At 61.2% G+C, this 54,731-nt stretch carries 59 protein-coding genes and 1 tRNA gene (2 of these 60 only partly in view); 35 read left to right on the top strand and 25 right to left on the bottom strand.

Annotation, left to right across the window (positions count from 1 at the left end):
* The 3 genes from HDEN_RS11245 to HDEN_RS18380 form a co-directional block, all read right to left on the bottom strand.
* Positions 1-588, bottom strand: partial view of a lysophospholipid acyltransferase family protein gene (locus HDEN_RS11245; RefSeq protein ID WP_013216239.1) — the 5' portion only. 129 nt of this gene lie to the left of the window's left edge; the window shows 588 of its 717 coding nt (coding positions 1-588); the start codon lies at positions 586-588; its stop codon lies beyond the left edge, outside the window.
* Positions 589-755: 167 nt separating this feature from the next.
* Positions 756-1,292 carry an HD domain-containing protein gene (locus HDEN_RS11240; RefSeq protein WP_013216238.1) on the bottom strand — a complete coding sequence of 179 codons (537 nt, stop codon included), beginning with the start codon at positions 1,290-1,292 and terminating at the stop codon, positions 756-758.
* A gap of 76 nt (positions 1,293-1,368) precedes the next feature.
* Positions 1,369-1,512 (bottom strand): hypothetical protein, encoded by a 144-nt coding sequence (locus HDEN_RS18380; protein ID WP_013216237.1) that lies wholly within the window; start codon positions 1,510-1,512, stop codon positions 1,369-1,371.
* A gap of 387 nt (positions 1,513-1,899) precedes the next feature.
* Here HDEN_RS18380 and HDEN_RS11235 point away from each other — a divergent pair, with 387 nt between their 5' ends.
* From HDEN_RS11235 to HDEN_RS11225, 3 genes are all read left to right on the top strand, one after another.
* A complete protein-coding gene (locus tag HDEN_RS11235; RefSeq protein ID WP_013216236.1) occupies positions 1,900-3,366 on the top strand; it encodes a phenylacetate--CoA ligase family protein in 1,467 nt (488 codons plus the stop codon).
* Between the two features lie 288 nt (positions 3,367-3,654).
* On the top strand, positions 3,655-4,149 hold the full coding sequence (gene rnk, locus HDEN_RS11230) for a nucleoside diphosphate kinase regulator (RefSeq protein ID WP_013216235.1): 495 nt from the start codon (positions 3,655-3,657) through the stop codon (positions 4,147-4,149).
* 226 nt (positions 4,150-4,375) lie between these two features.
* On the top strand, positions 4,376-4,705 hold the full coding sequence (locus HDEN_RS11225; protein WP_013216234.1) for a hypothetical protein: 330 nt from the start codon (positions 4,376-4,378) through the stop codon (positions 4,703-4,705).
* A gap of 40 nt (positions 4,706-4,745) precedes the next feature.
* Here the strand turns inward: HDEN_RS11225 and ybaK are convergent, their stop codons facing one another.
* Positions 4,746-5,225: a Cys-tRNA(Pro) deacylase gene (ybaK, locus tag HDEN_RS11220; RefSeq protein ID WP_013216233.1), complete on the bottom strand. Its 480-nt coding sequence runs from the start codon at positions 5,223-5,225 to the stop codon at positions 4,746-4,748.
* Positions 5,226-5,359: 134 nt separating this feature from the next.
* Between ybaK and HDEN_RS11215 the strand changes: the two genes are divergently transcribed.
* Positions 5,360-5,542 carry a hypothetical protein gene (locus HDEN_RS11215; protein ID WP_041921645.1) on the top strand — a complete coding sequence of 61 codons (183 nt, stop codon included), beginning with the start codon at positions 5,360-5,362 and terminating at the stop codon, positions 5,540-5,542.
* A 10-nt stretch (positions 5,543-5,552) separates the two neighbouring features.
* Here HDEN_RS11215 and HDEN_RS11210 read toward each other — a convergent pair whose 3' ends face one another.
* Together HDEN_RS11210 and HDEN_RS11205 are read right to left on the bottom strand one after the other, a co-directional pair.
* Positions 5,553-6,737: an NnrS family protein gene (locus tag HDEN_RS11210; RefSeq protein WP_013216231.1), complete on the bottom strand. Its 1,185-nt coding sequence runs from the start codon at positions 6,735-6,737 to the stop codon at positions 5,553-5,555.
* 109 nt (positions 6,738-6,846) lie between these two features.
* Positions 6,847-7,554 carry a Crp/Fnr family transcriptional regulator gene (locus HDEN_RS11205; RefSeq protein ID WP_013216230.1) on the bottom strand — a complete coding sequence of 236 codons (708 nt, stop codon included), beginning with the start codon at positions 7,552-7,554 and terminating at the stop codon, positions 6,847-6,849.
* A gap of 127 nt (positions 7,555-7,681) precedes the next feature.
* Between HDEN_RS11205 and HDEN_RS11200 the strand changes: the two genes are divergently transcribed.
* From HDEN_RS11200 to HDEN_RS11190, 3 genes are all read left to right on the top strand, one after another.
* Positions 7,682-8,149 carry a membrane protein gene (locus HDEN_RS11200; RefSeq protein WP_013216229.1) on the top strand — a complete coding sequence of 156 codons (468 nt, stop codon included), beginning with the start codon at positions 7,682-7,684 and terminating at the stop codon, positions 8,147-8,149.
* Between the two features lie 150 nt (positions 8,150-8,299).
* Positions 8,300-8,719 carry a response regulator gene (locus HDEN_RS11195; protein ID WP_013216228.1) on the top strand — a complete coding sequence of 140 codons (420 nt, stop codon included), beginning with the start codon at positions 8,300-8,302 and terminating at the stop codon, positions 8,717-8,719.
* A gap of 7 nt (positions 8,720-8,726) precedes the next feature.
* Positions 8,727-9,161 carry a response regulator gene (locus HDEN_RS11190; protein WP_013216227.1) on the top strand — a complete coding sequence of 145 codons (435 nt, stop codon included), beginning with the start codon at positions 8,727-8,729 and terminating at the stop codon, positions 9,159-9,161.
* Here the strand turns inward: HDEN_RS11190 and HDEN_RS11185 are convergent.
* Together HDEN_RS11185 and HDEN_RS11180 are read right to left on the bottom strand one after the other, a co-directional pair.
* Positions 9,158-10,681: a DHA2 family efflux MFS transporter permease subunit gene (locus tag HDEN_RS11185; protein ID WP_013216226.1), complete on the bottom strand. Its 1,524-nt coding sequence runs from the start codon at positions 10,679-10,681 to the stop codon at positions 9,158-9,160. The two genes, HDEN_RS11190 and HDEN_RS11185, sit on opposite strands and share 4 nt — an antisense overlap.
* Entirely contained in the window at positions 10,668-11,594 is a 927-nt protein-coding gene (locus tag HDEN_RS11180) for an HlyD family secretion protein (RefSeq protein WP_013216225.1), read from the bottom strand. Before HDEN_RS11180 ends, HDEN_RS11185 begins: the two co-directional genes overlap by 14 nt.
* Positions 11,595-11,842: 248 nt before the next feature.
* On the opposite strand from HDEN_RS11180, the gene HDEN_RS18190 reads away from it, so the two are divergent.
* Positions 11,843-12,277: a hypothetical protein gene (locus tag HDEN_RS18190; RefSeq protein WP_150103246.1), complete on the top strand. Its 435-nt coding sequence runs from the start codon at positions 11,843-11,845 to the stop codon at positions 12,275-12,277.
* A 40-nt stretch (positions 12,278-12,317) separates the two neighbouring features.
* Here the strand turns inward: HDEN_RS18190 and HDEN_RS11170 are convergent, their stop codons facing one another.
* The 4 genes from HDEN_RS11170 to HDEN_RS11155 form a co-directional block, all read right to left on the bottom strand.
* Positions 12,318-12,596: a hypothetical protein gene (locus HDEN_RS11170; RefSeq protein WP_013216223.1), complete on the bottom strand. Its 279-nt coding sequence runs from the start codon at positions 12,594-12,596 to the stop codon at positions 12,318-12,320.
* A gap of 24 nt (positions 12,597-12,620) precedes the next feature.
* On the bottom strand, positions 12,621-12,821 hold the full coding sequence (locus HDEN_RS11165; protein ID WP_013216222.1) for a hypothetical protein: 201 nt from the start codon (positions 12,819-12,821) through the stop codon (positions 12,621-12,623).
* 490 nt (positions 12,822-13,311) lie between these two features.
* Positions 13,312-13,680: a hypothetical protein gene (locus HDEN_RS11160; RefSeq protein WP_013216221.1), complete on the bottom strand. Its 369-nt coding sequence runs from the start codon at positions 13,678-13,680 to the stop codon at positions 13,312-13,314.
* Between the two features lie 132 nt (positions 13,681-13,812).
* Positions 13,813-14,010: a CsbD family protein gene (locus tag HDEN_RS11155; RefSeq protein WP_013216220.1), complete on the bottom strand. Its 198-nt coding sequence runs from the start codon at positions 14,008-14,010 to the stop codon at positions 13,813-13,815.
* A gap of 316 nt (positions 14,011-14,326) precedes the next feature.
* Here HDEN_RS11155 and HDEN_RS11150 point away from each other — a divergent pair, with 316 nt between their 5' ends.
* Positions 14,327-14,554 (top strand): hypothetical protein, encoded by a 228-nt coding sequence (locus tag HDEN_RS11150; protein WP_150103245.1) that lies wholly within the window; start codon positions 14,327-14,329, stop codon positions 14,552-14,554.
* Between the two features lie 76 nt (positions 14,555-14,630).
* Here HDEN_RS11150 and HDEN_RS11145 read toward each other — a convergent pair whose 3' ends face one another.
* Positions 14,631-14,861 (bottom strand): hypothetical protein, encoded by a 231-nt coding sequence (locus HDEN_RS11145; protein ID WP_245256622.1) that lies wholly within the window; start codon positions 14,859-14,861, stop codon positions 14,631-14,633.
* 362 nt (positions 14,862-15,223) lie between these two features.
* Between HDEN_RS11145 and HDEN_RS11140 the strand changes: the two genes are divergently transcribed.
* From HDEN_RS11140 to HDEN_RS11120, 5 genes are all read left to right on the top strand, one after another.
* On the top strand, positions 15,224-16,195 hold the full coding sequence (locus tag HDEN_RS11140) for an SMP-30/gluconolactonase/LRE family protein (RefSeq protein WP_041922008.1): 972 nt from the start codon (positions 15,224-15,226) through the stop codon (positions 16,193-16,195).
* Between the two features lie 48 nt (positions 16,196-16,243).
* Positions 16,244-18,001, top strand: a complete 1,758-nt coding sequence (locus HDEN_RS11135; protein WP_013216216.1) for a PQQ-dependent sugar dehydrogenase — start codon at positions 16,244-16,246, stop codon at positions 17,999-18,001.
* A 143-nt stretch (positions 18,002-18,144) separates the two neighbouring features.
* On the top strand, positions 18,145-19,206 hold the full coding sequence (locus tag HDEN_RS11130) for a siroheme synthase (RefSeq protein WP_013216215.1): 1,062 nt from the start codon (positions 18,145-18,147) through the stop codon (positions 19,204-19,206).
* 309 nt (positions 19,207-19,515) lie between these two features.
* Complete coding sequence (locus tag HDEN_RS11125; RefSeq protein WP_013216214.1) at positions 19,516-21,666, top strand: OmpA family protein; 2,151 nt, start codon at positions 19,516-19,518, stop codon at positions 21,664-21,666.
* 178 nt (positions 21,667-21,844) lie between these two features.
* Complete coding sequence (locus HDEN_RS11120) at positions 21,845-23,845, top strand: hypothetical protein (protein ID WP_013216212.1); 2,001 nt, start codon at positions 21,845-21,847, stop codon at positions 23,843-23,845.
* On the opposite strand, the gene HDEN_RS11115 is transcribed toward HDEN_RS11120, so the two are convergent.
* The gene (locus HDEN_RS11115) at positions 23,785-24,774 is read right to left on the bottom strand and encodes an alpha/beta fold hydrolase (protein WP_013216211.1); all 990 of its coding nucleotides are present in this window, start codon (positions 24,772-24,774) and stop codon (positions 23,785-23,787) included. The genes HDEN_RS11120 and HDEN_RS11115 overlap by 61 nt on opposite strands.
* Positions 24,775-24,813: 39 nt before the next feature.
* Positions 24,814-27,033 (bottom strand): lytic transglycosylase domain-containing protein, encoded by a 2,220-nt coding sequence (locus HDEN_RS11110; protein ID WP_013216210.1) that lies wholly within the window; start codon positions 27,031-27,033, stop codon positions 24,814-24,816.
* 284 nt (positions 27,034-27,317) lie between these two features.
* On the opposite strand from HDEN_RS11110, the gene dapA reads away from it, so the two are divergent.
* Genes dapA through HDEN_RS11095 form a run of 3 tightly spaced genes read left to right on the top strand, consistent with a single transcriptional unit; the run spans position 27,318 to position 29,279 of the window.
* Positions 27,318-28,208 (top strand): 4-hydroxy-tetrahydrodipicolinate synthase, encoded by an 891-nt coding sequence (dapA, locus tag HDEN_RS11105; RefSeq protein ID WP_013216209.1) that lies wholly within the window; start codon positions 27,318-27,320, stop codon positions 28,206-28,208.
* Between the two features lie 24 nt (positions 28,209-28,232).
* A complete protein-coding gene (smpB, locus tag HDEN_RS11100; RefSeq protein WP_013216208.1) occupies positions 28,233-28,706 on the top strand; it encodes an SsrA-binding protein SmpB in 474 nt (157 codons plus the stop codon).
* Between the two features lie 3 nt (positions 28,707-28,709).
* Positions 28,710-29,279, top strand: a complete 570-nt coding sequence (locus tag HDEN_RS11095) for a peroxiredoxin (protein WP_013216207.1) — start codon at positions 28,710-28,712, stop codon at positions 29,277-29,279.
* Here the strand turns inward: HDEN_RS11095 and HDEN_RS11090 are convergent.
* Positions 29,260-29,919 (bottom strand): uracil-DNA glycosylase, encoded by a 660-nt coding sequence (locus HDEN_RS11090; protein WP_013216206.1) that lies wholly within the window; start codon positions 29,917-29,919, stop codon positions 29,260-29,262. The genes HDEN_RS11095 and HDEN_RS11090 overlap by 20 nt on opposite strands.
* A 31-nt stretch (positions 29,920-29,950) precedes the next feature.
* Positions 29,951-30,592, bottom strand: coding sequence for a LabA-like NYN domain-containing protein (locus HDEN_RS11085; RefSeq protein ID WP_013216205.1), 642 nt, complete (start codon positions 30,590-30,592; stop codon positions 29,951-29,953).
* 382 nt (positions 30,593-30,974) lie between these two features.
* On the opposite strand from HDEN_RS11085, the gene rpoZ reads away from it, so the two are divergent.
* The 11 genes from rpoZ (at position 30,975) to HDEN_RS11030 (ending at position 42,868) form a co-directional block, all read left to right on the top strand.
* Entirely contained in the window at positions 30,975-31,433 is a 459-nt protein-coding gene (rpoZ, locus tag HDEN_RS11080; protein WP_013216204.1) for a DNA-directed RNA polymerase subunit omega, read from the top strand.
* A gap of 103 nt (positions 31,434-31,536) precedes the next feature.
* A complete protein-coding gene (locus tag HDEN_RS11075) occupies positions 31,537-33,756 on the top strand; it encodes a RelA/SpoT family protein (protein ID WP_013216203.1) in 2,220 nt (739 codons plus the stop codon).
* Positions 33,757-33,881: 125 nt separating this feature from the next.
* Entirely contained in the window at positions 33,882-34,376 is a 495-nt protein-coding gene (locus tag HDEN_RS11070; protein ID WP_245256621.1) for a DUF2062 domain-containing protein, read from the top strand.
* A 47-nt stretch (positions 34,377-34,423) separates the two neighbouring features.
* Positions 34,424-35,242 (top strand): pyridoxine 5'-phosphate synthase, encoded by an 819-nt coding sequence (locus tag HDEN_RS11065; protein ID WP_013216201.1) that lies wholly within the window; start codon positions 34,424-34,426, stop codon positions 35,240-35,242.
* On the top strand, positions 35,239-35,652 hold the full coding sequence (gene acpS / locus HDEN_RS11060) for a holo-ACP synthase (protein ID WP_013216200.1): 414 nt from the start codon (positions 35,239-35,241) through the stop codon (positions 35,650-35,652). Before HDEN_RS11065 ends, acpS begins: the two co-directional genes overlap by 4 nt.
* Before the next feature lie 198 nt (positions 35,653-35,850).
* Complete coding sequence (gene lepB, locus HDEN_RS11055; RefSeq protein ID WP_013216199.1) at positions 35,851-36,618, top strand: signal peptidase I; 768 nt, start codon at positions 35,851-35,853, stop codon at positions 36,616-36,618.
* A 20-nt stretch (positions 36,619-36,638) separates the two neighbouring features.
* Positions 36,639-37,346: a ribonuclease III gene (rnc, locus tag HDEN_RS11050; protein WP_013216198.1), complete on the top strand. Its 708-nt coding sequence runs from the start codon at positions 36,639-36,641 to the stop codon at positions 37,344-37,346.
* Positions 37,333-38,271, top strand: a complete 939-nt coding sequence (gene era / locus HDEN_RS11045; RefSeq protein WP_013216197.1) for a GTPase Era — start codon at positions 37,333-37,335, stop codon at positions 38,269-38,271. Before rnc ends, era begins: the two co-directional genes overlap by 14 nt.
* 49 nt (positions 38,272-38,320) lie before the next feature.
* The gene (gene recO, locus HDEN_RS11040; RefSeq protein WP_013216196.1) at positions 38,321-39,040 is read left to right on the top strand and encodes a DNA repair protein RecO; all 720 of its coding nucleotides are present in this window, start codon (positions 38,321-38,323) and stop codon (positions 39,038-39,040) included.
* A 599-nt stretch (positions 39,041-39,639) separates the two neighbouring features.
* Complete coding sequence (locus HDEN_RS11035) at positions 39,640-40,650, top strand: hypothetical protein (RefSeq protein WP_013216195.1); 1,011 nt, start codon at positions 39,640-39,642, stop codon at positions 40,648-40,650.
* A 199-nt stretch (positions 40,651-40,849) separates the two neighbouring features.
* Positions 40,850-42,868, top strand: coding sequence for an acetyl-CoA carboxylase biotin carboxylase subunit (locus HDEN_RS11030; RefSeq protein ID WP_013216194.1), 2,019 nt, complete (start codon positions 40,850-40,852; stop codon positions 42,866-42,868).
* 134 nt (positions 42,869-43,002) lie between these two features.
* On the opposite strand, the gene HDEN_RS11025 is transcribed toward HDEN_RS11030, so the two are convergent.
* Entirely contained in the window at positions 43,003-43,851 is an 849-nt protein-coding gene (locus HDEN_RS11025) for a LysR family transcriptional regulator (RefSeq protein ID WP_013216193.1), read from the bottom strand.
* Between the two features lie 328 nt (positions 43,852-44,179).
* Here HDEN_RS11025 and HDEN_RS11020 point away from each other — a divergent pair, with 328 nt between their 5' ends.
* Positions 44,180-44,476, top strand: a complete 297-nt coding sequence (locus HDEN_RS11020) for a hypothetical protein (protein ID WP_245256620.1) — start codon at positions 44,180-44,182, stop codon at positions 44,474-44,476.
* Positions 44,477-44,561: 85 nt separating this feature from the next.
* On the opposite strand, the gene lipB is transcribed toward HDEN_RS11020, so the two are convergent.
* A complete protein-coding gene (lipB, locus tag HDEN_RS11015; RefSeq protein ID WP_013216191.1) occupies positions 44,562-45,290 on the bottom strand; it encodes a lipoyl(octanoyl) transferase LipB in 729 nt (242 codons plus the stop codon).
* Positions 45,291-45,540: 250 nt separating this feature from the next.
* Between lipB and HDEN_RS11010 the strand changes: the two genes are divergently transcribed.
* Positions 45,541-45,627 (top strand) — tRNA-Leu (locus HDEN_RS11010).
* A gap of 238 nt (positions 45,628-45,865) precedes the next feature.
* Here HDEN_RS11010 and HDEN_RS11005 read toward each other — a convergent pair.
* A complete protein-coding gene (locus HDEN_RS11005; protein WP_013216190.1) occupies positions 45,866-46,930 on the bottom strand; it encodes a polysaccharide deacetylase family protein in 1,065 nt (354 codons plus the stop codon).
* 246 nt (positions 46,931-47,176) lie between these two features.
* Here HDEN_RS11005 and HDEN_RS11000 point away from each other — a divergent pair, with 246 nt between their 5' ends.
* The gene (locus HDEN_RS11000) at positions 47,177-47,638 is read left to right on the top strand and encodes a GNAT family N-acetyltransferase (protein WP_013216189.1); all 462 of its coding nucleotides are present in this window, start codon (positions 47,177-47,179) and stop codon (positions 47,636-47,638) included.
* Here HDEN_RS11000 and HDEN_RS10995 read toward each other — a convergent pair.
* The 5 genes from HDEN_RS10995 to HDEN_RS10975 all read right to left on the bottom strand — a co-directional run bounded on the left by HDEN_RS10995 (position 47,635) and on the right by HDEN_RS10975 (position 51,944).
* Positions 47,635-48,594, bottom strand: coding sequence for a DUF6232 family protein (locus tag HDEN_RS10995; RefSeq protein ID WP_013216188.1), 960 nt, complete (start codon positions 48,592-48,594; stop codon positions 47,635-47,637). The two genes, HDEN_RS11000 and HDEN_RS10995, sit on opposite strands and share 4 nt — an antisense overlap.
* A gap of 107 nt (positions 48,595-48,701) precedes the next feature.
* Positions 48,702-50,033, bottom strand: a complete 1,332-nt coding sequence (locus tag HDEN_RS10990; RefSeq protein ID WP_013216187.1) for a hypothetical protein — start codon at positions 50,031-50,033, stop codon at positions 48,702-48,704.
* A 104-nt stretch (positions 50,034-50,137) separates the two neighbouring features.
* Positions 50,138-50,836, bottom strand: coding sequence for a hypothetical protein (locus HDEN_RS10985; RefSeq protein ID WP_013216186.1), 699 nt, complete (start codon positions 50,834-50,836; stop codon positions 50,138-50,140).
* 12 nt (positions 50,837-50,848) lie between these two features.
* Positions 50,849-51,340, bottom strand: a complete 492-nt coding sequence (locus HDEN_RS10980) for a methyltransferase family protein (protein WP_013216185.1) — start codon at positions 51,338-51,340, stop codon at positions 50,849-50,851.
* Positions 51,341-51,437: 97 nt separating this feature from the next.
* Complete coding sequence (locus HDEN_RS10975) at positions 51,438-51,944, bottom strand: hypothetical protein (protein WP_013216184.1); 507 nt, start codon at positions 51,942-51,944, stop codon at positions 51,438-51,440.
* 208 nt (positions 51,945-52,152) lie between these two features.
* Between HDEN_RS10975 and HDEN_RS10970 the strand changes: the two genes are divergently transcribed.
* From HDEN_RS10970 to HDEN_RS10955, 4 genes are all read left to right on the top strand, one after another.
* Positions 52,153-52,584: a hypothetical protein gene (locus HDEN_RS10970; RefSeq protein ID WP_013216183.1), complete on the top strand. Its 432-nt coding sequence runs from the start codon at positions 52,153-52,155 to the stop codon at positions 52,582-52,584.
* Between the two features lie 74 nt (positions 52,585-52,658).
* Entirely contained in the window at positions 52,659-53,096 is a 438-nt protein-coding gene (locus HDEN_RS10965; protein ID WP_013216182.1) for a DUF1489 family protein, read from the top strand.
* Positions 53,097-53,115: 19 nt separating this feature from the next.
* Positions 53,116-54,228 (top strand): pyridoxal phosphate-dependent aminotransferase, encoded by a 1,113-nt coding sequence (locus tag HDEN_RS10960; RefSeq protein ID WP_013216181.1) that lies wholly within the window; start codon positions 53,116-53,118, stop codon positions 54,226-54,228.
* 70 nt (positions 54,229-54,298) lie between these two features.
* On the top strand, positions 54,299-54,731 hold the 5' portion of the coding sequence (locus HDEN_RS10955; RefSeq protein WP_013216180.1) for an MFS transporter. 752 nt of this gene lie beyond the right edge of the window; only the first 433 of its 1,185 coding nucleotides appear in the window; it begins with the start codon at positions 54,299-54,301; its stop codon lies beyond the right edge, outside the window.

The following is a 54,731-nucleotide window of genomic DNA, read 5'->3' as shown; positions in this document are numbered from 1 at the left end:
ATCGGCCGCGACGAAAATCGGGTCGCCGCCAACCACAGCAAGCTTCGAAAACGGCATGTTCACCGTCATCTTGCTCCACGTATTGAGCACGGCGTAACGCGACGTCGCCGCCGCCACTGCGATGATAGGCCGGCCGGAAAGACGCGCGAGCGTGACAATGCCGTCTCCAGCAACGCGCGGCTTGGATGCAGGAACGTCGGCCGTCATGGCGACGATCGTTCCCTGTTCCAGAGCGTGATGAGCGGCTCTCAGAGCATAGACACCGCCGCGGTTCTTCTTCCTCCGTCCCGCTCCGGCGCCCCGAATGGCGGAGATGCCGAATTTTTCGAGAACGTGCGCCATGATCTCCGCATCGCCATGTCGCGCGACCATCGCGGACACATTGAATTCGCGCGTATTGAGATCCGCGAGCATCATGAACTGGCCGTGCCACATCGCCATGATGAACGGCACTTGCGCACGCAGGCGTTCGATGAGATCGGGCGGCTCGTGGACGGTTCGAGATGTTGCTTTGACAGTCCGGATGAGGCCAGCCGCCATGGGCGCCGAAATTTTTGCCAGCAGCGTGGTTCGAAGAAGTTTCTTCATCTGAGAAAGGGTGCAGTGTGGAGCCGAAAAACAGTGAATGTTAGTCGTCTAGGACTTCCGAATTCAACCGCCTTTAAACCTCTGTTGGATATGATCGACATTTGTGCAACTCGGCATTTTCATGATCGTAAGGCTTGGATCGCGGCGCAATAAAGCCGTCTTCCCACCTAGGATTCCATGCTCTGTTGTTGGCTTGACGGAACGTCTTGCATCGCTTCCCGAAACAGCGGAAGCCGCATGATCCGGTCGCCCTCTTCATCGGCCATCATCTGCAGCGTCTGCTTCTTTTCGAGAATGTACGCAGGTGCGGAATCGGCGTCGTACGCCACGATGTAGCGCGTGTTATCGATGAGATCGGCAAGCTTGATGAGCTTCGCCTCCCACGGCGCGCGCGCAAGCCGCCACGCCGACATGAGTTTGCGGACCTTCCGTGTGCCGTGATCGTCATCAGTCAGCCAATAGACGAGCCGCGCCACGTCGGTGCCGAAGCAGTCGATAATCTCGCCTATGCTGGTATCGGTTTTCTCGACCGTATCGTGCAGATACGCGGCTGCAATGATGACCGGCTGCGCAATCTCATGACTCCGCAAAATCTCAACGACGCCCTCGATATGCACCGTGTAGGGAAGGGAATCGTGTTTCCGGGTCTGATGCCCGTGCTTGCGAGCCGAAAAAGCCTGCGCGTTTTGAACCAACGATGTCATTGGCTCTCAAATCCATTTATCAGCTTGGGCACAAAGGCCGATCCGGCGAGTGTCAATACCGGCGCATTTCCTGTCGTCAAGCGATCAGCGCAAATCCCAATCCGATCATAATGGCGACTGTGGAAAGCAAAAACGCGGAGATCAGCACGATGAGCAGAAAATAGCCGTCCGAACCGTCGTTCTCGTCCGTGTTTAGCTGATGCTTCAGTAGCTTGTGCATTGTCGGAGCTCAGATCGCCTCAAACTGGCAAGCAGGCGTTTCAAACGTCGGCAGGCCGGTGGAGTTCCCCCTCGCACCCCGTGCCAAAATTAATGGCGCGAACGTATTGCGCACATGCATCGCGGGGCGGGGGCCTTCGTCCGCGAAATACGCTGCGCAATGTCAGCCTTCCGGTGCCGTGCGTTTGGAAAAAAACATCGTTGCTCAGGAACTTGCGGGTGGCGGAATGCGTGGGGTTAGGCGCGGGCCGCAACACGGCAATTCACTCAATTGGAGCAATCACGCACAAATTCAATGCAGGTATGTCTGTCCCCGGCGCGTTCGCCGCAAGACCGCCGTGCCAGGTCGTAGTATCGATAAGTTCAGTCCGATTGAGAGGTTTTCCTGATGGGCGTTTTGACTGCGGCCTCCGAATTGCTGGAACTCAGCACGACGCTGCACAAGCTCATCCCGCCTCGCACTGGCGATGTCGACCGGACGCTGGAATTGAGAGAGCAGAGGTTCCGCCGCGTTCTCCGTTACGCCAATGCAAATTCGCCTTTCCATCGGCGGCGGCTGCAAGGCCGAGACCTCGAAACCTGCCGGATCGAAGATCTGCCGACTCTCAGCAAACCCGAGATGATGGCCAATCTCGATGACGTCTTTACTGACAGGTCGCTTCGCCGTGCGGACCTCGAAGCCTTCATGGCCGATCACGCCAATCTCGGCGTATACTTCAAAGGCAAATATGCGCTCTGTCACACATCAGGCAGTCAGGGTCAGCCGGCGCTGGTCGTCCAGGACAAGCACGCGATCATCACGAGCTTTGCGGCGCAGTTCGCTCGTGGCAACAAGATCAAACGCAGATTCCTGCCGCACATCGGGCGACTCGTAAATCCGGCGCGCATGGTCATCATCACGCAACGGCCGGGATTCTATCCGAGCAGCACGTTCTTCAATTATTTCCCGCGCGTCGCCACGCCCTATATCAAGCTGCAGCGCATGTCCGTCTTCGATCCGATCGAGGAGATCGTGCAGCGGCTGAACGATTTCCAGCCGACCTTCATCACGGGTTATACGAGTTCGCTGGAATATCTCGCGCGCGAGCAGGAAGCGGGACGGCTGAAGCTTCGCGAAGGCGGCAAGCTCGAGCAGATGAACAGCATGAGCGAGCCGCTGCCTCCGGCCGTCGCCGAACGCATCGAAACCGCTTTCGGCGTGCATGTCACGAACAGCTACAGCATGGCGGAATGCATGGCGCTCAGTTGCGGCTGTCCTGTCTGCCGCGGCAGCCATCTCAACAGCGACCTCGCAATCCTCGAAGTCGTCGATGCGGACAATCGTCCGGTGCCCAAAGGCACGCCGGGCAGCAAGGTTCTGCTGACCAATCTCTACAACCTCGTGCAGCCGATCATTCGTTACGAGATCGACGACATCGTCACGATGAGCGAGAGCCCATGCCCATGCGGAAATCTTTTGCCGCTGATCGAGTCCGTTGGCGGCCGCGCGAAGGATCAGCTCTGGATCGAGGTCAACGGACAAAGCCGCGATTTGCCGATCTACGTTTTCCTCGCGGCGCTCGATAACGAAACCAATCTCGCCGAGCACCAGATCCTTCAGACCGGGGTCAATACCTTCGTTCTGCGCGCTGCCGCCCAGGCCGGCAAAGAGTTGTCGGCGGAGCGATTGCGCGCCTACGTGCATCAGTCGCTTGCGAGCGAAGGTATCGCCGATATCATCAAGCTCGACGTTGAGCTGGTCGACAGGATCCTGCCGGATAAGTCCGGTAAGGTCAGCCGCGCGAAGAATTTATATGGCCAGGCTTCCGACGCAGGCCAATCGGTCTCCGCGGCCTCATCATGTGCCATCGCCTGACGAACCTGATCGGCGGAGCTTGCTCCGTCCCCCCGGCTTGACAAATTTCAACAAGCGCCCAATTTATCGGCATGTCCAAGGTTCGCGCCACATTTCTTCGGATTCACCGGCTCGCGGAAGCGTAGCCCCTGGTGCTCGGCCGTGCGCGCCCCGAGCCTAGGGGTACGTGCTTAGCCCGAGCGGAGCGCAGCCTCTCCCGAGGCATCCCAAAAAAAACATCGATGTGACCTGTCCGGCGCAGCATCTGCGCTGGATTATCCGCATGTCATTTCAGGAAAGATAGGACGCATGGTCCAATCAAATGAAGGCGCCGCGAAGCCTCGTATTGTCGTCAGCGACACGGATTTCAAGCGGCTGACCGATCTCGCGCTCGGCGCTACCGACCGGTTTCCGGAGGTTGCCCAAGAGCTTGAAATCGAGATGGGCCGAGCTGAGGTCGTGCAGGCGGCATCGGTTCCCGCCAACGTCGTGCGCATGGACTCGATCGTAGAGTTCCGCACGGATTCCGCGCAGCAGCGGCGTGTGAAGCTTGTCTTCCCGGGGGAAGCCGACATTTCGCAGGATAAAATTTCTGTCCTGACGCCAATTGGCGTGGCGCTCATTGGCCTCGCTGCCGGTCAGTCGATCACCTGGACCGCCCGCGATGGCAAACAGCATACGCTGACGGTCATCGCGGTCGAACAGCCAGGCGCCGCTGCGAGCATCGTCGCGTTTGCCGATCGGAGAAAAGCTGCTCGATCGGCGCCGGCTGACGATGATCCCGAACCGCCGCGAGCCGCCTGAGCGCGCAAGGAAAATTTCTCGGCGTGATCAAGCCATAGGTTAGGGCGCGTGCATCGCATTCGCCCTTTTTCGGCTGCCGCGTTTTCTCGCTCCGGCCTACCGGCCCAACGGTGACCCGTACGCCGCAATTCACGAAATTCTTGCGCGCGCGAGCATTCTCAAATTGACACCGCAACCTGGGCATGGAGCTATCCGCCCAATATGTAAAACGGGGAGTATCCTATTCATGTATCGACATTTGTGTGTTGCACTGCTCATCGGCCTCGGTATGGCGGCTCAGACGACCAGTGCCGATGCGCGCTGGAACCAGCGCGGCGTGTGCAAGCCGGTTTTCGAAGGCGTTGCAACGGGCAAGGGATTGTTCGGCGAGGGCAGCGCGCGTGCGCGTCAGGCCGCCGTCGACAACTGGGAAGCCGCCGTGGAGCACCAGTACGGCCGCGCCTTCGCTAACTTTGACCGTGCGGCGAACGTGCGCTGGGATTGCGCGAAGAATGCTCTGATCACAGCGAAATGCGTCGTGCTTGCGCGCCCGTGCGCATCGCGCATCAGCGGCTAAGATAAGATCTGCCGAAGTCGGCGCGCTGATCGGATCGGCTTCACGCCGTTGCGATCAGCGATGCCGCCTTGGCACCAAGAACCCGGACGATCTGCTTCGGATCGAGCTTGATCTGAAGCCCGCGCTGGCCGCCGTTGACGAAAACGGACTCGAGAGCGAGCGCTTGCTCCTCGATCACGGTCGGAACGCTGCGCCTTTGCCCGAACGGGCTGATGCCTCCAACCTTGAAACCAGTGATGCGCTCCGCATCGGTGGGCTTCATCATCTCCGCCGACTTCGCTCCGAGCGCCGCAGCGAGTTTCTTCATCGAGAGTTCGCAGTCGGACGGCAGAATTGCACACGCCGGTTTATTGTCGGCCATGATCATGAGAGTCTTCAGGACCTGAGCAGCCGGCACGCCGAGGGCGAGCGCCGCCTGAACGCCGATACGATCCGCGCCGGGATCGTAGTCGTAGGACTGCAACGCATACGTGACGCCGCTGCGGTCCAGCATTTCCGTCGCGCGGGTCGCTTTTGACATTTGGCGTTCCTGAAGGGCTTGGTCGGCCGCTGGCCGGAGGAGACTTGATGGCGAGGCGAGAGCTGGGCAATCTGCCGCCAGCTACGCCATGTGAGTCGGACGCATTTCTGACGTCAACCGGAGAGAGATCGGAAATGACAGCTTGGATCTTTGCAGCCTTGGCGTTCGGAGCGGCGGCCGCGCTCCTCATGACGCGCAGACGGCGCACGGAAAAGCGTGAGTTCGACGAGCGAAGCGACGTCACCAAGATCGTATTAGCCGCCGACCGCCGCCGCAAGGATGCCAACGCCGCGGTGCGCTTCATGCGCGAGAAATGAGAGCGGCGACCTAGCGGAGCCTATCTGTACGTGGCGCTAACAGCATCGGGCCATAGTAGGCGACGAAGATTCCGAAGCTCGCGATCCACAGCACGCCGGAAAGCGAAATGAGCGGCGCGTAGAGAGATGGCAGGCACGCAGCTGCTATTCGCGTCAGCGTCGCAAGCGTGATCGCGGCATAGGCCGTCGTCGTGATCGCGTCCGCGTGAAGCATACGCCCGGTGTGCCCGAGAGACACCCGGCTCATCACGGCAAGCACCATCGTGCCCATGGCGCCGGCTGTCAGTGCGTGGATGGCCGCCGGTTCCGGAACGTGGTCGCCAAGGATACTGGCTCCGAGAAGCGCCGCGCCGACGACGATCCAGAAATAGCCCACGTGCAGGATCGCCAGCAGCGGCTCCGCCGTGGTTGCGAACCCACGCCAGCGCAGCAAGCGCACGCCATTCAGGGCAGCCGCAGCCAGCAGAATGGCCCCCGATGCGATAGACGCGGGGAAAAACACCCAGCCCAAAAGGCCGAGCGCCAAAGTCGCGACGGCAACGGCGTCGAAGCGGCCGGCGGCAGAGGGGAGCTTCTCCGCTTTGCGCATCATCAGCCAGTTGCGCGTAAAGGCTGGGATAATTCTTCCGGCGATCACCGACATCAGGAACACCACCGCCGTGATTCCGAGACGCCGTCCGACGCCTGACGGAACCTGAACACCCAAAGCTTCGAGATGCGTAAGAATGTTCGCAATCAGAAGTACGGCGATCGGCACCGGCATGATGAGATTGCGATAGTTTCCGGCCAGCACGATCTCGCGGGTCACGACGAGTCCGAGCGCCAACAGAAATACGCTATCGACGGCGACGCCCATCCAGACGGGCAGCAAAGCCGACGAAAAACAGGCGATCCGCCCGGCCACCCAAAGCGTAACAAGACCAATCAGCGGCAGTCCACGGACCGGCGCGCGCCCCGTCCAGTTCGGAATGGCCGTCAAAAGAAATCCCGCGATCGCCGCAGGGATGAATCCGAACAGCATCTCATGCACGTGCCAGTCGATCGGAGCGAAACGGCTCGGCAACGCTAGACCTTGCGTCAGAACGAGGACCCAAACAGCCAAAGCCAGCACCGACCATAGGCTGGCAGCAAGAAACAGCGGACGAAATGCGATCGTCCAAACCGTCATGCCTTTTTTGCCTGCGACCGCCGCCATTTGCACCGTGCGTCCCTTTCTGAGTTTCGACGGGAAATCCGCTTCCCTGCCTCACGGATAGGGGCATCGATACGGACTCGCTTTGTTGCTCCGCAAACGGCGAGGCAACTCAGACGGTCTCGTTGTCGCCGATGCGCTGGATCTCGGAAATCTTCGCAATCGTCAGATGTTGATCGCGTGTCGCAAGCCAGCCGGCCTTTTCCCAAGTCGTCAGGACACGGCTGACGGAAAACAGCGTCGTTCCGCAGATATCGGCGATGTCCTTGCGCCGTAACGGAAAACTGATCTTCACGCCGTCTGGAGTATCTCGGCCCGCCTGCTTGGAGAGGCGCAGCAGCGTATGGGCAATCCGCCGCTCGACCGGCTGCGTGGCGAGTTCGCGCAGCCGGTTCTGCGCTTCCTGAATGCGCTTCCCGACGATTTTGAGCGCGTTGATCGCGATCTGCGAATGGGCGCTCATGAGCTTGAGCAGATCGGCTTCGCTCCAGCTGAACTCGATGGCATCAGTTAATGTATCGGCGTCGGCCGGATACTTGCCATCGGTAAACAAGGCCACCGTGCCGAACATTTCGCCAGGCCCGATGAAGCGCACGACGATCTGCCCGCCGTCGCTGCCCGTCTGCGCAATCCGGACGCTGCCTTCGACGAGGAGATGCGCTCTGACGTGGCCGTCGCCCTGATTGAATATGCGGGTATCGCGGGCCAGAGCACGGCAACGGGTAACTGCGATCACCTCGTCGAGAACGGACGGTGAAAGTCCCTCGAATAAAACGAGCGATGACAAGTCGTTGCGGGAAAACTGTGGGCCGGGCTTCATTGTGAAACCACCCTAGCCGCTTCCTCTCGCTCTGGGGAGGCCCTTTGCGCCAACGCAAATGGACGACCCGGGGAACGACCTAGCCTGCGTGCACCCGTAGGCTGAACCGGTAAACGGCGGTGACATGATGAACGACGTGATTTTAGCCCGCGCGCTGCATGTCCTTGCTGTTGTGGTTTGGATTGGGGGCGTTGCAATGGCAACTAGTATCATCATGCCGGCGGTCCGCCGTGGCGATCTCGGGCCCGACCGCGTCAAGGCCTTCAGCGCTATCGAAAGCCGTTTCAAATGGGTGGCCCGCGCGATGGTGGTGATCGTCGGCCTGACCGGGCTCTATATGGCTGAACGGCTCGAGATTTGGGACCGCTTCATGTCGGCCGGGTTCTGGTGGATGCAAGCGATGGTCGTCGTCTGGCTGCTATTTGCCTTTGTGCTGTTCATCGCTTCGCCGTTCATCCTGCACGGCCGGTTCCGGCGCTGGGCAACCGAGCGGCCGGAATTCGCCTTCTCCTGGCTCGAGAGGGCACACTGGGTGCTTCTTGTGCTTGCGCTGATTACGGTTTTTGGCGCCGTAGCCGGAAGCCACGGCTGGTAGTGATCAAACTGCGCAGCCGCCGTAGGCAAGCAGCCGAAATTTCAACGCCTTCTGAATAACGTCGCGGGTGGAGGAACCTTTGCCCACCTTGACGCATTGAACGCCTACCCACCTGGAACGCTAAGTCCGGGAATGGGGATGAGGGTGTAGATGGCGGACGCGGCTCTTGCAGAAATGAGGGGGGCCTCACCGAATTTCCGGATACTCCTGGTCGAGGATGAGATTTTGATCCGCCTTGCGATGGCGGATGATCTCCGTCTTGCCGGGTTTACTGTCGTTGAGGCGTCCAACGCCGACGAGGCCCTGAATGTTCTGAACACGATGCCTGACATTGCGCTCATCGTGACGGACATTCGCATGCCCGGACGCATGGACGGAGTCGGTCTCGCGAACTGGGTGCGCAGCAACGCACCATTGGTCAAAATCGCGATCGCTTCGGCGAGCATCGAAACCGGCATGGATCGAGCCTTCGATGCCGTTTTGAGCAAGCCCATCATGCCGTCGCATCTGATCGCAAGCGTACGAAAGTTGCTGCCGCGTGCGGAACAGACGGACGAAGAAACTCGTTAGTGTCCCTGTGAGCGAACCGAACCTAACAAATGTCGACGCGACGGTGCTTGTGATTGAGGACGACATCCTCATCCGCATGCCGATCGCTGCTTACCTTCGCCACTGCGGGTATCGTGTGATCGAAGCATCCGGCAGCGCGGAAGCTTTGACCGTTTTAGATCGCACGGATTTGAAGATTGACGTCGTTCTCACCGATTGTGAGTTGGAGTCCGGCGCCGGCGGTTTTGCGGTCGCGAGGTGGATTCGCGACAACCGGCCGAATATCGACGTCATTCTCGCAGGCTCGCCGAAACGCGCGGCTGAGCAGGCTGGCGAACTGTGCTCGAAAGGCCCGCACCTCAAGCGGCCGTACGAACATACGCAGGTCGAAATGGAAATCCGCACGTTGTTGGAAGGTCGTCGGAAGCATTCGCAAGAGTCGGAAACATCCGGCTCCGCTTAAATCGGAGAACGCCTCGGGGCGTCGCCCTGCTTCTTCAGAAGCAGTACGAGCGGGATGAGCAGCAGGAAGCTCAGCGTCACGAAGCCGAACGCTTCCAGGAAACCGATCATCGTCGCCTGCCGGCTGAGTTCCAGCGCCAGAACCTGCATCGCGCTCGGATCTGGCACAGTAAGCCCCGTTGCGTCCTGCCACTGCGCCAGCGCCGGGTTATAGGGATCGATCCCGGCGCCGAGGGTCTGCCAATTGGAATGGCTGGCACGCGTCAGCACGGTCGCGGCGATGGCGATTCCGATCGAGCCGCCGATCGTGCGCGCGAGATTGAAGATGCCAGCCGCCTGGTCCGTGGCGTCTTGCGGCAGCGTTTGATACGCGAGCGTGGAAAGGGGCACGAAGATCATGCCCATTCCTAGGCCTTGCACGATGCCCGGCGCGATCCAGAAAACGTCGACATCCAGATTATACCACGTCGTCGCGTACGTGCCCGCGGCGGCAAGCGTCAGGCCGATGAGCACGAGCCATCTGGGCTCGAACCGATTGATGGTCGTGGCGACGAACACCATGCCCATCGCGACCGCGATGCCGCGCGGCGCCATCACAAGGCCCGCCGTGCTCGCAGGATAACCGAGCAGATGCTCGAGGAATAACGGCTGCAACGCAATCGTGCTGAGCATTCCGACGCCGAACGCCATGATCATGAACGTAGCCGTCGAGAGATTATGGTCGCGCAAAAGGCTGAGCTTCAAAATGGCGTCGGACCGCTTGTAGCTTCTGACCGCGAACGCGACGAGGCAGAACGTTGAGACGAAAATTAGCGCGATGATGAAATTCGATTGCAGCCAGTCATCGCCGTTGCCGCGATCGAGCAGCATCTGCAGGCTGCCGACGCCGACGGCGAGCAGCAGCGCCCCGATCCAATCCGCGACCGCGCGCGATTTCGGAGTCTGCTTCAGAAACACGAGGATCATCGCCAGATTGACGAGGCCGATCGGCACGTTGATGTAATAGACCCACCGCCAGCCCAGATGATCGGTAATGAAACCGCCGACCGTCGGGCCCATGATCGGGCCGAGCAGAATGCCGATGCCCCAGATAGCCATGGCCTTGCCACGGTTCCGCGCTTCGAACGTGTCGACCATGATGGCTTGCGAAAGAGGGACGACGCTCGCACCGAACGCGCCTTGCAGCAGCCTGAAGATGACCATTTGCGCAAGCGTCTGCGCCTGGCCGCAAAGCATCGAGGCAACCACGAAACCCGCGACGCTCACGAAGATGACGCGCTTGCGTCCGAAGCGCGCGGCGAGGAAGCCGCTCGTCGGAATGACGATGGCTTCGGCAACGATATAGGATGTCAGAACCCACGTGATCTGATCCGGCGTCGCGCCGAGCGCACCCATCATGTGGGGCAACGCGACGTTGACGACGGTCATATCGAGAATGACCATCAGCACCGCGAGAAGTACGGCCGATGCAGTCAGAACCTTGCTGGCCGTGCTCTCAGAAGCGGTATCACTGAGCGCCACTGCTGGAGCCCTTGCTCGTGGTGTCGACGGTCACCGCTGCCGAGGCTCCGATCCGAAGCTCCGGATCCCCTGCCTTCGGCGTCAGTCCGATCCGCACCGGGAAGCGCTGGGTTGTTTTCACCCAGTTGCCCGTCGAGTTCTCCGCCGGCAGAAGCGAGAATGACGCGCCACTGGCTGGGCTCACGGCTTCGCCGTTGAATTCATGCGACGGATAGAGATCGATCGTCACGGTGGCTTTCTGGCCCGCCGCGATGCGCGACAGGTCGGTCTCCTTGAAGTTCGCGTCGACCCACCATTTCGACGTGTCGATGAGAGGGAAAAGGCTCATGCCGGCTTTGGCGATCGATCCCGGCCGCACGCGGACCTTGCCGATGATCCCGTCAACCGGCGCTTTGATCGTTGCATGATCGAGTTCGAGGCGCGCCTGATCGACGCCAGCCTGTGCCTGATCGACGTTGGCTTTGGCTGCAGGCGACTGCGCCGCTGGACCGGTTGCCTGCTGTTGCGCGAGCGTCAGCTTCGCGTCCGCGGCTTTGAGCGCAGCTTCGAACGGTGCGGGATCAAGCCGAACCAGAACGTCGCCCGTCTTCACCGTGGTGAATTCCTTGGCGTTGACCTCGGTCACAAGTCCGGATGCGAGCGGAGCGATCGGAACGATATTGGCCTGGATGTAGGCATTGTCCGTCGACGGATGAAGCGCGGAATGTTGCCAGTAAGCGTAACCAGCCGCGATCGCCGCGATCGTCGCGACGAGACCTGCGATCGCCGGCCAGCTGCGCAAGACGTCTTTCTTCTGAGCCCCAGCAGTTGTTGTCGCCGCCGAGGAGGGATTGGCGTTGGGCCGAGGTTTCTGTCCTTGCTGCATTTTCGCGTTCTTTTGATTTTGCAGCACCTTCGAAGATGCGTCTTGCATGCGGGCCTCGTTCGGCTTGTTTTCGGCAATCGCTAAGAAACAAAAGATGCCGTTAGTTCAACGGCGATCTTGAGAGTATAGAGCGGAGAATATGAAGACGTTCATGACGCGCTCGGCTTTCTATACTTCATCCCGGCCGATGGCTGGGATCTATTCGTCGCATGGTGTCCGGATAATGCCCGGCCGCCGGGAACCTTCGGAGCGTCACTTGCGTCTAGCGTCGGTCAGACGAATGGGAGCCCCGTCCGATGCCGCGCGCTTCAAATCCAGGTCGCCACGATCAGCCTGATAACGCTTTTTGGCGTCACCGTGCTCGAAACATCAGGGCTTTCCTGAATACGCGTATCTTCCGCCGCCAGCAGCCGGCGCCGTCCAAATTAACGCTTTCAATTGCCGCGGGCGCCAGTGGAAGACGCAGCCGATTGCAAACGTGCTGCGAGCGAGCACTCGACGCTCACACCGTCGAGGACGCAATCTTCTGGCATAGTGAAGTGATTAACGAGCTATCGGTCGAAATTTTTTCAATTCCAGCGACTTCGTTGCCGCAAGCGAAGAAGGAGCGAATGCTTGCGGAGTTGACCGATCTGCAAAATCGGCATGGCGCCATTCTTCACCGTTTGACGGGAATTGTTGCGCGCAACGAACAGCTTGTGTGGCAGCCCGCTTCGATCTGCAAAAAGTAGAGACGCCCTGGCCTCACGGCTGTCGCGCCATCGCCGCGCGTTACCGCGTGAACACTTTGTCCATGAGGGCTTGCCGGCGATGTGATTTGGCGCGCTGCTCGTCGCTTCCGAGTGATGCGCGAACCTCATTAAGCTTCGACTTGAGCACCTCGTAATCGGCTTCGATGGCAGCTTTCGCCAAGCGGATCTCGCGAAACGTGCGCTCATTCGAAGGATCGGAACCGCGGGAAATATGCGCTTTTTGCAGGCGGCCGACTGACTGCATGAGGTTTTCCAGGCGCGACAGACACGTCGCTATCGCAGTCTCAGGGTTGCCCATCGGGCGTCGATCTCCGGCTTGATATCACGCGGCCTTCGAAGCGCGAAAATCCGAGGCATAAACTTCGTCGAGAACCTGATGCAGCTGGTGGCGAGCCTGTTTTAGATGCTCCGAGCAATCCTCGCGATTGACCGTCGCCGAGAGCGCGCCTTTTTTGAGTTCGCGTTCCAGATCGCAGACGGCTTTGAGAACATGATAGACTTGATTGATCGCTTTCGTACGCATGACGCGCTCCCATGTCGTTTGCTTCGCTAACGGTGCAACGCGCGGTCAGGTTCCGCTTTGGGCGCGAGCGCGCGGCGCGACAGGGCACCCGAAATCTTGATCACAATGTCAGTGCCGGCCGCAACTCGGCCGCATTTGAAATCCGACGTGCAAAGAACCAACGCAGGCTCGCAGCTCGCGAGCGATCAACGGAATGCCGACGCCATTATCTGCGTTCCGTGCACCTCCCCGTTACCCGGGGGCGGCGGGGAGGTGTGTTGCCGCGCTGGATCGCGCCGCCATCGCATCCAGCATCAGCATCATGAGACCGCCGATAAAAATACCCCGGCGGACGAAGCCGCCGGGGCTACACCAGCTAGGAGATTGCCGGGCTGGAGAGCCCTGGCAGAAACCATATTGATCCAAATGCTGGCGCCCCGCGAGCCGTGAATCGGCCAGCTGTCCATCAAGCCTATGCCTTTCGTACTATACGCATCCAAGTCGCCGAGAACTATTGGCGCATGCAGTATTTCGTATCGGCAATGGCTTCGGCTTGTTCCAGCAGCGCTTCCGCGATGTCTTCCGCTTGCGAAACGGTGAGACCGTACGCTGGTTCGTCTTCGAAGCGAAGCATGACGACGGGCTCGTGGCGTCCGTGTCCGACGGCATAGCGCGTGGGAAGTTTCGTGAGCCGGCCGGCTCGCGCTGCGTCCGCAGGCACGGCTTGCGACGCGATCGCGATAAGCGCGGCGAGCGCGTCAGGACCAAGGCTCACGGTTTGAACTTGTCCCGCAGCATCCGAAAGCGCGATTTCCAGACGCGCGTTTGCCCCATCCATCTTGGAGTTGGCAATCATGTCGGCGAAAAACGTCTTGGCCATCGCTGCTCTCCCCACCATCGGGAGAATCGCTAACAAGATTCGCGCTGACTGTGTGGCGCACGCCGATCGGACTCACAAAAAAGAAAGGCCCGCGAACGGACCCTTCTCTCGAAAACTGGGGACAATTACGGATCAGAGACCGTTCGACCAGTTGTCGATTTCCTCTTTCGCCTTGTCCTTGGCGTAGCCATATCGCTGCTGAAGAACGCCTTCGAGCTGTTCGCGATTTCCGTTGACGCGAGCAAGATCATCATCGGTGAGATCGCCCCACTTCTCTTTGACCTTGCCGGTGAACTGCTTCCAATTGCCTTCGATACGATCCCAATTCATTTGCATCCTCCTCTGTTGCGACAACTTCGAACAAGCAACGTTCTGAATGCGCGCAGGTTCCCTTTTTACGCGCGCAGATCGCGTTTGCGTGTGGTGATCGCTGTGTTGAATTGGGTTTAGCCATCGGCTGTCGTCGATCATTTATTTCAAATGTCGAGAAGCAAGCGCGCACGTCGAGTGGAGTCGCGCTCTCATTGGAACAAAATGGCATCCTCAGGCATTTTAGGTTCCCGAAGCATAATTGCGCTCGTCAAGCCGCAGTGGCTCAGATCACTTTTAACAACGAGCGCGAAAGGAGGCCGTTGTGCATCCCTGGATGGCAGTATGGATATGGTCCGAGGCCATATCGCGTATCGTTCGAGATTCCATTCTTGGCGTTTCGAACAACGTCGGCTCGATTCAGCCCTTCGAGGCAGCCAGTCAGCCGATCCGTCTCGGCGATTACTTCCAGACGGAGATCGTCACGCATCCGCTTCCGACGAACCTGCTTGACCGTCTTGCCGATCTATATTGGACTGAGCGTGAATCCGAGCTTCCAATTTAACAGCTGACGAACTTGATACGAAAAAGCCCCGGTCTCAAAAGCGAGACGCGGGGCTTTGTTCGTTGCGACTTTGGACCTAATCGCAGTAGCGATAGCCATTCCGCCAATAGCAGTCGCGTTCGTAAGCACCTGCTGCGCCCGCAGCAATCGCGGCACCGATTCCGAGCGCGATCCAGCGACCATTGCGCCAGTATCCGCGGCCACGATGGTGAGACCGTCCGTAGCCGTGGTGTCCGCTACCGTACGAGTAATGCTTGCCACGATAGTGGCGCGGCCCTGCATCGGCCGCAGGAACTGCCGCAGTCATGACAAAAGCCGCCGCTCCAAGAGCAGCCAGCGAACAAAAATATTTTTTCATTGGTGCCTCATTAACTAGCCAGGAACGTCGCTCCCGGATCTGCAGTCAAACGCTCCGCAGGTCGAAAAGTTGCCGCGAAATGACAAAGCAATGACGAGGATCGCGTTGTTTTAACCGAGTATGTATGATCCGCGCGCGTCGAGGCACCTGATGCTTTCGTAGCGGCCCTGTCCGCAAAACGAATCCCATACGATGCATATCGGTGTCGTAATGCCCATGTCGTTATGGCTGATACGCATGATCGTGCATTGTCGTCGGCCTCACCGCGCGGCAAAGCTCCGGCTGAGATGAAATTGGGAGTGGAACGAAAAATGATAATCGACAGGCGAAGTCTGGCTAAGGCAGCAGCGATGGTTGTGACGGCGGGATTTCTGATCTCGACCGCTTCAGCTGAGGAAATGAAGCACGTCGCTCTGCCCGGAAACAACGTCTATCCGGAAAGCATAGCCGCGGCATCCGACGGAACGCTTTATATAAGCGGACTTGCGTCGGGTGGCATCTATCGCGTCAAGCCCGGCGCTTCGGTAGCAGAAGAATGGATCAAGCCCGGAGCCTACGACACGCGCTCGACGTTCGGCGTGCTGGTCGATGAAGCGAAGGGATTGCTTCTCGTCTGCTCGAACGATGCGTCTGGCATCGGCGTGCCTGGTCCTGGTGCGGTCCCCGGGACCTTCATCAAAGGTTTCGATCTGAAAACGGGTGAAGGCAAGCTCAGCGTCGCGTTCCCGAAAGCCGGCAGCATCTGCAACGATTTTGCGATCGCCGAGGACGGATCAATTTTCGCCACGAACACATCGTCACCGCAGATTTTGCGCCTCAAGCCCGGATCGAACGAGCTTGAAGTCTGGCTCGAAAGTGCGGACTTCAATCAGCCCAAGGAAGGCGCGGGCCTCGATGGCATCGCATTCGGCGGCGACGGCAATCTCTATGTGAATACCTACACCAACGCCGAACTGTATCGCGTCGATGTGAAAGACGGGAAGCCGGGCAACATCACGAAACTCAAGACCTCTCGCCCGCTAAAGCTCGCGGATGGTTTGCGTTCGACGGGCGGTCAATCCTTCATCATGGCAGAAGGAAGCGGCAGCATCGATCGCCTGACGGTGAATGGCGACGAGGCCAATGTCGAGACGATCAAGGAAGGTCTTGCCGGTCCGACATCTGTCGCGCTCGTCGGAAATACGTACTGGGTTCCCGAAGGCCAGCTCGCACACCTCTTCGATGCCAAAAGCGGTCCTCCGACGCTGCCGTTCCGGATCGTTGGAATTCCTGCGGGCCAGTAGTCTCCGTTGATCACGACGCTTGAAGCGAACGAAGCAAGGAGTCGTAAGATGGCTATTCGAGTATTGAGCCGCGGCGCGTATTGCGCGGTTCTCGGCGGAGCATTGTTTGCGGCGCAGCCGCTCTCTGCTCCCGCCGCCCACAGTCAGGAAAAAGATTGTCCCGCATCCGAAGCGGGGATCACGCTGCCCAAAGGCTTCTGCGCAACGATCTTCGCGGACAAAGTTGGCCACGCGCGTCAAGCCGTGGTGGCGCCGGACGGCACGCTTTATCTGAACACCTGGAGCGGCGTCTATTACAACAACGACACCCCGCACGAGGGCGGGTTTCTCGTCGCGTTGAAAGACACCAAAGGAACGGGCGTAGCGGATGTCGTCTCCCGCTTCGGCCCGACCTTCGCTGAGGGCGGTCACGGCGGCACGGGCATCGCCCTTTATAAGAACTGGCTCTACGCCGAGATCAACGATCAGGTCGTGCGCTACGACATCAGCAAGGGCGCGCCTGCGCCTGACGCCAAGTCCGAGACGATCCTGAGCGGCATGCCTCTCACCGGCGATCATCCGATGCATCCGATCGCGATCGATGCCGACGGCAATCTGTTCGTTGCGATGGGCTCGGCGACCAACACATGCGAAATCAAAAATCGCATGCCGCACTCGCTCGGCAACGATCCTTGCACCGAAATGGAAACGCGTGCCGGCATCTGGCGCTATGACGCGAACAAGCCGGGACAGGTTTTCTCGGCGAAAGAGCGTTATGCGTCTGGCATCCGCAATCCCGAAGGCCTGGATTTCGATGCCGCTGGCCGTTTCTATTCCACCCAGCATGGCCGCGATCAGCTGCATGAAAACTGGCCGAAGCTGTACACCGCCGCGCAGGGCTTCGAGCTTCCCGCTGAAGAAGTCATGATCGTCAAGAAGGACGCGTGGTACGGCTGGCCCAAGTGCTATTACGATCCGGTCCAGAAGAAGTCCGTTCAGGCTCCCGAATACGGCGGCGATGGCGGCAAGAAAATCGGCGACTGCGATAAAGCGGAAGGACCGATCGCGGCATATCCCGCGCATTGGGCTCCAAACGATCTCAAGATCTATAAGGGCTCGCACTTCCCGAAAGCCTACGTGGGCGGTGCGTTTATCGCTTTTCATGGATCATGGAACCGCGCGCCATCACCGCAAGCGGGCTACAATGTCGTGTTCCAGCCGCTCGCGGACGGCAAACCCTCGGGCGATTACGTTGTCTTCGCGGATGGGTTCGCAGGCCGTCATAAGGATCCGGGACGCGCAGCACATCGTCCGTCTGGACTCGCCGTTGCACCGGATGGTGCACTGTTCATAACGGATGATGCAGGCGGCCGCGTTTGGCGCGTTACGTTCTCGGGCGATGCGGGCGTTGGCGTCGAAGCGGCGCCAGCCCCTGCGGTCGCGGCCGCAACGTCTCCCGGCGCTACGCCGCCGGAAGGCGTGCATCCCGATGCAGGCAAGGAAGCCGCGCTGCCCGTTCCGGAAGGCGCGACTGCCGAGCAGGTCGCGCTTGGCAAGAAAATCTTTCACGGCGAAGAAGCTGGCGCGACCTGCTCCGGCTGCCACGGAGCCGATGGAATTGGAACGCCCGTTGGCCCGGCGCTGAACACCGGCAAATGGCTTTGGAGCGACGGTAGCTTTGCCGCTCTCACCGGCACCATCAAGGACGGCGTGCCCGAGCCGAAGCAGCATCCGGGCGCGATGCCCCCGATGGGTGGGGTGACGCTTTCGGACGGCGAACTGACGGCTGTTGCGAGCTACGTCTGGGCCATCGGGCACCAGCAGTAGCGGCCGCTAAAGCAGAACAACCGAACCGGGCGGGACCGCGAACTCCTGCCCGGGTGCGGGATCGGCCGGGTCGTGTATGATCATCCGAGCGCGGCGTTTGATGCCGCCTAGGACCGACGCCGAGATCGATCGAAACCGACGTGATGCAGACATCCGAGCTAGAGGACACGCAGAAAAAAAGCGCGCGATCGCGCCCCGAGCGCATGCAGGCGCTCGCGACATTGCCCGTATTCTTCAAGCTCGCTGGGAAGCGCGCCGTCGTCGCTGGCGGCAATGAGCCCGCGCTCTGGAAAGCCGAGCTTTTGGCCGCGACAGGCGCCCACGTCGAAGTCTACGCGGAAACCTTTGTCGATGGCTTCGAAGCGCTCGCATCGGCGCCGCCGAACGGTTCGGTGAGACTGAATTCAAGGCGATGGACACCAGCTGATCTTGCAGATGCCGCGATCGCCATCGGCGCCAGCGAGGACGATGAAGACGCCGCTGCGTTCGCCGCCGCGGCGCGTGCAGCTGGCGCACCCGTCAACGTCGTCGACCGTCCGGCATTCTGCGACTTTCAGTTTGGCGCGATCGTCAATCGCTCGCCGCTGGTTCTTTCGATTTCGACCGACGGCGCCGCGCCGGTCTTGGCTCAGGCGATCAGGTCGCTTGTCGAAGCGCTGTTGCCCGATGGTTTGAAGCGCTGGGTCGAGGTGGCGAAGGTTTGGCGCACGAAAGGCGGCCAGCTCGGCGACACGCCCGCAGCAAAGCGCAAGTTCTGGAACCGCTTTGTCGATCTCGCCATGCGTGAGGCGCAGCGCGAACCGCGCGAGGCCGACTTCGACGAGCTTGCACGTTCACCCGGTAAAGCGCCGTCCTCCGTCGCGATCGTCAACGTCGGCGACGACGCCGATACGCTGACACTCCGCGCCCTGCGCGTCTTTCGCATGGCCGACATGATTTTCTTTGACCCGGCGGTTCCGCCCGCCGTTCTCGATTTTGCACGCCGTGAAGCGCAGCGGGTCTCCGTTGATCCCGGCGCAAGCGGTGCGACGGTCGAGAGGATCGTTGACGCAGCAAGAAACGGCGAACGCGTCGTTCGCCTCATTGCCGTGTCGTCGGCGAGCGGCGAGGCGTCTGCCGACGCGCTGTCGCGCGCTTTGCATGACGCAGGATTGGAGACACCGGAAATCACCTTCGCACCCTCTCCCGCCAAGGATGCGACCTGATCCGCCCGTCAGCAATTACGCCCGCCGTGAACACAATTCGCCATGACCGCCGCGCCACACTTCGCGAGCGCAGTTGCGGGCGGCATAAAATGGCCAAAAATATCACATAATTTCAGTGCGTTATAGGAAGTTGGCTCTTCCAGCCTTGGCTTGGAATGGTGTCGGCTCTTGTTTATAGTGCCTGCGGGGGTCCGCTCGGTTCAAAGTCCAGCCACGGGTCGGGCGATAGGCACATCGCTCTTCTTGGTGTGGGGCATTGGCCGCACGGTCGTGACTCCGCGTTGCCTTTTGTTTCGGAGTCGCGTGCGAATGCGCTGCAATCCCCTCTATTGGCTATTGGGCATTGTCCCGATTGCGGCGCTGAGCTGGGTGGCCGTGCAAGTTCAGCACGAAGACATCGAAAGCGATCTCGCGCGCCGCACCTCGGAAGCATTGAAGCGCGCCAACCTCACCTGGGCGACCCCGCACGTCAGCGGCCGCGATATCGTTCTCACCGGCAAAGCGCCCGAGGAACGCGGCCCGATGCTGGCCGAAGGACACGCACGCAACGTTTGGGGCGTGCGCGTCGCATACAACCGGTCGGGGCTCATCGAGCACGTCGCAAATTATCATTGGTCAGTGGCGTCGGATGGCGCGGGACGGCTGCGGCTGGCGGGCGACGTTCCATCGGAACAGGCGCGACGGTCTTTGCTCGATACAGCGAAAGCCGCGTTTCCGTCTGCGGCCGTCAGCGACGGCATGCGCCTCGCACGCGGCTCAGTCGATCCCGATGCGTGGCTCGCCGGCGCGCAGTTCAGTTTGAAGACGCTGGCCGGGTTGAAACGAGGCGAGGCCGAACTCGCTGAACTCGATCTCTCCATGCGAGGCGAAGCCGCGACTTCGGATGCGTACCGTCGCGCAAAGACGGCGCTCGCCAAGCAGAGGCCGCCCCGCGTCGCGCTTGCGGATGAAAAAATCAGCTTGCCGATGGCGCGGCCCTACACCTGGAACGCGCGCAAGGGCGGCGACGGCTTCCTGATCGAAGGCTACGCGCCGGGCGATGACGTTCGAGGCCGATTGGTTGCGCGCGCCAAGACGCTCTTCGGCAAGATGTCATTCACTGACCGCACCGACATCGCCGACGGCGCGCCCGATGGCTGGGAAAAGGCCGTCGTCATCGCGCTCGAGCAATTGGCACAGCTGAAATCGGGTGACGTCGCGTTCAGCGGCAGAGATTTGACGTTCTCGGGTGAAGCCGCCGACGAGCAAGTGGCGGCGGCCGTGAGCCGTTCGCTGAAACTCGACGTGCCGCAGAACTTCAAGATCGTCGACCGCATCCGCTATCCGAAACCCGATCTCTTTCCCGCAGGCTCCGGCTACGTAATGGGCATCGTCAACAATGGCGCGGCGATCGATGTCATCGGCATGACGCCGAGCCAGGCGGCGAGGGCGGCGCTCGTCGACGCGGTCAAGGCACGCTTCCCGGGACGCGCGGTGAACGACAAGACGCAGGTGGCTCCCGGAGCACCCGAGGGCTGGCAGCAGTGCGTCGTCGCAGGCCTCGCATCGCTCTCGCGGCTGACCAAAGGCAAGTCGCTGCTGTCCGATCGCAAGCTCGAGCTTACCGGCGAGACGGACGACTACGCGACGTCGCAATCGGTGGCCGGAGATGTCAAGGCGGCGGCCGGACAGACCTGCGAAACGACGGTCAACGTCGCCTTCGTCGGCAAAATGAAAACGGACCTCGCCTGGAAAGCGACGCGCGCGCCGAACGGTATGATCACGCTCGAAGGCGATGTGCCGGACGATCCCGCCCGCGTGCGCGTCATCGAGACGGCGCAACGCATTTATCCCGGCGAAAGCATCACCGATCAGATGAAGATTGTCGGAGCCCCGCCCGAACCGTGGCAGTCGGCAACGCGCGTCGCGCTCGAACAGCTCGCGCGGCTCAGGCGTGGCGATGTCGAGATGTCCGGCAAAGAGGTGATGATCCAAGGCGCCGCCGAAAGCGAACGCGTCGCCGATGAAATTCGCAGCGTCCTGTCGACCGATCTGCCGCCGGGCTTCAAGGTCCGCGACGCGATCACCGTGATGACGGGCGAGGAAAAAGCCGCCGACAGCTGCCAGACGCTGATGCGCCAGACATCGGCGAAAGGAACGATCAACTTCGAGCGTGCCAAGGCGGATTTGACCTCCGACAGCACGCAGACGCTGCGCGATCTCGTCGAAGTCGCCAACGAATGTCCGTCTTTCAGCATCGAAATCGAAGGCCACACCGACGCCGAAGGCACCGACGAGCGCAATCAGCGGCTTTCGGATCGTCGCGCGCGAGCGGTCGCCGATTTTCTCACTCAGAATGGTGTGAGCGCGCGCCGTTTGTCGACGATCGGCTACGGCGCAACCCGTCCGGTCGCCGATAACGCGACGGAGACCGGCCGCGCCAAAAATCGCCGCATCGAATTCAACGTCAAAGTCAATTGAGCAGGCACAGTCGCTTCGAGGACCGGGTTCATGGATTATCTGTTTGTGAAGCTCATCTGGTGGATCGCGCTGGCGTTCGCGCTCGGACTGGTCACGGGCTGGCTCGCATGCCGGGAGGAATAGCCTTGAAACATGCGATCGCCTTCATGGTTGGCGGCATGACGGAGCCCGTCCGGACATGACGTATCTGTTGTTGCAAACATTCCTGCTTCTGCTCGCGTCCTATTTTCTCGGCGCGTTCGTCGCGTGCACGGTGAAGCGCGCCCTGATGGGTTCGCGCCAGACGGAAGTTGCTTACGCTGGAGTTCCGGCGGAGTTCGACGCGCCGCATTATGCGCCTGTCGCAGCCGCCGCGCCGCGGGCGGCGCCGACCAGATCCTTCGCTCCGCCGGTCGTTCCGAGGCCGATCGATCCCGTGCAGCCGAGGATCGATGTCATCCGCCGTCCTGAGCCTCGTCCGCTGCCGAAACTCGTCGATCCGTCGCGCTTCGAACGCGCGCTGATGGGGCCTGATTTGAACGAAGGGATGCCGCGACGAGCGATCCCCGAAATTCGCCCTGTTGTTCTGAAGCCCGTGACCGGAGCCTATCAGCCTGGAAGCTACGGCCCACCGCCGGAGCCGGAACCCGAACTGCCGCCGCCACCGCCCGAACCGATTGTCTTCGAACCCGAACCCGAGCCCGAACTCGAACCGGAACCCTACGAACCGGCAGCCGAAATCGCCGACATCGTGCGCGAGCCCGAACCGGTCGTCGAAGCACGCGAAAGACCGGCGCGCCTCGCCTCGCGACTGAGCGATGCAACGACGTCGGCAGCCGCAGCCGCTGTTGCTGCCGCCAAGGCCGCAGCTGCGGCTTCGATTAGCTCGTTCGCAAGGCGGCCTGCTCAAGAGCCGGCACCCGAGCCCCAGCCTGAGCATGAGGCCGAGCCCCAGCACGAGGCAGAGGCGCAGGAGGAGCGCGAGCCGCACCACGACGCCGAGATCGCTGAGCCGTTGAGCGTCATCGAAAAACGCGACGATGAGCCGGAAGATATCGTCTACGAGGAAATCGAAGACCGCGTTGAAGATCGTCACGAAAAACCGATCGACGCCGATCACGACGAGTTTATCGAAGACGAAGAACCCGAGCGCCAAGACGTCGAAATCGAAGAACCGGAAGCGCACGAACCCGAGCAGGCCGAAGCACCTGTTCCTTCGGTGCCTCTGATTGCTCCGAAACCGGTCGTCCGTCAGCCGATCGAAGGCGGCGATGATTTCCAGCGCATCCGCGCCATCGATGCCGATCTCGAGCAACGGCTGAAGCACGAAGGCATCGACAGCTTCGAGCACATCGCCGCGTGGGGCGCTGCGGACGTTAAACGCGTCAGCGGATTGCTCGATATTCCCGGCCGCATCGATCGCGAGCAATGGGTCGAGCAGGCGCAAATTCTGGCGAAGGGCGGAGAGACCTACTACTCGCGCAATCGCATAGCCGCGCTCAAGGCCGCCGCCGCCGAAAAGCTGGCTGCCGCGCCGATCGCAGATGCGCCCGCCTCGCAAGCGGCCGAGACGGTCGAAGATAAACAGCAATCGTCACCGAACGAGGCATCAGCATCCGAGGCGAACAAATCTGCGCCGGCGGTTGCCGAGCAGGACCGGGAGCCTCAGCTTTCCGGTGTCGCCGCCGCGATCCACGGCCGCTCGGTCGCGGAAATGGCCGCCGCCGCCGCTGCCGCGATCGCCGCTGCATCGGCAAGCGTGACGCGGGGTCTGAAGCCGATCGAACCGATTTCGCCGCTGGCCAAGGTCGATCCGAAAATTTCGATGCCCGCGAAGCTGTCGGAGGCCATCAAGGTCAAAGAGGCCGCGGCGGCACAAACGACGACTTCCGAAAGCGAACTCGAGCCGCCGAGGCCGATGCCGGCCGCAAGCCAGGGTCCGCAAGATGACCTGAAACGCATCCGCGGCGTTGGCGTCTTGATCGAGAAACGCCTCAACGCGATGGGCGTCACGCGCTACGAGCAGATCGCGAACTGGACGAGCGGCGAGATTGATCGCGTCAGTCAGATCTTGGAATTCAAGGGCCGCATCGAACGCGAGGGCTGGGTCGAGCAGGCGCGGATTCTTCTGAATGGCGGTCAGACGGAATTCTCGCGCCGTGTCGATCGCGGCGAGGTCGACACCAGCCGCGAGACGTGACTGAAATCGCTTCGGGTCAAAATTCCATAGCGCCTGTCGGCGTTCGCGTCGTCCGACTGCGCGAAGAAGGACGCGATCGCGGAGATCGTCGGCTCGTCGCGCAGCAGCGGTGCGTGGCCTTCGTTCGGCGCGGTGACCGACGTCATGCGTGGATGCCGCCGCCGCATTTCTTCGACCGTTGCTTCGGACAGGAGGTCGGAGTTGCCGCCCCGCACGACGAGTAGCGGCACGCGCTTCAGCGCTTCGAATTGCGGCCAGAGCTGCGGCATCGGACCGTCGAGCACCGAGAGGCATTTTGCGAGCTTCGCGTCATAGCCGCTGACCGGCTTTCCGTTTTTCTCATTGAATAGCTGCCGCGCGACGGCTTCTGCGTCGGCCTCCGAAAGGTTCGGAAAATCGCGCCGCGTCAGATCGAGCACAATGCGCGTTGCGTCAGCCCAGCTTTTCGGAACCGGAACGCGTCCGACATAACCCGCGATGCGCGACAGCCCGTCCATTTCGATGACCGGACCGATGTCGTTGAGTACGACCGCGCCGATAAGCGACGGCTGCACCGCCGCAAGCACCATCGCGATCAGCCCGCCGCGCGACGTGCCGATGATGCCCGCGTCTCTGAGCCCGAGCATGATCATGTAGTCGATCACGTCCTGCATCTCGATCGGGACGGCGTAATTCTTCCAATCGTCATCGTACTGCGAGAGGCCACGCCCGCGCGTATCGAGCGTGAAGACATCGCGCTGCGGGCTGCCGCTACCGCTCAGCGCCAATGCGATCGTGTGAAAGTCACGGCTGTTTCGCGTGAGCCCGGCGAGGCATACGATCGGCCGCGCGCCGCTCGGGTTCAAAGCCGGATAATGACGGCCGTAGAGACGCAGCCCGTCCTGGGACGTGAAATAGATCTCTTCAAATCCTTGAGCGGCTGCCGGCATCGTCGCGTTGTCTCCCCCTAGAGTGCTTCCGGAAAGGCTCTAGCCTTCGTTGTCGCTGGCGGTGTTCGTGCGCATCTGGCTGCTGCTCGGAGCTTTCCCATGATCCGGTGCGCGAACGAGATCCTGCTGCAGGCGGAGCGCGTTCTTCGAATATCCGAGGCGCGCGCGATAGATCTGGATGTTCGCGAGAACCTTCGTCACGTAATCGCGCGTCTCGGTAATCGGAATACGCTCGATCCAATCGATGGTGTCGACGCGGGCTTCGCGCGGATCGCCGTTTTCTTTCATCCACTGGCGCGCGCGTCCGGGGCCGGCGTTGTAACCTGTCAGACCAAGCACGTACGAGCCGTCGAAGTCATCCATGCGGTCGGCGATGTAGGCCGACGCGAGGGTGACGTTGTAGCGTGTGTCTGAGAGCAGGCGCGAGAGATCGCATTTCATTCTGTAATCGCGACAAACGTGGCGCGCCGTGCCCGGCATGATCTGCAGCAAGCCTTTAGCTCCGGCGCCGGAGACGATCTGCGAGTCGAACTCGGTTTCCTGACGCGCGAGGCCGAGCAGCAGGGCGAGTTCCGGCGGCTTGCGCAGCGGCTTGTAGCTGGGGAACGCCGTGACGGGATACGCATATGTCAGCAGGTTCTGGCCTTTGGCGACGGCGGTTTTGCCGATGCGCAGCGACATCTGCGGATCGCCGATCGCGCGCGCGACGTAGGCGACCATTCCGGCTTCGGCTTCGTTCGACGTCGCGGAGTGCAGGGCAACGAGGAAGCTGCGCGTGTAAAGGCGAGACAGCTTCGCTTTCGAAGCCAGCACCAGCGCCTTCGTCGCATCATCCGCCATGAACTTGCGGATCTGGTCGGGCGACGGATACGCGGGCGGCTTGATCTCGAGCGACGTTCGTCCCGGCTGCAGCATCTGCATCGCGAGCAATCCGTGGAACGTGTCGGTGTTCTGCGCCGCGAGCCGGTAAGCCTTCGTCGCGGCAGCCTTGTCGCCCCGCGCATCTGCAACGCGCCCGAGCCAATATTGCGCCTTCGCTACGCTCAGCGGTCCGTCAGCAGCTGCCGCCATGGCGCGAAAATGCTTCTCGGCGGCGTCGATGTTGTTCAGGTAGCGAAACGCGATCCATCCCGCCATGAACGTCTGCTCTTTGAGCGGATTGACCGTCAAAGGACCGGCATCGCGGGTGAGGCGATAGGCAAGCTTCGCCTTGCCAAGCTTCAACGCGCCGTAGGCCAACTCGCGGCGCTCTGCCCACCACTCGTCGAGTTCCGCGATCTTTTTCGGATCGGGCGGCACCGAGAGAATGAGTTCGGCTGCTTCGTCGATATTGCCTGCTTTGCGTAGAACCTGCGCGCGATGGAACGTCAGTCCCGCGTCACTGTCGTCGTGGTCGGCAAGCGCACCCATCAGCGCATGCGCATTCTTGGCCTTGTCGAAGACCGCGAGCCGCGCGGTCGCTTTTTTCTGCTCCGAGTTCGGCAACAGCGGAATGAGACGGCGTGCGGCGGCAACGCGCGCGGCGCGATTGTCGGCAAAACGCACATCATCCGTGACGAGTCGATCGAAGCGCCATTTGTGATCGTCCGCCGTCAGAAGCTTTCCGAAGCGCGCGAGAAAACCGTTTTCCAATGCCGGAGGAAGCGTCGTCTCGCGCCACGTCTTGGCGGCGAGAGATCGCGCCTTCGACGTGTTGCCTTCCGCGAGATAGGCGGATGCGAGCGCCGCAGTCCCGGCACCCGTCTGCGGTTCCGCGCTTGCGAAATAGCTTTTGATCGCGCCGGAGCTTCCACCCTTGGTGAAGAGCGCCTCTTCCAGACGCTGAACGAGCATCGCCCGCGATGGCCAGCGCGGATTGTTTTTCAGAAAAGCCTGATACTCGGCCGGATCGCCGAGCCCGGCGCGCAGCCTGATCCAGTCGGCGAGCTTCCGCGCTACGGGATCGGAAATATTGGCCTTGGCAGCATTGAACCGATCGTCGTTCTGAGCGCCGACCGCTGCGACGGCCTCCCGCAGGCTTTTGGCGTCCTCGGCGGATGGTTCGGCCGACAACACGGGGGCGAGCGCCGAGCGGAGCTTATCGAGCTGCTTCTGCTCGTCGGGAAGCGGCCGGGGCGCGGCGACGTCGCTCCAGGGTGAGTCGGCGAAAACGGGCGGCGCAACGGCAAGGCAGAGCATCGCCAGACAGCATGCCGCGACGCTCGCCAGAGCGCCGGCACGAAGGAGATTTGGCGTTGCCACAGCAGGGTTTAGAGGCATCGTCTCTCATTCGGTGGGACGCAGGGATGCACGATCTTGCAGCAAGCCTGACGAGCGCTTAATGTCATTGAGCTTGCACCTAAAAGGGTTCGTACCGACGCATTAAGCGGTGGGATGACTGCGGACGCAAGCGCTTAACGGACGGGGTCGCACGTCCGTGCGGCAACAGCGTGGCTCGCGTTGACGGGGCTATTTAGGACAAGTTCATCAGTTGACGCCTACAACCGGGGTTCGTCGACTCTTCCGGCCGCAGCTCGCTCCGGAACGCAAATCAAGGCGCATGCATGTTTAAAGGTTCGATTACGGCGCTCATCACGCCTTTCAGAAATGGCCAGGTCGATGAAGCGGCCTTCACGCGGTTTGTAGAGTGGCAGATCGCGGAAGGCTCGCACGGCCTCGTCCCGGTTGGAACCACAGGCGAGAGCCCGACGCTCGATTTCGACGAGCACAAGCGCGTCATCGAACTGTGCGTCACGACCGCGAAAAAGCGTGTGCCCGTCCTCGCCGGAACCGGCTCCAACTCGACGGACGAAGCTGTCGAGCTTTCGCAGTATGCTGAAAAGGTCGGATCCGACGCGGTTCTGATCGTGACGCCCTATTACAATAAGCCGAGTCAGGAAGGGCTTTATCAGCACTTCAAGGCGATCAACGACGCGATCAATATCCCGATCATCATTTACAACATTCCAGGCCGCTCCGTCGTCGACATGTCGGTGCAGACGATGGCGCGCTGTTACGAGCTGAAGAATGTCGTTGGCGTGAAGGACGCGACGGCCAATCTCGCGCGACCCTCGCAAACGCGCGCGGCTCTCGGGCCGGATTTCTGTCAGCTCTCCGGCGAAGACGCGACCGCCCTCGGCTTCATGGCGCACGGCGGCGCGGGATGCATCTCCGTTGCCTCGAACGTCGCGCCGCGTCTCTGCGCCGAGTTCCAGAACGCGTGCCTCGCTGGCGATTTCAAGAAAGCACTCGCGCTTCAGGATCGCTTGATGCCCCTGCACGAGGTCATGTTTATCGAAAGCAATCCGGGGCCGGCGAAGTACGCGGTCTCGAGACTGGGCTTCGGTACCGGTGAGATGCGCCTGCCGATGGTTCCGATTTCGGACGCCGCGCGCAAGGCCGTCGACCAGGTGCTGAGCGATCTCGATCTGATCGACGCCCGAGCGGCCGAATAGAACGCGCCTGGAGTTTGTTGAAAGATGGCCGCGAAACGCGACGACGGCAGCACGCTTGTCGCCGAGAACCGCAAAGCACGGCACGAATACTTCATCACCGACAGCTGGGAAGCCGGCATCGAGCTGCTCGGCTCGGAGGTGAAGTCTTTGCGGCGTGGTCAGTCGAACATTGCCGAAAGCTACGCGTCCGTCGAGGATCAGGGGGTCTGGCTGATCAACAGCTACATCGCCGAATATCCGGGCGCTTCGCTGTTCCCGCACGAGCCGCGCCGCAAGCGCCGCCTCCTGATGCATGCGAAAGAGATCCACAAGATCGCGATCGCCGTCGAGCGCAAGGGCATGACACTCGTGCCGCTCGAACTTTATTTCAACGAGAAGGGCAGGGCGAAAGTCAAAGTCGGCCTCGCTCAGGGCAAGAACCAATCCGACAAGCGACAGGACGCAGCCAAGCGCGATTGGAACCGGCAGAAGGCGCGCCTCATGCGCGACCGGGGCTGAGCCATGTCGCAGACATCTGACACGAACGATGCTTGGCCTTGGCCTGCACCCGTCGACGATGGCGCGGCTGAACACATCATCGCCGGAACGCGCCTGCCGGACGTTTCGCTGCCCGCCACACGCGGCGCGAACGTCAATCTCGCACGCTATCAGGAGCGCGCCGTCGTCTTCGTCTATCCGATGACGGGAACGCCCGGCGCGCCGAACCCGCCCGGCTGGGACACCATTGCAGGCGCACACGGCTCGACGCCCGAAGCCGAAGGCTTTCGCGATTGTTATGCCGAGTTCGAATTGCTCGGCTACGAGGTCTTCGGCCTGAGCGCGCAATCACACGCCGAGCAGCACCAATTCGCTCTTCGCGCGGGAATTCCCTATCTGCTGCTCAGCGACGAAGATCTCGCATTTGCCGATGCGCTGAAACTGCCGCGCTTCGAAACGGGCGGGGTCACGTATCTCAAACGGCTGACGATGATCGTGAAAAACGGCGTGATTTATCGGGTGGTCTATCCGGTGCATCCGCCGACGACGCACGCGCGCGAGCTGCTGCAGTCGCTCAATCAAGCGCGCGCCTGATATCCTCGAACACGGCTTCGAACATCGCGGGCGTCAGCCGGCCCGTGTTGGTATTGTAGCGCGAGCAGTGGAAGCTATCGAACAGCACGCGCCCCGGTTCGATCTCGTGGCGCGCCCCGTGAGCGAACGGAAATAACGCTTTACGCTTTCCGAGCGTCGTCAAAACCTGATCATGCGCGATCCGTCCGAGCGCGAGCATGATCTCCATTCGCGGCAGATGGCCGAGACGCGACTGGAAAAATGGGCGGCAGGTCGCGATTTCTTTGGGTTCGGGTTTGTTTTCCGGCGGAACGCAGCGCACTGCGTTCGTGATCATGCAGTCGACGAGCTTTAGCCCATCGTCGCTGCGGGCTTGATAGTTGCCGCGCGCGAATCCGTAAGCCAGCAGCGTCGCATAGAGAAGATCGCCGGCGTAGTCGCCGGTGAAAGGCCGACCGGTCCGGTTGGCGCCGTTGCGTCCGGGCGCCAATCCCACGATCAGAAGCCGGGCCTTCGGATCGCCGAACGACGGCACGGCGCCATTGAACCACGACGGCTCTTTGGCTTCGTTATCGCGGCGATACGCGACAAGGCGCGGACAGCGTCCGCATTTGACGGGGGCCTCGGGTCCAACACCGTCAGCCGTCAGCACGCCCGCCATGCGTCAAAGACCTTCCGAGAGGGCCGGTCGCTCAGACTTCCTCTTCCGCGAGGTCGTCGTCTCCAAAATAGCTGGCATCGCGGGGAGACTGAGGCGATCCCCGTCCTGCATAGCTCCGCGAGCTTTCACGCGGTCCACGACCATTCTGCGCCCTACCGACCTGATCCTCTAGATCCGCAAGATCGATAAATTGATCGGCCTGACGGCGCAACTCGTCGGCGACCATCGGCGGCTGCGTCTGCAACGTCGAGATGACGCTGACGCGCTTGCCCTTCTGCTGAAGGGCCGCAACGAGGCTGCGGAAATCTCCGTCGCCCGAGAAAATAACGATGTGGTCGAGGCTGTCTGCGAGGAGCATGGCATCGACAGTGAGCTCGATGTCCATGTTGCCTTTAACTTTACGACGGCCGGTCGCGTCGGTGAATTCCTTCGTCGGCTTCGTCACCATCGAGAAGCCATTGTAGTCCAGCCAGTCGATCAGCGGGCGGATCGAGGAATATTCCTGCTCTTCGGCCAGCGCCGTATAATAGAGAGCCCTGACAAGCTGGCCCTTCTGCCGGAACAGGCCGAGCAGACGCTTGTAGTCGATGTCGAAACCGAGTGACTTTGCGGTCGCGTAAAGATTAGCGCCGTCGATGAATAGCGCGATACGTTCTGTAGGATAAAAATGCATGGCCGATCCCTGATGCCATTTCGAAATTAAACAATGTCCAACAACGTCGCCGGAAGTATCGATGGAAGAAATTCTTCCTCGTTGGCAACGAACGCCGTGCCGGGCAGGGAGTCAAAGCGCTCTACAGCGTAGATACATCGATATCAGATTATCGTCACAATTAACAATTGTGACATATAGTCTGCTCAATTTGGCTCGAAACCCAGACTGAAGCAACGATAACCTGGACCGTCGCGCAACGATTTCGGTCAAGTGAGCTTGCGTTTTTCACGATAAGATGCGAAAGAAACCGGCACATGGCGCTGTAAAGCGGTCCGAGAGATTGTTTGCGCCCTCATTCCAATTGAGCAGCCGATAGTTAACCAAGGGAAGGTCAGCCCTCATGGCTCGCGTTACTGTCGAAGATTGCGTCGACAAAATTCCTAACCGTTTTGAGCTGGTTCTCCTTGCGGCACACCGGGCCCGCGCCATCACCAACGGCAGCGCCATCACGATCGCTCCCGACGACGACAAGAACCCCGTCATCGCGTTGCGCGAAATCGCCGAAAAGATGCTCTCGCCCGACGACATGCGTGAGACGCTCATTTCATCGATCCAGAAGAACACCGAGGTCGACGAGCCGGAAGCCGTCGCTGCGCCGCTTCTGCCGCCGGATCGCCGTGCGCCGATGCTGGGCCGCGATGACCTGTCGACCGATACGCAGGTCGACGTGATGACGGAAGAGCAGCTTCTGCGTGGCCTCGAAAGCATGACCCCGCTGGAGCCGTCCGCAAACATCGGATCGGGGGCAGGCCCGCGGGAGCGCGAACGTGACCGCGATCCGCGTGACCGCTCGCGCTAAATCCGGTGGCGGGGATCGTTCCGTCGCATAGCCGCACCCCGTTTGACTTTAATCTGCGCCGCAGATTCAGGTACGCTTGCGCCCGGAAGGAGTGCGGCGAAACATGATGCGGCAGTACGAACTCGTCGAGCGGGTTCTCAAATACGATCACACGGCTGACGAGGCGCTGCTCAATCGCGCCTACGTCTATGCGATGAAGGCGCACGGCAATCAGAAGCGTGCGTCCGGCGCGCCATATTTTTCGCATCCCCTCGAAGTTGCCGCCATCCTGACCGAGCTGAAGCTCGACGATGCCACGATCGCGACGGCCTTGCTGCATGACGTCATTGAGGATACGGACGCGACGCGCGCCGAGATCGATCAGATGTTCGGGGCCGAGATCGGCAGCCTCGTCGACGGCCTGACGAAAATTAAGCGCCTCGACCTCGTGTCGAAAAAGGCCGAGCAGGCCGAGAATTTCCGCAAGCTGCTGATTGCGATTTCGACCGACATCCGCGTTCTCCTGGTGAAGCTCGCGGACCGGCTTCACAACATGCGCACGCTCGAGCACATGAAGCCCGAGAGCCGACAGCGCAATTCCGAGGAAACGCTCGACATCTACGCGCCGCTCGCGGGCATGATGGGCATGCAGGCGTTGCGTGAGGAGCTGGAGGATCACGCCTTTCGCTGGCTGCATCCGCAGGCCTATGAGATCGTAACCGAAAAGCTTACCGAACTGCGCCAGCCCAATCGCGGTCTCGTCGAGGAAATTCGCCGTGCCATCGCGCTGAAATGCGCCGACGCCGGCATCAAGGCGGAAGCGACCGGACGCGAGAAAAAGCCTTACGCAATCTGGCGTAAGATGGAAAACAAGCAGATCAGCCTCGAGCAGCTTTCCGACATTTACGGCTTCCGCGTCATCGTCGACACGATCGAGGATTGCTACCGCGTCCTCGGCATCGTGCACACCACGTGGAGTACGGTGCCCGGCCGGTTCAAGGACTACATCTCCGCGCCGAAGCGCAACAATTACCAGTCGATCCACACGACCGTTTACGGCCCGCGCCACCAGCGCGTTGAGCTGCAGATCCGCACGCACGATATGCAGCACATCGCCGAGTACGGCATCGCTGCGCATGCGCTCTACAAGGATCGTCAGTATCACGCGAACGGCCGCGACGCCGACGATGATACCGACGACAGTCCGTACGGCCGCCTGCGAGCGATGATTTCCTCGCTGCTCGAAGCTGCCAATCCGGAAGAATTTCTCGAGCACACCAAGCTCGAGCTTTTCCACGATCAGGTCTTCTGCTTCACGCCGAAGGGACGCCTCATCGCGCTGCCGCGTGGCGCGACCCCGCTCGATTTCGCTTACGCCGTCCACACCGACGTCGGCAACGAAGCGATCGCGGCCTACATCAACGGCCGCCACGTGCCGATCGACACGCATCTGCGCAATGGCGACGAAGTCGTGATCGAGACGTCGAAGAACCATGTACGCTCGGCCGCCTGGGAAGCCTTCGCGATCACCGGCCGCGCTCGCGCCGCCATCCGCCGCGCGGCGCGCGAAGCCGAGCGCAAGCGCTTCGTCGAGCTTGGCCGTCAGCTCGTCGGCTCGACGCTGGCGGGCATGGAGATCGATTATTCCGAGGAAAAGATAAAGACCGCCGCACCCAAGATGGGTTTCAAGTCGGCCGATGAGCTTCTGGCCGCCGTCGGCCGCAACGACGTTGCACTGCCTGATATTCTCGCCGCCGTCGTGCCGCAGGCCGGCGTCGGACCGGTCGAAGAAGGATATAAGCCGAGCCGCCGTTTCGGCCGCGCGCAGGCGCAGGACGGCTGGTTCAATATCGAAAAAATCCAGAGCCTGAAGTTTCGCACCGCCGAAATCGACAATACGGCAGCGATTTCAATCGGCGGTCCGAGCCAGGAGCTGCCTGTTCGCTTCGAACCGGGCGGCGCCGTTCCGGGTGACCGGATCGTCGGCGTCATGGCGCCCGGCGAGGGCATCCGCGTCTTCCAGATCCATTCGCCGCGCCTCAAGGAGTATGAGGAAGCCCACTGGATCGATGCCACATGGGACGTCGATCCCGAGCATCCTCAACGATTTCCCGCTCGAATCAGCGTAACAGCCGTCAACGAGCCGGGATCGCTGGCCGAAATCGCCAAGATTATTGGCGAAACCGGCGGTAACATCGATAATATCAAGATGGCGAAGCGGGCCGCAGACTTCACGGTCATGTATATCGAGCTCGAGGTCTTCGATTTGGTGCATTTGAACCACATAATCGCGGGCCTCAGGGCGAAATCCTCTGTCGCCAAGGTTGAACGTCTGTTCGAGTAGCTTAATCTGCGGATAGTTCTCTCGCATACAGGAGAGCCGGCACAAGGCGCACGATGGTGGATCGCAGTTTGCGAGACAGGTTGTCAGTTGCTTCGGATGTAGCCGGCAGGTGGGCGCTGAAGCTGGTGCCCTTGCGCAAGCGTCTCACCTATTATTGGCGCCGCATTCTGCGGCTTCGCGCGACACCGCATGAAGTGGCGCTCGGGTGCGCGGCTGGAGTCTTCGCCGCATGCACGCCGTTTCTCGGCTTCCAGATGGCGCTCGCCGGCGCAATTGCATTTCTGCTGCGTGTCAGCATTCCCGCCGCCCTGCTCGGGACGTTCATAGGCAATCCGTTGAGCTGGCCCGCGATCTGGAGCGCGTCGTACGTCGCCGGTGTCTGGGTGCTGGGCGACGATCCGGCTGACGCCGCCGAGCACTTCGTGCAGAGCGCGAACAAGCTCAGCGCGACGCTGATGGCCCCGTCGCGATCGCTCGACAGCGCCGTCGTCAGTCTTTCGCCGATTATCGAACCGCTCGTGATCGGCGGCTTGCTTGTCGGCTTGATTGCGGCTGTCTTTAGTTACTATCCTACGCGACAGGCCGTGCGCGTTTTTCAAAAACGTCGTAGGGCACGCTGACCGGCCGCTGCCGGTTCTCCATAACGAAATCTCGATGGCCTAAGATCGTGCCTGCTCCAAATAAATCTGGGAAATCCTCAACGGCTGCCGTACGCCGCGCTCCGCTGCGTCTCGGCGTCAATATCGATCACGTCGCGACGTTGCGAAACGCGCGCGGCGGCGTGCATCCCGATCCCCTTCGCGCCGCGCATCTCGCGATCGAAGGCGGCGCCGACGGCATCACAGCGCACCTGCGCGAAGATCGCCGCCACATCTCGGATACCGACATCACGCGTCTCAAGAATGAGCTGACGCGGCCGCTCAATCTCGAAATGGCGGCGACGGACGAGATGTTGAAAATCGCGATCCGGCACGTGCCGAACGCCTGCTGCCTCGTGCCCGAGCGGCGCGAGGAAAGAACGACCGAGGGCGGTCTCGACGTTCGCGGCAGCGTCAAAACGCTGAAGCCGTTCGTCGCCAAGCTTCAGGATGCAGGCATTCGCGTTTCGCTCTTCATCGAGCCCGATATCAAAACCATCGAGGCCGCCGCGAAGGTCGGCGCCGATATCGTCGAGCTTCACACCGGACGCTATTGCAATCTGGCGCTCGAGCATGACGCCGCCGGCGTTGCGCGCGAGATCGAACGCCACGCGACGGCGGCGCGGGCCGCCGCGGCAGCCGGTCTGGAAGTTCACGCCGGGCACGGATTGACCTACAACACAGTGAAGCCGATCGCCGAGATGCCGGAGATCGTCGAACTCAACATCGGACACTTCCTGATCGGGGAAGCCATCTTCGGCGGACTGTCCGGGGCCGTCCGGCGCATGCGCTTGCTGATGGATGAGGCGCGCGACGATGTCTTGCGATCGGGCCGGTCCGATCGATGATCCTGGGCATCGGCAACGATCTCTGTGATATCCGCCGCATCGAAAAATCGATCGAGCGATTTGGCGACCGCTTCCTGCTCCGCGTCTTCACGGAGGAGGAACGGCGAAAAGCCCTCTCTCGCGCGCACCCGGCCCGCACGTTCGCCAAGCGCTTCGCGGCCAAGGAAGCCGCGACCAAGGCGCTGGGCACTGGCTTCAGCAACGGCGTCTATTTCATCGACATCGGCGTCGTTAACGCACCGAGCGGCCGCCCGACCCTGGCGCTGACCGGCGGTGCGGCGCGGCATCTGGCGCTGCTCACGCCGAAAGGCTTCACGTCCCGCATCGACGTGACTTTGACGGACGAGTACCCCCTGGCCGAGGCCTTCGTCGTCATATCGGCGGTGCCGAATGACACGCCGTCTGGCTGAAGCTCGATTGCTAAAGTCGCGCGTCGAAGCCCGGCTTCCGGCATGCGCCGGCGAAAGGGTACGAGCTGCTGTTTTTACTTACGTTTTCGTCATGTTGCCGCGTTTCATTGCGGGCCTTTGGCAAACTCGCTATAGCGAACCGCTGACACAAATCGAGTCCGGCCGATGCTGCTCGGCGGCGCAGAGGAACTTCCCTGAATGAGCATTGGTACGAAGACGTCGGGATCGAGTTGGTCGGAAACCCTCATCATCGTCGTCGAAGCACTCGCGATTGCGATGCTCGTTCGCATCTTTTTCTATCAGCCGTTCAATATTCCGTCGGGCTCGATGAAAGAGACGCTGCTCGTCGGCGATTATCTCTTCGTGTCGAAGCTGTCCTACGGCTACAGCAAGTTTTCGTTTCCCTTCAGCCCCGATCTTTTCTCGGGCCGCATCTGGGGCGCGGAACCGAAGCGCGGCGACGTCGCGGTGTTCAAGCTGCCACGAGACAATTCAACGGATTACATCAAGCGCGTCATCGGCCTTCCGGGCGATGAAATCCAGATGAAGGGCGGCCAGCTGTTCATCAACGGACAGGCTGTGCCGAAGGTGCCGGCGGGCTCGTTCACGACGCGTGAAGAAGGCCGCGAGCGGGCCATTCCCGTCTTCCAGGAAACGCTCCCGAACGGCGTCAAATACAACGTCCTCGATAGCGATCCCGATGGCCCCTACGACAATACCGCGGTTTATAAGGTGCCGCCCGGGCATTACTTCATGATGGGCGATAACCGCGACAACTCCACCGACAGCCGCGTTCAGTCGTCGCGCTACGGGGTCGGCTTCGTCCCCTACGAGAACTTCATCGGGCGCGCCGAAATCATCTTCTTCTCGGCCGATGTCGATGAGCCGGACGCCTTCCGCTGGTGGTCGCCCTGGACATGGCCATTTGACATCCGCTGGAACAGGTTCTTCCATCTCGTGCGATAAACCGCTACCGGCACAGTCGCATGTTGAGACCTCGGAAATTCAAGGAGCTTGAGACCAAGCTCGGACACCGCTTCAAGGACCCCGGTCTTTTGGAACGGGCCCTGACGCACGCCAGCGTTCGCGGCGGAAAGATCGCGCGCTTCGACAACGAGCGCCTGGAGTTCATCGGCGATCGCGTGCTTGGGCTTGCGATCGCCGAGATCCTTAATCAGCAATATCCAGAGGCGAGCGAGGGTGAACTCGCACGCCGCTACAACCGGCTGGTTCGTGGCGAAGCCTGCGCTAAGGTTGCGCGCAACATCGGTCTCGGCGCACACCTCATTCTTTCGGAAAGTGAAGCCGACAGCGGCGGGCGCGACAAGACGACGATCCTTGCCGACGCCGCGGAAGCGCTGCTCGGCGCCGTGTTCATCGACGTCGGTTTCGAGAAAGCGCGCGCAGTCGTCCGCAAACTGTGGCAGGAACAGTCGGAGCCCGTGCCGGAAGTCGCGGTCGATGCCAAGTCCGCGCTCCAGGAGTGGGCGCAAGGCCAGGGTTTGGCATTGCCGAAATATACCGTCGTCTCTCGCAAAGGGCCGGATCACGCGCCACGCTTTACCGCCGAAGTCATCATTGCGGGCCGCGCTCCGGCGCAGGGCGAAGGCGCATCGAAACGCATCGCGGAACAAGCGGCGGCAACGGCGCTTTTGACCCGCGAGGGTGAAGGAGGCCGTCTTGGCGACGCCTGAAGAAACACACGGACAGTCCGAAGCCGGCGATCGCCGCTGCGGATTCGTGACCGTGCTCGGCCCGACGAACGCCGGCAAATCGACGCTCGTCAACGCACTCGTCGGAACCAAGGTGGCGATCGTCTCGCACAAGGTGCAGACGACGCGCGCTCCGATCCGCGGCATCGCCGTCGAAGGTCAGAGCCAGATCGTATTTCTCGATACCGCCGGCATCTTCAACCCGAAGCGGCGGCTCGACCGCGCCATGATCGACGCCGCGTGGAGCGGCCTCGAAGATGCGGACGCCGTGCTGCTGGTGATCGACGCCGCCGCAGGTCCCGACGATGACGTGATGGCGATCGTCCAGCGCCTGAAAACGGCGCGCATGAAACGCATCGCCGTTCTGAACAAGATCGATCGCGTCGAGGACAAGCCGAAGCTGCTGGCGCTGGCGAAACGTCTCGATCAGGAATTGGCCTTCGACCGGATATTCATGGTGTCCGCGCTCGACGGCAAAGGCGTTGCCGATCTGCGCACGTATCTGGCAGCCGCGGTCCCCGTCGGGCCGTGGCATTACGGCGAGGACGACGTCACCGACGTTCCGATGCGCACGCAGGCCGCTGAGATGACGCGCGAGTGCATCTATCGCTATCTGCACCAGGAGCTTCCCTACACGACGACCGTCGAGACGATGAGCTGGAAGACGCTGAAGGACGGTTCGGCGCGCATCGAGCAGACGATCTACGTCGAGCGCGACGGCCAGAAAAAGATCGTCCTCGGCAAGAACGGCGCGACCATCAAGCAGATCTCGAGCGCTGCGCGCCGTTCGATCGAGGAAATGGCGGGGCACCGGGTGCACCTGTTCCTCTTCGTCAAAGTGCGCGAGAATTGGGAAAGCGACCCGGAACGCTACCGCGAGATGGGCTTGCCCTTCCCGAAGTCGTGAGGCGCATCACGATCTCTGAATAGCGTCTCCGAATGACGAACGCTGCATTATGCAATGGACGGATGAAGCCATCGTTCTATCGGTCAAGCCGCACGGTGAAACGGCGGCGGTCATAGAACTGTGGACGCGGACGCACGGCCGCCATCTCGGCCTCGTCCACGGCGGCCGGTCGCGGCGCCTCCGCCCGATCCTGCAACCCGGCAACCACGTCGACGCGACGTGGAAAGCGCGGCTCTCCGATCAGCTCGGTCACGTCACAATCGAAATGCGTCGCGCCTTTGCGGCCGAAACCCTCGACGATGCCGCAGCCCTCGCGGCGCTCTCGACGCTGACGACGCTGACGCATCTGCTGCCCGAGCGCGACCCGCATCCGAACCTCTACGAAATCACCCTGTTCGTTCTCGGCTTCTTGAATGATGCAACGGTTTGGCCGGCGCTTCTCGTTCGCTGGGAGCTGGCGCTGCTCGAGGAACTGGGATTTGGTCTCGATCTCAGCCAATGCGCGGCAACGGGGAGCAACGATCAGCTGATCTATGTCTCGCCGCGCACGGGACGCGCCGTGTCGGCGTCCGCCGGCGAACCGTACCGGGACAAGCTGCTTCCGCTACCCGCGTTTCTGACCAAGCATCGTTCCGGTCATGTGACGGAGGACGATATCCGGCTCGGTTTCGCGCTGACCGGACATTTCCTGGAAACGCGCGTTTTACTTCCACGCGGCCAAAGCCTGCCGCAGCCGCGCTCGCGTCTGTTGGCGCACCTCCCGCAGTGAACTCATTCGAATAAAAGTTTTAAGAATTCGGCGACGGAAACTCCGCGCGCGTCCGTTCAAAAGTTGACTGGGTGCGAAAGGATCGCCGGATCGTTCGACACGCAGTCTGCCATCGCTTTGCGGAGATTTCCCCCTCTCCGCAAAGAGTCTTCTAAAGGTCTTTTACGTTCGCGCTCCGAAACTGCAGACGTGATGGGCCGGATCTGGCCCGTTCGGCAGCCCCCCGCCGGACGGGCCATGAATTTTTAAAGGGCAGCGATCGACATTCGCGCGCGTGCTCTCGTCGGTCAGGATCTTCCTGCGCCGACATTAAAAACAGGAAATGCTGCGCGTTGCTCGCATCCTTCAGCAACGGTTCATCGGCGATGTTGGAAATAGAGCCTCATAGCGCTCAACATGTTTTCCTGTTGCGCTTGCGGGAGCGCGGCAGGAATGAACGAGGATCGCAGTGCAAGCTGCGATCCTCGATCTCGCGGTGGTCGCGCCGTTGCCTCCAAGCCTCATTCTGGCCATCGTTTAGTTTTCGCCCAACTTTTAATCGGCGATTAAGCATACGACCCTAGTCTGCCCTGAGTTCGGCGCTTGGGGTTGGGTTACCGATGAGTGGGTTGCAGTCGCTTCCGGTTGGGGAAATCGTAAATCGCGGACGCCTTGATGGTGCTGATTTACGCGCCTTGAGGCAGGTATTTTACGAAGACGGCATCGTCACTGCGGAAGAGGCCAAGCTTCTTTTCGATCTCAACGACGCGTGCCGTGAGCGCCCGGCCGACTGGGCCGACTTTTTCATCGAAGCCATCACTGACTACGTCGTCTTTCAGGAGAGGCCGCAGGGCTACCTGACCGCCGACAACGCGCACTGGCTGATCGACCGCATCTCTCATGACGGTCGCCTCGACAGCAAGACCGAGCTCGAACTGCTTGTGAACGTTCTCGACAAGGCGCGCTGGGCCCCTGTCAGCCTCGTCAAGTTCGCGCTGGAGCAGGTCAAGGCCGCCGTGATTCATGGCGATGGTCCGCTGCGGGCTGGGAAGTCGCTTGTGGCCGGCACCATTAGCGAAGGCGAAGTCGATCTGCTCCGCCGCATGCTTTATGCTTTTGGCGGCGATGGTCACATCGCGATTACGCGCGCCGAGGCCGATGTCCTGTTCGACATCGACGAAGCCGTCGCCGATCAGAAACCCAATCCGGTCTGGACGGATTTTTTCGTCAAGGCGATCGCCAACGTGATGATGGCGGCCTCGGGCTACCGCGTTCCCTCGCGCGAGGAAGCGCTTCGCCAGGAAGCGAGCCTGCACGAGCCGGATCAGCAGACATCCGTTCTTGCCGCGCTGCTCTCCATGGTTAGCGCGAACCTCGCGTCGATCCAGGACGCTTATCACGATCAGACGACCGAGGAGCGCGCGTTGGCGCGCCTCGAGCACCAGCGCATCGAAATCATCACCAACGAAGAGATCACCGAGGCCGAGGCGACCTGGCTCGTCAGCCGCCTGGGCCGCGACGGGCGCTTGAGCCCGAGCGAAACCGCGCTCGTGAAGTATCTCGAGCAGGAAAGCCCCAAAATCCACCCTTCGCTGAGCGAAGCCGTGGCGCGCCTGGTCCACGCCGCCTGAGAGACCAGTGCCGGGAAACGGTGCCAGAATGGTGCGACCAAAGTCGCGGCTAAAGTCCTTATGCGGCAGGTGATCGCAGGCTTAGGCGGTCCAGCGCCGCCATGCGTTATTTACGTCGTTCCCGCCACACACTAGAACGGCTCGTTGCATTCCCATAAGCAGCGAAACAAGCAATCACGGCAAAGACCGGGGACGGCCCATGTTCAAAAAAATTCTGATCGCTAACCGCGGTGAAATCGCCTGTCGCGTCATCAAGACCGCGCGCAAGATGGGCATCAAGACCGTGGCGGTCTATTCGGACGCCGACCGCGACTCGCTTCATGTCGAAATGGCCGACGAAGCCGTGCACATCGGCCCGGCGCCGGCCGCGCAGTCCTACCTGATCATGGACAAGATAATCGAGGCCTGCAAAGCGACGGGCGCCGAGGCGGTTCATCCCGGATATGGATTTTTGTCCGAGCGCGAAGCATTCCCGCGCGCCCTGCAGAAGCACGGCATCGTCTTCATCGGTCCGAACGCCAAGGCGATCGCCGCGATGGGCGACAAGATCGAGAGTAAGAAGGCGGCGGCCGCAGCCAAGGTTTCGACCGTTCCCGGCTACCTCGGCGAAATCGGCGACGCCAAGCAGGCGGTGAAGATCGCCAACGAGATCGGCTATCCGGTGATGATCAAGGCCTCCGCCGGTGGCGGCGGCAAGGGCATGCGCATCGCCTACAACGCCAAGGAAGCCGAAGAAGGGTTCCAGCTCGCGCGCTCCGAAGCCAAGTCGTCGTTCGGCGACGATCGCTGCTTCATCGAAAAGTTCATCGAGAACCCGCGCCACATCGAAATTCAGGTGCTGGGCGATAAGCACGGCAACGTCGTCTATCTCGGCGAGCGCGAATGCTCCATCCAGCGCCGCAATCAGAAGGTGCTCGAGGAAGCTCCCTCTCCGCTGCTCGACGAAAAGACCCGCAAGGCGATGGGCGAGCAGGCCGTCGCGCTCTCGAAGGCGGTCGGCTACGACAGCGCCGGCACGGTTGAGTTCGTCGCCGGTCAGGATCGGTCGTTCTTCTTCCTGGAAATGAACACGCGTCTGCAGGTCGAGCACCCGGTTACCGAACTCGTGACGGGCATCGATCTCGTTGAGCAGATGATCCGCGTCGCGGCCGGTGAAAAGCTGCCGTTCAAGCAGGCGGACATCAAGCTCAACGGCTGGGCCGTCGAAAGCCGCGTCTACGCGGAAGACCCGTTCCGCAACTTCCTGCCGTCGATCGGACGCCTCGTGAAGTATCGCCCACCGGCGGAAGGCAAGAAGGACGGCGTCACGGTTCGCAACGACACCGGCGTCTTCGAAGGCGGCGAGATCTCGATGTTCTATGATCCGATGATCGCCAAGCTCGTGACGCATGCGCCGACACGCGCCGCCGCGATCGAGGCTCAGGCCGGGGCGCTCGACGCGTTCTATATCGATGGCATCCAGCACAACATGCCATTCCTGGCTGCGATGATGCAGCATCCGCGCTGGCGCTCGGGCAAGCTCTCGACGGGCTTCATCAAGGAAGAGTTTCCGGATGGCTTCGAGCCGCGCGCTCCCGAAGGCGCCGATCTGATCACGCTGGCCGCAGTCGCCGGTGCGATCGATCACCTCGGCAACGCACGCCGCCGCGACATCACTCATCAGATGGCGGGCCGGTCGATCAGTTTCGCCAAGCGCCGGATCGTCAAGGTCGGCGATGCGACGGTCAAGCTCGAGGCGATGGGAGCGATCCCCGGACCTTATTACATCTCGATCTTGAACGATGACGGTGAGCCGACCAAAACGCTGGAGATCACCTCGGAGTGGTGGCCGGGCGAGCCGGTCTGGCACGGCACCGTGGAAGGCGCCGAAGTCGCCGTTCAGGTCCGCCCAATCGCGAACGGCATGCTGCTCTCCTATCGCGGCATGCAGGCGCCGACATTCGTCTACACGGAACGGGAAGCGGAACTCGCCGCTCTCATGCCGGTCAAGGTTGCGGCCGATATGTCGAAGTATCTGCTGTGCCCGATGCCTGGCCTCGTGAAAGCGATCAACGTCACTGAAGGCCAGGATGTGAAGGCCGGCGACGCGCTCGCGGTCGTCGAAGCCATGAAGATGGAAAACATCCTCAAGGCCGAGCGCGACGGCAAGGTGAAGAAGATCAGCGCCCAGGCCGGCGATAGCCTCGCGGTCGACGCTGTGATCATCGAGTTCGCCTGAAAATAAACGGCGATCAAAAAAGGCGCGCTGCAGCGCAAGTGCTTCCGGAAAAGTGGGTACCGGTTTTCCGATAAGAAGCACGGCAAAACAAACGCCTAGAGCCGATCCGCGATTCAACGAAAAGCGGATTGGCTCTAGCTGAACTTGGCTGCGGCGCGCCGAAGTCCGCGAAGAATGGGCTCGAACGCCTCTTCGTTCCGCGTCTCCGGGTAGACCATGTAGACCGGATAGACGAACTTGCGAGCGCGTTTCGGCTCTCTGACGCGGCCGCGCGCGATGAGCTTTTTCACCATTCGCGCCGGAAAATACCCCGAACACTCATTGGCCAGCAGGTAGTCGAGCGCCATCGGACCGAGATCGAGGCTGATGGCGGGGTTGGCATGTTCGGGGAATGCGGCGGCATGATCCTGCACGAAATCGATTCCCCAATCGACGAGAAGATAATCGCTGACGGTGCGCCGGCTCCCGGCTTTCGCCGACGAGACGAGGACGAACTCCTCGTCGAACAGATGCTCGATCGTCAGTCCCGGCGGCAGCGACGGGCGATACATGACGGCGAGATCCAGCGTTCCCTCGATCAGTCGCTGGCTCAATTGGGAAGAGGCGCCCGCCGTCGCCGACAGCGCGATGCCGGGAATTTTCGCCCTCAGTCCCGACGCCCACTTCATCAAAAAGCCGTTCCAAAGACTGAGCGGCGCGCCGACCGAAATGTGCTCCGGATGCTGATCTGCAAGGGAAACTTGAAGCTGCGCCTGTTGCCAGACGCGCACCAGAGCCAGTGCATGCTTCTGAAAGAGTTCGCCCGCGCCGGTCAGCTCGACGCCCGACTTCGATCGCGTAAACAGCGGTCGCCCGAGCAGATCTTCGAGACCTTTGATGCGCGCGGAGACGGTGGACTGAGTGATGTTGAGCTTGCGAGCGGCATCAACGAAGCTGCCCGTTTCAGCAACAATCAGAAATGTGCGAGCGAGATTGACGTCCATCGGCTTCGAACTTCACCTCTGCGATAAAAACTCATCTATCGACATTTTCGATATCACCAAACATCAAATTTCGTTTGTGCAACGTCTTGAAGTTTATCAATGTCGAAAATGACTCGACTCGAGTCGGGTCGACAGACGCACGCGTCTGTCAACGATCAAAACGGAAGGACGATCCACAATGGCTAAAGCTGCAAAGAAAGCCGCCAAGAAAGCTCCTGCCAAAAAGGCAGCTAAGAAGAAAAAGAAGTAAATGACTTTTTGCCGTGATCGTAGAAGCGGCCGTATCGAATTTCCAACTCATACGGTTTGCACGATCGCAGCTCTTCTTATGACCTCGGCTGCTACCGCAGCCACGATCACCAACCGCAGTGATAAGGACGTCAAAATCACGATCACTGAGGGGCCCTCTCGCCAAGACGAGTTTTTGCCGTCCGGCAAGATGATCGATGGGGTCTGTCGGAAGGGCTGCATCATCCGCCTCAACGACAATTCGAAAGACGAGTACGAGCTTCATGGCTCGGAAAGCGTCTCGGTCGAAGGTGGATTTCTCTATTATGATTCTTCGAAAGTCGAGGTAGCGCCGACCGGTGGCAGCGACACGACCAACGGAGAGCGAAGTAACTAGAGATTTGATTGCGGCACGTGCATCCGGCGCTTGTATCCCCTCAGGATACAGGCGCCTTTTCTTTTTCAGGTCAGAAACTTAGTCGTCACTTCACGGGAACGGGTTCAACACCCGGAGCCGGCGGCGCGGCACGCTTCGTCGCTCCGAATGTGCGCTCGAAATTCGTGCGAAGCGCAACGTCGACATCATACGGCGTGACCGGCAGGCCGAGGTTCGCAAGACTGGTGACGCCGAAGTCGCGAATCCCGCACGGAACGATCCCGCCATAGTGGGAGAGATCCGGATCGACATTTATGCTCAAGCCATGCGTCGTGACCCCGCGGCTGACGCGCAGCCCGATCGCGGCGATCTTGTCTTCGGAATTTCCGCTCGCTGAAGGCCGCCTGACCCAGACGCCGACGCGATCCCGCCGCGTCTCACCCTTGACGTTGAATTGAGCCAGCGTGCCGATGATCCAGGCTTCGAGCTGAGTGACGAAGGCTCGGATGTCGCCCCCTCGCGCTTTGAGGTCGAGCATCACATAGACGACCCGTTGCCCGGGCCCATGATAGGTGAACTGCCCGCCGCGTCCGGTGCGAAAGATCGGCAGCGCCGATGGATTGAGCAGGTCGTCGTCTTTCGCTCCCGTACCGCCCGTGTAGAGCGCCGGATGCTCCAGGAGCCAAACCAGTTCGGGAGACCCGTTGTCGCGGATTGACGCAGCTCTGGCGCGCATCGCCTCGATCGCGAATGGATATTCGACCGGCCGATCGCTGATCGCCCAATCGACCGCGGGCGCGGAACCTGAAACAGCGCGGGAATCGCCGGAAAACATAGTTATTATGTATGGCAGCACGTGCGCTTTCGCAAAGCCTGCTTTGGTCTCGCCTGATCGAATGCGTGCGCCGAAGGTCCCGCGTGCTCTGATCGCGCTTCCTGTTTTTCGGCCCATATGATCGGGAATGCCGATAGAGCCAATCTGGCGCTTGCGTTCGTCAGATCGCTCTGTTACGTCGGGCGTCTTCGCAGTTGGGATCGCTTCGGCGGTTCTGAAACTCGCGATACCCGGGCGTCAGGCCCGGTCTGCGGTTGTGGCGGAATTGGTAGACGCACTACCTTGAGGTGGTAGCGCTGGAAACGGCGTGAAGGTTCGAGTCCTTTCAACCGCACCATTTGGCTCGCCAGCCAATGGTCATCCCGGAAGCCCCCGCCTTCCAGGTTCAAAAGCCCTTAACAGGGACGACGCCGAGGCGCGCTCGCAACGCCGCCGATAGCGCGACTCGCGCAGGAAGCCGCTCGCGCCGAAAGCGCGGGGCGTAGCTGGCGTTTGCTTGTCTTCAAGAATTCGGCCAGAGCGCGAGCGCCTTCACCGAGGCGGCTCGCACCACGACTCTGCGCGGCGACAGCTGCTCAGTTGAACAGATTGAACTGCCAGAACGGTGTTTCGTCTTTCGCAGCCGCTGGCGCGCGCGTCTTGCCCTGAGACGAAGGCGCGGTCGCCGGCACGCCGTCAACGATTGCCGGTTTGCCCTGAACCTTCTTAACAGCTCGCGCCTTATGCTTCGCGTCGGGAGCCGGCGTCATCGACCAGACGAGTGAACGCTCCGCCGTCGGATCGGCGGCCTTTGCAGCGGTCTTCGATGCGATCGCCTTTTCTGCAGCGGCATCGTAGGAGGCGATCGTATCGACCGGCGCCTTCGCGACGAGGTGGACGACCTTGAATCCTTTTTCGTGAAGCGCGGCAAGCAGGCCCGGCAGCATCTTTGCGGTCCAAGCGTGAATGTCGTGCATCAGGATGATGCCCTTCTTGCTCGTCGCGAGCTGCGCGAGAATGCGGTTTTTGACGACCTCGGGATTACGCGTCAGGTAGTCCTTCGAGTCGACGTCGACCCAGACCGCGGCGATGTTCCGGTTCCTGAGATACGCTTCCGCCTGGCGGCTCGAGCTCAGGTAGGGAAACCGGAACAGCGGAGAAATCGGCGCTCCATTGGCTTTCGTCACCATCGAGATGGCGCTTTCGATCTGCTGGTCGATCGCCTTGGTATTGGCGAACCGCATGTTCCGATGCGACCACGTGTGGCTGCCGATCGTGTTTCCACCGGCGGCGACCTCGCGAACCATCGCGGGGTCCGAGAGCGCCATCTGTCCGACCATGAAGAAAGTCGCCTTCGTGCACTGGTCGGCGAGCGCTTTCAAAATGGCTCGCGTGCGGGATTTCATCGGGCCGTCGTCGAACGTCAGAACGACTTCGCCGTCGTTCAGAAGCTGCAACGCGCGCTTCTGATCGCCACCGATCGCAGGTCCGCCAGCGGTATCGATCTCGATCGTGCGAGACACGCCGAGCGTCTTCCCATCGTCCGCGCACGTGTCGGCTTTGACCGCGCCGCCGGCTTCGATCTCAGCATGAAGCGGAGCTGTGGCAGCCAGCGACAGCAGCGCAGCAACAGCGATGACGGGCAGAGAAGCGTGCCGCATGAGTTCCTACTTGTTTTCCGGTTCTAACCGGGGATTTGTAGGGGGGTGATTATGAACGTTCAACAAATGCGCGGCTCACTCGCGGCTATCGGCCCGCTCCCTGTGACCCAATAGCCGCGATCCGTCGCGGTTTATGGAGGATTTGCGCCGTTTGCGCGACGCCCCGCCGCATCTGAAGGCCCAGGCTGTGCACCCGCGCAGGGCAGGCGTTGGGCGCTGTCATATTGACGAGGGACGATAAAACAAATGGCCAACATCGACACCGGCTCCGCGACAATCGAAGTTCGCGCCGTCACCGCAGATGACCATGCGGAGTGGCTTCGCCTGTTTCGCGATTACATCACGTTCTACGAAGAGGATGTTCCGGAGGACGTGATCGAGACCACGTGGCAGCGTTTGCTGGCGCAGGAGGACAACATGATCGCGCTCATCGCGATCGCAAACGGCCATGCCCTCGGCATCGTCAACCTGGTCTTCCATCGATCGACCTGGGCACGCGACTGGTATTGCTATCTGGAAGACTTGTTCGTCGCGCCGGATGCGCGCGGAAAAGGCGTCGGGCGGGCGTTGATCGAGGCGGTCTATGCAGAGGCCGACCGGCGCGGCGCATCGCGGACATACTGGGCGACGCAAGCGAAGAACGCGACCGCTCGCACGCTTTATGATCGCCTCGGATCGCTGACTGAATTCGTCCAGTACCGCCGCTAGTGATGCCCAGCGGGAAGCATGCTTCCGATGTGGTCGAAGAGTTCGACCGCTTGCGGATAGGCTTGCAGGATCTGCGACATGTCGTTGGAAAGCTCGCGCAGCCGCGCCTTCTGCGTCGGCGTCGGAGTTCCGGCGCGCATCAATAGCTCAAGCTCTGAGAGCCGCTGTTCGAGATGTTGCGTATTGGGCTGGCGCGCATAGAAGCGGTGCATCTCGACGATCGCGGAAAGCACGGTGCTGTAGTCGACGAACGCGCTTGCTGGCGGAGACGCGGCGCCGTTAGAGGGCGAGGGAAGAGCGGGCTGGGTGCGGACCTGTCGCGGCGCGCTTCGCTGAGCATCGGTCGCAGGTGGCCGAGTCCGGGGAACGTCGTGCTGTTGCGCAACCCGTTCATTGGGCGCGGCGACGGCAGCTTGCGCATGGCCCGCGCCGTTCTGAGCGCGCTGCGGCGGCAGGCTTTTGCCTCCCGCAAGGCTCTCGATCTGCCCATTTTCGAAATCGATCGAGAACGCGATCGAGTCGTCTCCGCGATTGATCTTCTCGGTCAGGATGCCGCGAACTTCGTCAAGGATCGCGCTATCGGGCGCGGTGAAGCGAGACAAAACCCCATCATTCGACGAGATGAGCAGATAGGGCGTCTTGTCTTGCGGCTTCAGCGCCAGCGCCGCGAAGGCGAGCGTGATGAAGCCGAGGAGCACGGTAGCGCCGGTCGGCGAGAGCGGGCCGAACGACAGATCCGGGCGCATCGATCCGAATGTCATCACCAGGAAGAGCGCGGCGAGGCCCCAATAAAGAAGTGTCGGCTTTTGTCTGACGTGGGTGCCGACGGAGACGCTCGCGATGTTCGCAATCGGAATGGTGCGCGACGGCGTGGTCAGAACGCGGCCCTCGATGCGAAGCGCGTCAAACGTCTTGGTCGCCGCGGCGCTCTCGGGGATGCGTCCGTGAAATATCATTATAGGAGTGCTCACTTTCGGAGCTGTCGCACTAGTTCTCGCGCGGAACATAGTCGATCCGCGTCGCAAACAGAAGTCCGGCGAACGGGCACCTGTTGATAGCGCGTTCAGCTCGCCGGAGCATCGAGCTTGCGCGTCAGGTCCTCGAACTCCTTCCGCAGTTCCTCGTTCTTGAAAATCTGATCGAGGCTCGGCGATTCGAGCTTCTGAATCGCCTCGAACGACGTCGAGCTTTCGCGCATCAGATCGCGAAGCTGCACGCTGGCTTCGACGGTTTCATACGTATTATCCGCGATTTTCAGGTCATGCGATGCCTTGAGCCGCGCCTTCGCGATCTGCTCGCGCTGTTGCTGCAGATAGCGGCGATAGCTCTGTGCGGCCGAGTCGGCGATCTTCTGGCTGTCGCGATTCGATTCGAGCGCCCGCTGCTGGTCCGGGCGATTCTCGGCCTTGAGCAGATCGGCCGTCCGCCGCCGCGCCGCCGCGATATCTGAAATGATGGCTTCGAGCTTCGGCAGATACTGCGTGTCGATCTTGGCGATCGTCGCGTCCTGCGCCTGCACGAGCATCGCGAAAAGCGCCGCATGCATCGCAAAATAACGCCGCGCCGCGCCCATGTTGTCGCCCGTCGAGCCGATGAGCTTCGCCAGCTGCCCGTCGATCATCTTGGCGGCGTTGAAGACGGCGACGAGACGGATGAGATCGCCCGAGAGCACGCTGTCGAGCAGCAGATCGACTTGCTCGGGCTGCAATTCGATGCCCGCCGCCTTGAGGGCCGCGGCGATCTCGCCCTTTTCCTTCTTGATCTCGGCGCGGTTTGCGGCGATGCGCTTATTGTTTTCCGCGATCTGCGCTTCGATCGAGTCGACGGTGTCGGTCAGGACGCCGGGAAAGTTCGCGTCCTTGGGCGCGACGAGCTGTTTTTCCTTCAGCTTGACGTTCTGCTCATCGATGTCGCGAATGTTGTGGCGCAGCACATCGAGCCGCTTCTGGACGTCGACGACCGGCGCGTTCGTGACGATCCCGAGTGCCGCATTGAGAAGATCGCGCACCTTGGTGTCGCGGTCTTCGCGCGTTTCCTTCCAGAACGGCGGGATGATGTATTCGTCGCGGCTCGGAAGCTTGCTCGCCCCCGCGCGGGAATCGGCGGCATCCTTGAGCACGGCGTCGACTGCCGCCATCAGTGCCTTGGCTTGCTCGTATTGAATATCGCCGTCGCGCGGATCTTGCGCCGCGGCTTTGGCGGCCGCCGCAGCCGGACTGAGCGTGTCGCTCTTCACCGAGGGATCGATCGGCGACGGCGCGTTGGTTTCGCGCGCCTTCAGCCAGTCGGCGATGGCATCGCGCTTCGCCGCCTGCGCGGCCGCGGCGGTTGAAACGACCACACTTGCAATAAGCGCGAGGCATAAGGCCGTCGCGGGCCGTCGCTGAACCGACATGAGCGCCTCCGTCGGCGTCAATGGCACTGAAAATTCTGGCAAATCAATGTTGCGGCAGCGTCGCCGATGCAACAAATCCGAATGCATTCTGGGTTTTGGCGACGTTACAGCCGGGCCGCGATCCTGATCAACCTAAGAAAATCCTCGTCGATGCTGCGCGCATCGTCGAGCAGCAGCATATCCGAAAACGTGGATAGGGATTTGTTAACGGCATCGGCGGGCTTGGCGCGATGAATGCCGGCCGCGCCGAAATTGGCGTAGAGTCTGAGAGCTTTCGGCGACGGCAGCAGAGCCGCGAACGGTGCCGGTGTCCCGATAACGATCAGCGAGCTTCGTGCACTGAACTCCGCCTCAGGAACGGCGCGACCGATTTCGCGCAGAACGAGATCGGCAAGCGGACGCAAACCCTTGGCGTCGGAAAGCAGGCGTTCGATGTCGGACCTTGAGGTCGCGACGGGTTTCACTGAAGGCGTCGGCGGAGCCGGCGGCGCTGTCTTCGGCACAGCGTGAAATGGGCGACGGTCCAGTTGTCTTGTTGCTTCCGGCGGCCGAGGACGTGCCGCCGGGGGAATGTTGCCCGCATCGTCGCCATAGACCAGCCGCCCGCCGTTGTGATGGATGCGCTCCAGCCAGGACGCCCACGAAAATTGAAACCCCTGATGCCGTAGCCAGTCGATGATTTCGTTGCGATCGCTATGGCCCGAGTGCCGGATGGCAATCATCCAGCCGTCGAGGTCCCGGCCGGTGTCCTCCTTGAGGCTGGCGACGAAGTCCCGCTCCATTTCCGCATAGTCGGTGCTCATCAGAGGTCTGCATCAAATCCAGCGTCGTGAGCGCGCTTTATACTCGATATACGCGTCACCGAATTGACGTTCGAGGTGACGTTCCTCCGGGATGATTTGCAGGATCGTCACCAGGATCGCAAAAATCAAAGCCGCGCCGACGAACCAGACCGATTTGGTAATTTCGGCCGTGCCCAGCAGCACCAGCACGTCGCCGATGTAGATCGGGTTGCGAAAACGCGCGAACGGGCCGGAGGTCACCAGTGCGCTGGATGTTCCAGCGGGATTAAACGTCGTCCCGTTTTTTGTCAGCGTCCGGATGCTCCAGACGATCAGAGCGACGCCGGCAACGCCGAAGCCGATGCCGATCCAATGCGCAGGGCTGTCGTTCATTCCCGGCCATGGAAGCGGCCAAACGCGCGTTGCGAGCGATGCCGCCGCGATCAGCACGATCAGCAGCACGGGCGGCCAGGGAAAATTGTTTGCGCGCTCGATGGGCGTCGCGTCTGCGTTCTGTTCGGTCATGGCGGCAATCTACAGCCAAACGCGGCGAACGCCAGCCGGGGACGGCAACCGTTATTCTGAGGATCGCCAACAGAGCGCCGAAGTCATGCCCGTGCCGTCACGGCTGCTTCTTTTTGGCCGCATCGGCGGGCGCCTTGGCCTTCTTGGGCGGCGCGATCCGTGGTGTCGGCGAAGCGGTCGGATCGGTTTGCTTCAGCTCGTAATCGAGGTCGTAGCTTTTGCATCCCGAAGCCGCGAGGCGCTGATTATACTCCTGCAGACGCTGCAGATCGGCCGCATGCTGGCCGTCGGGATCTCTTCCCTTGGCTGACGTTCCGACCGTCGATGAGAACGCAGACTGAAGGCCGCGCGAGAAGCCTGACGCCTGCTTGCGATTGTCAAAGCCGCGAAGCTGCAGGATCAGAACCTGCACACGCCCCGACAATTGCTTGCAGTTGAGCTTCTTGTCTTCGATCGGCGCCTGATAGCTCGCGCCGTGGTCGCCGTCTTTCCAGATGTTATTCTTCGCGTAGGCGCTGGCAATGATCGACGAGCTGCCGACGCCCGCAGCCAGCGTGAGCGGCACGATAAGCGTGATCAGGCTAAGCGAGGTGAGGAAACGCATTCGCACTCGCACTCCAATAAGCGGCCGATTATGAGGCTGAACATGATTCCGCGGCAGGCTGAAGGCAAACCCGGAGTATGTTGACTTCCGATGCTTTTGCGCCGGCAGGCTTGCGCAGCACGCACGCCTCTGATTTCAATAGAATATCTTAAGCCAGGAGGGCCGGCTGATCGGTGCCTCCGGTGGTCGCTCCAGAGGGAAACACGGAATGACGATTGCGCGCGCGGCGCTGATGGCGCTCATCGTGGGTGCGGCGAGTTCGCCGTCGCGGGCCGAAGAGCCGACGCCCGCGCACTTCGCCTGCGACTTCAGTACGGGCTATTCCTGGACGTATGACTCCGGGAAGTTCCGGTCCGAACCGCCGAAGGATCTGAAGTTCGAAATCGGCCAAATCGATCTGGACAAACAGGCCGCAACCCTGATCCTCGATGGCAAATCTTCGAACGCGCTGAAGATCGTGCGCGCCCTGAACGCCAACACTTTCCTTGAAGTCGCGAATGAAGGCTTCCTGAACATCACGACCATCTATGATCGCGATGCTACGACCGGAACTTATCCGGCGGTGCATTCGCGCCATTTCGGTCTCTTCGGCCAGCCGATGTTCGCGCAGTATGCGGGAACGTGCACGGCTAAGCCTTAGGCTTCTTCAAGACGCCGCTTAAGCTGTGGACGGGCGAGTTGCCGTCCTGACGCCGCAGGAGCACAACTACCGGCATGACCCTGCACCTCGTCAAACTCTGCGTCGGCGCAAGCTCCATCGATGACCTCGCGGACTGGCAGCGCGAAAACCGGCAATGTAAGTCGCGCGACGGCAAAGCCTGCGTCTATCATCCGACGTATCAGTTTCCGAAACGGCGCGATGACCTGCTCGATGGCGGCTCGCTCTACTGGGTGATCAAAGGCACGATCCTCGTTCGGCAAAAGCTCGTCGGGCTTGAGGAGGGCACCCGAGACAACGGCACGCCGTGCTGTCATATCCAACTTGCGCTGCCGCTTATCCCGGTGCGGCCGACGCCCCGCCGCGCCTTCCAGGGCTGGCGCTATCTCGAAGACGACGACGCGCCGCCGGACCTCAAAGGCGGCAAGCGCGATCAGGTTGCGGTCATGCCGGCCGAAATGCGAAAGAAGCTCGCCGATCTTGGCCTCCTCTGAAGCAACCCGCTGAGAAGTAATGTCCCGCCCGCCATTCACGCCGACCATCGCGTCGCTGCCCAAGCTTGTGCCTTTTGTCGGACCGGAAGCCCTGGAGCGCGCTCGCGGACGGCCTTTCTCCGCCCGCCTCGGCGCCAACGAAAGCATCTTCGGATCATCTCCGAAGGCCGTTGCCGCGATGCGCGAAGCAGCCGCCGAGAACTGGAAATATTCCGACCCCGAGAATTTCGAGCTGCGGTCCGCGATCGCGGACCATCACGGCGTCGCAATCGAGAACGTTGTGGTCGGAGAAGGCATCGACGGTTTGCTCGGCCTGACCTGCACGATGTTTCTGACGCCTGGCGCTCATGTCGTCACGACCGACGGCGCCTATCCGACCTTCAACTTCCACGTCCGAGCGCACGGCGGCGTACTCGATCTCGTGCCGATGCACGACATGCGCGAAGATGTTCCGCGCCTCATTGAGAGCGCGAAAGCTCTGTCGGCACGCATGCTTTATGTATCGAATCCCAACAATCCGATGGGAAGCTGGTGGCCGGCCGAGGCCATGACACAGTTCATCGGCGCGCTAGCGCCCGAAACGCTTTTGATCCTCGATGAAGCCTACGTCGAAACAGCGCCGGAAGGCACTGCCCCGCCAATCGACATTTCAAATCCGCAGGTCGTGCATTACCGGACGTTTTCGAAAGCCTACGGACTTGCTGGCGCGCGCATCGGTTATGCGATTGGCGAAAGCAGCGTGATCGAAGCCTTCGACAAGGTCCGCAATCACTATGGCATCAACCGCGTCGGCCAGATCGGCGCGCTCGCCGCCATCCGCGATCAGGCGTATCTGCGCGATGCCGTCGGCGCCATCGCTGCCGCGCGCGAACGCATCGCCGCGATCGCATCGGCGAACGGCCTGTCTCCGTTGCCGTCCGCGGCGAACTTCGTCGCCATCGATTGCGGCCGCGATGCCGCGTTCGCCGAGCATGTTCTGAAAGCGCTGCTCGACCGCGACGTATTCGTCCGCAAGCCCATCGCCAAAGGGATCGATCACTGCATCCGCGTCTCGTGCGGCCGTGACGAGGATCTCGACGTGTTTGCCAAAGCGCTTCCCGCGGCGATCGAGGACGCGCGTCGGTTGTCATAGGCGTCGCCCGAAGACTTATGACAACCTTCGGAATGAAGACAGCGCGCGTCCGAGCCGCTAAGGGAACCGGATGACACGCACCAGCGATTTCAATCTTACAGCAGTCCAGCGGCTCCTCAGTCTCGCCGCCGTCACAGCGACCGCGTTCGGCGTCGGACTTTCGTTCGGTATCGGCTTTCCCCTCACGGCCTTGACGTTCGAGGCTTGGGCGCAGCCCAAATGGATGATTGGGCTCGCGGGCGCCGTGCCTGCCATTGCCGTTCTGCTGGCCCTTCCCGTGTTGCCACGCATCGTCGTGCGCTTAGGCCCTGTTACCGCCATCGCTCTCGGATGCCTCGCCGGCGCGGCCGGATTCGCTGCGCTCTATGCGTTTCAATCGCCTGCAGCGTGGTTGATCATCCGCTTGCTGATGAGCGTCGGATTTGCGCTGCCCTGGCTTGCGGGCGAGACATGGATCAATTCGGTGTCCGAAGAGTCGACGCGCGGCCGTGTCATTGCGGTCT

It is taken from the genome of Hyphomicrobium denitrificans ATCC 51888, assembly GCF_000143145.1.
Lineage (GTDB): Bacteria > Pseudomonadota > Alphaproteobacteria > Rhizobiales > Hyphomicrobiaceae > Hyphomicrobium_B > Hyphomicrobium_B denitrificans.
This window is presented reverse-complemented; position numbering and strand designations above follow the sequence as displayed.

Coding starts and splice junctions, on each gene's coding strand:
- HDEN_RS11240 (WP_013216238.1), bottom strand. CDS start 1,292: ATGACATCGTTGGTTCAAAACGCGCAGGCTTTTTCGGCTCGCAAGCAC.
- HDEN_RS18380 (WP_013216237.1), bottom strand. CDS start 1,512: ATGCACAAGCTACTGAAGCATCAGCTAAACACGGACGAGAACGACGGT.
- HDEN_RS11235 (WP_013216236.1), top strand. CDS start 1,900: ATGGGCGTTTTGACTGCGGCCTCCGAATTGCTGGAACTCAGCACGACG.
- rnk (WP_013216235.1), top strand. CDS start 3,655: ATGGTCCAATCAAATGAAGGCGCCGCGAAGCCTCGTATTGTCGTCAGC.
- HDEN_RS11225 (WP_013216234.1), top strand. CDS start 4,376: ATGTATCGACATTTGTGTGTTGCACTGCTCATCGGCCTCGGTATGGCG.
- ybaK (WP_013216233.1), bottom strand. CDS start 5,225: ATGTCAAAAGCGACCCGCGCGACGGAAATGCTGGACCGCAGCGGCGTC.
- HDEN_RS11215 (WP_041921645.1), top strand. CDS start 5,360: ATGACAGCTTGGATCTTTGCAGCCTTGGCGTTCGGAGCGGCGGCCGCG.
- HDEN_RS11210 (WP_013216231.1), bottom strand. CDS start 6,737: ATGGCGGCGGTCGCAGGCAAAAAAGGCATGACGGTTTGGACGATCGCA.
- HDEN_RS11205 (WP_013216230.1), bottom strand. CDS start 7,554: ATGAAGCCCGGCCCACAGTTTTCCCGCAACGACTTGTCATCGCTCGTT.
- HDEN_RS11200 (WP_013216229.1), top strand. CDS start 7,682: ATGAACGACGTGATTTTAGCCCGCGCGCTGCATGTCCTTGCTGTTGTG.
- HDEN_RS11195 (WP_013216228.1), top strand. CDS start 8,300: ATGGCGGACGCGGCTCTTGCAGAAATGAGGGGGGCCTCACCGAATTTC.
- HDEN_RS11180 (WP_013216225.1), bottom strand. CDS start 11,594: ATGCAAGACGCATCTTCGAAGGTGCTGCAAAATCAAAAGAACGCGAAA.
- HDEN_RS18190 (WP_150103246.1), top strand. CDS start 11,843: ATGCCGCGCGCTTCAAATCCAGGTCGCCACGATCAGCCTGATAACGCT.
- HDEN_RS11170 (WP_013216223.1), bottom strand. CDS start 12,596: ATGGGCAACCCTGAGACTGCGATAGCGACGTGTCTGTCGCGCCTGGAA.
- HDEN_RS11165 (WP_013216222.1), bottom strand. CDS start 12,821: ATGCGTACGAAAGCGATCAATCAAGTCTATCATGTTCTCAAAGCCGTC.
- HDEN_RS11160 (WP_013216221.1), bottom strand. CDS start 13,680: ATGGCCAAGACGTTTTTCGCCGACATGATTGCCAACTCCAAGATGGAT.
- HDEN_RS11155 (WP_013216220.1), bottom strand. CDS start 14,010: ATGAATTGGGATCGTATCGAAGGCAATTGGAAGCAGTTCACCGGCAAG.
- HDEN_RS11150 (WP_150103245.1), top strand. CDS start 14,327: ATGGCAGTATGGATATGGTCCGAGGCCATATCGCGTATCGTTCGAGAT.
- HDEN_RS11145 (WP_245256622.1), bottom strand. CDS start 14,861: ATGACTGCGGCAGTTCCTGCGGCCGATGCAGGGCCGCGCCACTATCGT.
- HDEN_RS11140 (WP_041922008.1), top strand. CDS start 15,224: ATGATAATCGACAGGCGAAGTCTGGCTAAGGCAGCAGCGATGGTTGTG.
- HDEN_RS11135 (WP_013216216.1), top strand. CDS start 16,244: ATGGCTATTCGAGTATTGAGCCGCGGCGCGTATTGCGCGGTTCTCGGC.
- HDEN_RS11130 (WP_013216215.1), top strand. CDS start 18,145: ATGCAGACATCCGAGCTAGAGGACACGCAGAAAAAAAGCGCGCGATCG.
- HDEN_RS11125 (WP_013216214.1), top strand. CDS start 19,516: ATGCGCTGCAATCCCCTCTATTGGCTATTGGGCATTGTCCCGATTGCG.
- HDEN_RS11120 (WP_013216212.1), top strand. CDS start 21,845: ATGACGTATCTGTTGTTGCAAACATTCCTGCTTCTGCTCGCGTCCTAT.
- HDEN_RS11115 (WP_013216211.1), bottom strand. CDS start 24,774: ATGCCGGCAGCCGCTCAAGGATTTGAAGAGATCTATTTCACGTCCCAG.
- HDEN_RS11110 (WP_013216210.1), bottom strand. CDS start 27,033: ATGCCTCTAAACCCTGCTGTGGCAACGCCAAATCTCCTTCGTGCCGGC.
- dapA (WP_013216209.1), top strand. CDS start 27,318: ATGTTTAAAGGTTCGATTACGGCGCTCATCACGCCTTTCAGAAATGGC.
- smpB (WP_013216208.1), top strand. CDS start 28,233: ATGGCCGCGAAACGCGACGACGGCAGCACGCTTGTCGCCGAGAACCGC.
- HDEN_RS11095 (WP_013216207.1), top strand. CDS start 28,710: ATGTCGCAGACATCTGACACGAACGATGCTTGGCCTTGGCCTGCACCC.
- HDEN_RS11090 (WP_013216206.1), bottom strand. CDS start 29,919: ATGGCGGGCGTGCTGACGGCTGACGGTGTTGGACCCGAGGCCCCCGTC.
- HDEN_RS11085 (WP_013216205.1), bottom strand. CDS start 30,592: ATGCATTTTTATCCTACAGAACGTATCGCGCTATTCATCGACGGCGCT.
- rpoZ (WP_013216204.1), top strand. CDS start 30,975: ATGGCTCGCGTTACTGTCGAAGATTGCGTCGACAAAATTCCTAACCGT.
- HDEN_RS11075 (WP_013216203.1), top strand. CDS start 31,537: ATGATGCGGCAGTACGAACTCGTCGAGCGGGTTCTCAAATACGATCAC.
- acpS (WP_013216200.1), top strand. CDS start 35,239: ATGATCCTGGGCATCGGCAACGATCTCTGTGATATCCGCCGCATCGAA.
- lepB (WP_013216199.1), top strand. CDS start 35,851: ATGAGCATTGGTACGAAGACGTCGGGATCGAGTTGGTCGGAAACCCTC.
- rnc (WP_013216198.1), top strand. CDS start 36,639: ATGTTGAGACCTCGGAAATTCAAGGAGCTTGAGACCAAGCTCGGACAC.
- recO (WP_013216196.1), top strand. CDS start 38,321: ATGCAATGGACGGATGAAGCCATCGTTCTATCGGTCAAGCCGCACGGT.
- HDEN_RS11035 (WP_013216195.1), top strand. CDS start 39,640: ATGAGTGGGTTGCAGTCGCTTCCGGTTGGGGAAATCGTAAATCGCGGA.
- HDEN_RS11030 (WP_013216194.1), top strand. CDS start 40,850: ATGTTCAAAAAAATTCTGATCGCTAACCGCGGTGAAATCGCCTGTCGC.
- HDEN_RS11025 (WP_013216193.1), bottom strand. CDS start 43,851: ATGGACGTCAATCTCGCTCGCACATTTCTGATTGTTGCTGAAACGGGC.
- HDEN_RS11020 (WP_245256620.1), top strand. CDS start 44,180: ATGACCTCGGCTGCTACCGCAGCCACGATCACCAACCGCAGTGATAAG.
- lipB (WP_013216191.1), bottom strand. CDS start 45,290: ATGTTTTCCGGCGATTCCCGCGCTGTTTCAGGTTCCGCGCCCGCGGTC.
- HDEN_RS11005 (WP_013216190.1), bottom strand. CDS start 46,930: ATGCGGCACGCTTCTCTGCCCGTCATCGCTGTTGCTGCGCTGCTGTCG.
- HDEN_RS11000 (WP_013216189.1), top strand. CDS start 47,177: ATGGCCAACATCGACACCGGCTCCGCGACAATCGAAGTTCGCGCCGTC.
- HDEN_RS10995 (WP_013216188.1), bottom strand. CDS start 48,594: ATGATATTTCACGGACGCATCCCCGAGAGCGCCGCGGCGACCAAGACG.
- HDEN_RS10990 (WP_013216187.1), bottom strand. CDS start 50,033: ATGTCGGTTCAGCGACGGCCCGCGACGGCCTTATGCCTCGCGCTTATT.
- HDEN_RS10985 (WP_013216186.1), bottom strand. CDS start 50,836: ATGAGCACCGACTATGCGGAAATGGAGCGGGACTTCGTCGCCAGCCTC.
- HDEN_RS10980 (WP_013216185.1), bottom strand. CDS start 51,340: ATGACCGAACAGAACGCAGACGCGACGCCCATCGAGCGCGCAAACAAT.
- HDEN_RS10975 (WP_013216184.1), bottom strand. CDS start 51,944: ATGCGTTTCCTCACCTCGCTTAGCCTGATCACGCTTATCGTGCCGCTC.
- HDEN_RS10970 (WP_013216183.1), top strand. CDS start 52,153: ATGACGATTGCGCGCGCGGCGCTGATGGCGCTCATCGTGGGTGCGGCG.
- HDEN_RS10965 (WP_013216182.1), top strand. CDS start 52,659: ATGACCCTGCACCTCGTCAAACTCTGCGTCGGCGCAAGCTCCATCGAT.
- HDEN_RS10960 (WP_013216181.1), top strand. CDS start 53,116: ATGTCCCGCCCGCCATTCACGCCGACCATCGCGTCGCTGCCCAAGCTT.